The organism is Siccibacter colletis, from assembly GCF_000696575.1.
Taxonomy (GTDB): Bacteria; Pseudomonadota; Gammaproteobacteria; order Enterobacterales; family Enterobacteriaceae; genus Siccibacter; species Siccibacter colletis.
Window position 1 is genome coordinate 113,251 of the sequence record NZ_JMSQ01000003.1, and the last position, 57,237, is coordinate 170,487.

General features: G+C 59.9%; 50 protein-coding genes and 2 pseudogenes (1 of these 52 only partly in view). 25 read left to right on the top strand and 27 right to left on the bottom strand.

What is annotated here, in order from left to right:
- The 4 genes in view from ET34_RS0103095 to ET34_RS0103110 are tightly spaced (at most 4 nt apart) and all read left to right on the top strand, a layout consistent with a single transcriptional unit that may run on beyond the window.
- Nucleotides 1-674, top strand: partial view of an MFS transporter gene (locus ET34_RS0103095; RefSeq protein ID WP_031519376.1) — the 3' portion only. The gene continues 571 nt to the left of window position 1, outside the view; 674 of the gene's 1,245 nt are visible here — the last part of the coding sequence; its start codon lies off the left edge, out of view; the stop codon is at nt 672-674.
- Entirely contained in the window at nt 667-1,761 is a 1,095-nt protein-coding gene (locus ET34_RS0103100; RefSeq protein ID WP_031519378.1) for a Gfo/Idh/MocA family oxidoreductase, read from the top strand. Before ET34_RS0103095 ends, ET34_RS0103100 begins: the two co-directional genes overlap by 8 nt.
- A gap of 4 nt (nt 1,762-1,765) precedes the next feature.
- A complete protein-coding gene (locus ET34_RS0103105) occupies nt 1,766-2,830 on the top strand; it encodes a sugar phosphate isomerase/epimerase family protein (protein ID WP_031519379.1) in 1,065 nt (354 codons plus the stop codon).
- The gene (locus ET34_RS0103110; protein ID WP_031519381.1) at nt 2,827-3,951 is read left to right on the top strand and encodes a Gfo/Idh/MocA family protein; all 1,125 of its coding nucleotides are present in this window, start codon (nt 2,827-2,829) and stop codon (nt 3,949-3,951) included. Before ET34_RS0103105 ends, ET34_RS0103110 begins: the two co-directional genes overlap by 4 nt.
- A 90-nt stretch (nt 3,952-4,041) precedes the next feature.
- Here the strand turns inward: ET34_RS0103110 and ET34_RS0103115 are convergent, their stop codons facing one another.
- From ET34_RS0103115 to ET34_RS0103130, 4 genes are all read right to left on the bottom strand, one after another.
- Complete coding sequence (locus ET34_RS0103115) at nt 4,042-4,515, bottom strand: anti-virulence regulator CigR family protein (RefSeq protein ID WP_031519383.1); 474 nt, start codon at nt 4,513-4,515, stop codon at nt 4,042-4,044.
- A gap of 143 nt (nt 4,516-4,658) precedes the next feature.
- Complete coding sequence (locus ET34_RS0103120) at nt 4,659-6,821, bottom strand: virulence factor SrfC family protein (RefSeq protein WP_051640448.1); 2,163 nt, start codon at nt 6,819-6,821, stop codon at nt 4,659-4,661.
- Nucleotides 6,818-9,802 carry a virulence factor SrfB gene (locus ET34_RS0103125; RefSeq protein ID WP_031519386.1) on the bottom strand — a complete coding sequence of 995 codons (2,985 nt, stop codon included), beginning with the start codon at nt 9,800-9,802 and terminating at the stop codon, nt 6,818-6,820. The genes ET34_RS0103120 and ET34_RS0103125 overlap by 4 nt, the downstream gene beginning before the upstream one ends.
- 4 nt (nt 9,803-9,806) lie before the next feature.
- Complete coding sequence (locus tag ET34_RS0103130) at nt 9,807-11,195, bottom strand: SrfA family protein (RefSeq protein WP_031519388.1); 1,389 nt, start codon at nt 11,193-11,195, stop codon at nt 9,807-9,809.
- Nucleotides 11,196-11,498: 303 nt separating this feature from the next.
- Here ET34_RS0103130 and ET34_RS0103135 point away from each other — a divergent pair, with 303 nt between their 5' ends.
- Nucleotides 11,499-13,097 carry an ABC transporter substrate-binding protein gene (locus ET34_RS0103135; RefSeq protein ID WP_031519389.1) on the top strand — a complete coding sequence of 533 codons (1,599 nt, stop codon included), beginning with the start codon at nt 11,499-11,501 and terminating at the stop codon, nt 13,095-13,097.
- A gap of 51 nt (nt 13,098-13,148) precedes the next feature.
- Entirely contained in the window at nt 13,149-13,394 is a 246-nt protein-coding gene (locus ET34_RS0103140) for a DUF2526 family protein (protein ID WP_031519391.1), read from the top strand.
- A 2-nt stretch (nt 13,395-13,396) separates the two neighbouring features.
- Here ET34_RS0103140 and ET34_RS0103145 read toward each other — a convergent pair whose 3' ends face one another.
- Nucleotides 13,397-13,846, bottom strand: coding sequence for a DMT family transporter (locus ET34_RS0103145; RefSeq protein ID WP_031519392.1), 450 nt, complete (start codon nt 13,844-13,846; stop codon nt 13,397-13,399).
- A complete protein-coding gene (locus ET34_RS0103150; protein WP_031519394.1) occupies nt 13,843-14,361 on the bottom strand; it encodes a GNAT family N-acetyltransferase in 519 nt (172 codons plus the stop codon). Before ET34_RS0103150 ends, ET34_RS0103145 begins: the two co-directional genes overlap by 4 nt.
- 189 nt (nt 14,362-14,550) lie before the next feature.
- On the opposite strand from ET34_RS0103150, the gene ET34_RS0103155 reads away from it, so the two are divergent.
- Together ET34_RS0103155 and ET34_RS0103160 are read left to right on the top strand one after the other, a co-directional pair.
- Nucleotides 14,551-15,582 (top strand): NADP-dependent oxidoreductase, encoded by a 1,032-nt coding sequence (locus ET34_RS0103155; protein ID WP_031519395.1) that lies wholly within the window; start codon nt 14,551-14,553, stop codon nt 15,580-15,582.
- Between the two features lie 131 nt (nt 15,583-15,713).
- On the top strand, nt 15,714-17,336 hold the full coding sequence (locus tag ET34_RS0103160) for a dipeptide ABC transporter ATP-binding protein (RefSeq protein ID WP_051640449.1): 1,623 nt from the start codon (nt 15,714-15,716) through the stop codon (nt 17,334-17,336).
- A gap of 37 nt (nt 17,337-17,373) precedes the next feature.
- Here ET34_RS0103160 and ET34_RS0103165 read toward each other — a convergent pair whose 3' ends face one another.
- Genes ET34_RS0103165 through ET34_RS0103195 form a run of 7 tightly spaced genes read right to left on the bottom strand, consistent with a single transcriptional unit; the run spans nt 17,374 to nt 24,848 of the window.
- Entirely contained in the window at nt 17,374-18,183 is an 810-nt protein-coding gene (locus ET34_RS0103165) for a sulfurtransferase (protein WP_031519398.1), read from the bottom strand.
- On the bottom strand, nt 18,173-19,180 hold the full coding sequence (locus ET34_RS0103170) for an ornithine cyclodeaminase (protein WP_031519400.1): 1,008 nt from the start codon (nt 19,178-19,180) through the stop codon (nt 18,173-18,175). Before ET34_RS0103170 ends, ET34_RS0103165 begins: the two co-directional genes overlap by 11 nt.
- 10 nt (nt 19,181-19,190) lie before the next feature.
- A complete protein-coding gene (locus tag ET34_RS0103175) occupies nt 19,191-20,189 on the bottom strand; it encodes a 1-aminocyclopropane-1-carboxylate deaminase/D-cysteine desulfhydrase (RefSeq protein ID WP_031519401.1) in 999 nt (332 codons plus the stop codon).
- A gap of 58 nt (nt 20,190-20,247) precedes the next feature.
- Nucleotides 20,248-21,597 carry a M20 family metallopeptidase gene (locus tag ET34_RS0103180; RefSeq protein WP_031519402.1) on the bottom strand — a complete coding sequence of 450 codons (1,350 nt, stop codon included), beginning with the start codon at nt 21,595-21,597 and terminating at the stop codon, nt 20,248-20,250.
- Nucleotides 21,594-22,508, bottom strand: coding sequence for an ABC transporter permease (locus ET34_RS0103185; RefSeq protein WP_031519403.1), 915 nt, complete (start codon nt 22,506-22,508; stop codon nt 21,594-21,596). Before ET34_RS0103185 ends, ET34_RS0103180 begins: the two co-directional genes overlap by 4 nt.
- Before the next feature lies 1 nt (nt 22,509).
- Nucleotides 22,510-23,358 (bottom strand): ABC transporter permease, encoded by an 849-nt coding sequence (locus ET34_RS0103190; protein ID WP_031519404.1) that lies wholly within the window; start codon nt 23,356-23,358, stop codon nt 22,510-22,512.
- Complete coding sequence (locus ET34_RS0103195) at nt 23,355-24,848, bottom strand: ABC transporter substrate-binding protein (protein ID WP_031519405.1); 1,494 nt, start codon at nt 24,846-24,848, stop codon at nt 23,355-23,357. The genes ET34_RS0103190 and ET34_RS0103195 overlap by 4 nt, the downstream gene beginning before the upstream one ends.
- A 185-nt stretch (nt 24,849-25,033) precedes the next feature.
- Between ET34_RS0103195 and ET34_RS0103200 the strand changes: the two genes are divergently transcribed.
- From ET34_RS0103200 to ET34_RS0103215, 4 genes are all read left to right on the top strand, one after another.
- Nucleotides 25,034-25,699, top strand: coding sequence for a GntR family transcriptional regulator (locus tag ET34_RS0103200; protein ID WP_031519407.1), 666 nt, complete (start codon nt 25,034-25,036; stop codon nt 25,697-25,699).
- A 107-nt stretch (nt 25,700-25,806) separates the two neighbouring features.
- Nucleotides 25,807-25,992 (top strand): hypothetical protein, encoded by a 186-nt coding sequence (locus ET34_RS22430; RefSeq protein WP_152548339.1) that lies wholly within the window; start codon nt 25,807-25,809, stop codon nt 25,990-25,992.
- Nucleotides 25,993-26,229: 237 nt separating this feature from the next.
- Nucleotides 26,230-28,158 (top strand): methyl-accepting chemotaxis protein, encoded by a 1,929-nt coding sequence (locus tag ET34_RS0103210; RefSeq protein ID WP_031519408.1) that lies wholly within the window; start codon nt 26,230-26,232, stop codon nt 28,156-28,158.
- A gap of 103 nt (nt 28,159-28,261) precedes the next feature.
- Nucleotides 28,262-29,266 carry an SDR family oxidoreductase gene (locus ET34_RS0103215; protein WP_031519410.1) on the top strand — a complete coding sequence of 335 codons (1,005 nt, stop codon included), beginning with the start codon at nt 28,262-28,264 and terminating at the stop codon, nt 29,264-29,266.
- Here the strand turns inward: ET34_RS0103215 and ET34_RS0103220 are convergent.
- Nucleotides 29,242-30,846, bottom strand: coding sequence for an alpha-amylase family protein (locus ET34_RS0103220; protein WP_031519412.1), 1,605 nt, complete (start codon nt 30,844-30,846; stop codon nt 29,242-29,244). The genes ET34_RS0103215 and ET34_RS0103220 overlap by 25 nt on opposite strands.
- 248 nt (nt 30,847-31,094) lie before the next feature.
- Complete coding sequence (gene pqqU / locus ET34_RS0103225; protein WP_081826893.1) at nt 31,095-33,236, bottom strand: TonB-dependent receptor PqqU; 2,142 nt, start codon at nt 33,234-33,236, stop codon at nt 31,095-31,097.
- 272 nt (nt 33,237-33,508) lie between these two features.
- Between pqqU and yncE the strand changes: the two genes are divergently transcribed.
- The gene (yncE, locus tag ET34_RS0103230; protein WP_031519415.1) at nt 33,509-34,570 is read left to right on the top strand and encodes a 7-bladed beta-propeller protein YncE; all 1,062 of its coding nucleotides are present in this window, start codon (nt 33,509-33,511) and stop codon (nt 34,568-34,570) included.
- 63 nt (nt 34,571-34,633) lie between these two features.
- Here yncE and ansP read toward each other — a convergent pair whose 3' ends face one another.
- Nucleotides 34,634-36,139, bottom strand: coding sequence for an L-asparagine permease (gene ansP, locus ET34_RS0103235; RefSeq protein ID WP_031519417.1), 1,506 nt, complete (start codon nt 36,137-36,139; stop codon nt 34,634-34,636).
- A 279-nt stretch (nt 36,140-36,418) separates the two neighbouring features.
- Between ansP and ampC the strand changes: the two genes are divergently transcribed.
- The 5 genes from ampC to ET34_RS0103260 all read left to right on the top strand — a co-directional run bounded on the left by ampC (nt 36,419) and on the right by ET34_RS0103260 (nt 39,932).
- The gene (gene ampC / locus ET34_RS0103240; protein ID WP_031519419.1) at nt 36,419-37,552 is read left to right on the top strand and encodes a class C beta-lactamase; all 1,134 of its coding nucleotides are present in this window, start codon (nt 36,419-36,421) and stop codon (nt 37,550-37,552) included.
- Nucleotides 37,553-37,564: 12 nt separating this feature from the next.
- Nucleotides 37,565-38,128 carry a P-loop NTPase family protein gene (locus tag ET34_RS0103245; protein WP_051640451.1) on the top strand — a complete coding sequence of 188 codons (564 nt, stop codon included), beginning with the start codon at nt 37,565-37,567 and terminating at the stop codon, nt 38,126-38,128.
- Between the two features lie 15 nt (nt 38,129-38,143).
- Nucleotides 38,144-38,761: a glutathione S-transferase family protein gene (locus ET34_RS0103250; protein WP_031519422.1), complete on the top strand. Its 618-nt coding sequence runs from the start codon at nt 38,144-38,146 to the stop codon at nt 38,759-38,761.
- A gap of 42 nt (nt 38,762-38,803) precedes the next feature.
- Entirely contained in the window at nt 38,804-39,034 is a 231-nt protein-coding gene (gene pptA / locus ET34_RS0103255) for a tautomerase PptA (protein ID WP_031519424.1), read from the top strand.
- A gap of 76 nt (nt 39,035-39,110) precedes the next feature.
- The gene (locus ET34_RS0103260) at nt 39,111-39,932 is read left to right on the top strand and encodes an arylamine N-acetyltransferase family protein (RefSeq protein WP_031519426.1); all 822 of its coding nucleotides are present in this window, start codon (nt 39,111-39,113) and stop codon (nt 39,930-39,932) included.
- Nucleotides 39,933-39,934: 2 nt separating this feature from the next.
- Here the strand turns inward: ET34_RS0103260 and ET34_RS0103265 are convergent, their stop codons facing one another.
- Both ET34_RS0103265 and ET34_RS0103270 read right to left on the bottom strand, forming a co-directional pair.
- Nucleotides 39,935-40,510, bottom strand: a complete 576-nt coding sequence (locus tag ET34_RS0103265) for a flavin reductase family protein (protein ID WP_031519428.1) — start codon at nt 40,508-40,510, stop codon at nt 39,935-39,937.
- 103 nt (nt 40,511-40,613) lie between these two features.
- A complete protein-coding gene (locus ET34_RS0103270) occupies nt 40,614-41,480 on the bottom strand; it encodes a DUF4198 domain-containing protein (protein WP_031519429.1) in 867 nt (288 codons plus the stop codon).
- Between the two features lie 172 nt (nt 41,481-41,652).
- Here ET34_RS0103270 and ET34_RS0103275 point away from each other — a divergent pair, with 172 nt between their 5' ends.
- Nucleotides 41,653-42,129 (top strand): (R)-mandelonitrile lyase, encoded by a 477-nt coding sequence (locus ET34_RS0103275; protein ID WP_031519431.1) that lies wholly within the window; start codon nt 41,653-41,655, stop codon nt 42,127-42,129.
- Here the strand turns inward: ET34_RS0103275 and ET34_RS0103280 are convergent.
- The 3 genes from ET34_RS0103280 to ET34_RS0103290 form a co-directional block, all read right to left on the bottom strand.
- On the bottom strand, nt 42,126-43,022 hold the full coding sequence (locus tag ET34_RS0103280) for a LysR family transcriptional regulator (RefSeq protein ID WP_031519433.1): 897 nt from the start codon (nt 43,020-43,022) through the stop codon (nt 42,126-42,128). The two genes, ET34_RS0103275 and ET34_RS0103280, sit on opposite strands and share 4 nt — an antisense overlap.
- Before the next feature lie 123 nt (nt 43,023-43,145).
- Nucleotides 43,146-43,940 (bottom strand): SDR family NAD(P)-dependent oxidoreductase, encoded by a 795-nt coding sequence (locus tag ET34_RS0103285; protein ID WP_031519435.1) that lies wholly within the window; start codon nt 43,938-43,940, stop codon nt 43,146-43,148.
- Between the two features lie 18 nt (nt 43,941-43,958).
- Nucleotides 43,959-44,801 carry a type 1 glutamine amidotransferase domain-containing protein gene (locus ET34_RS0103290; protein ID WP_031519438.1) on the bottom strand — a complete coding sequence of 281 codons (843 nt, stop codon included), beginning with the start codon at nt 44,799-44,801 and terminating at the stop codon, nt 43,959-43,961.
- Between the two features lie 122 nt (nt 44,802-44,923).
- Here ET34_RS0103290 and ET34_RS0103295 point away from each other — a divergent pair, with 122 nt between their 5' ends.
- The 3 genes from ET34_RS0103295 to ET34_RS0103305 all read left to right on the top strand — a co-directional run bounded on the left by ET34_RS0103295 (nt 44,924) and on the right by ET34_RS0103305 (nt 47,918).
- The gene (locus tag ET34_RS0103295) at nt 44,924-45,859 is read left to right on the top strand and encodes a LysR family transcriptional regulator (protein ID WP_051640452.1); all 936 of its coding nucleotides are present in this window, start codon (nt 44,924-44,926) and stop codon (nt 45,857-45,859) included.
- Nucleotides 45,860-46,308: 449 nt separating this feature from the next.
- Nucleotides 46,309-46,593 carry a VF530 family protein gene (locus ET34_RS0103300; protein WP_031519441.1) on the top strand — a complete coding sequence of 95 codons (285 nt, stop codon included), beginning with the start codon at nt 46,309-46,311 and terminating at the stop codon, nt 46,591-46,593.
- A 14-nt stretch (nt 46,594-46,607) separates the two neighbouring features.
- On the top strand, nt 46,608-47,918 hold the full coding sequence (locus tag ET34_RS0103305; protein WP_031519443.1) for a glycoside hydrolase family 10 protein: 1,311 nt from the start codon (nt 46,608-46,610) through the stop codon (nt 47,916-47,918).
- A gap of 23 nt (nt 47,919-47,941) precedes the next feature.
- On the opposite strand, the pseudogene ET34_RS0103310 reads toward ET34_RS0103305, so the two are convergent.
- From ET34_RS0103310 to ET34_RS20800, 4 genes and pseudogenes are all read right to left on the bottom strand, one after another.
- Nucleotides 47,942-48,214, bottom strand: a pseudogene (locus ET34_RS0103310) (aldo/keto reductase); the annotation flags it as partial.
- Nucleotides 48,215-48,310: 96 nt separating this feature from the next.
- On the bottom strand, nt 48,311-48,646 hold the full coding sequence (locus ET34_RS22435; RefSeq protein WP_152548340.1) for a hypothetical protein: 336 nt from the start codon (nt 48,644-48,646) through the stop codon (nt 48,311-48,313).
- Nucleotides 48,633-50,780: a glycoside hydrolase family 73 protein gene (locus tag ET34_RS0103325; protein WP_051640453.1), complete on the bottom strand. Its 2,148-nt coding sequence runs from the start codon at nt 50,778-50,780 to the stop codon at nt 48,633-48,635. Before ET34_RS0103325 ends, ET34_RS22435 begins: the two co-directional genes overlap by 14 nt.
- Nucleotides 50,781-50,893: 113 nt before the next feature.
- Nucleotides 50,894-51,324, bottom strand: a pseudogene (locus ET34_RS20800) (recombinase family protein); the annotation flags it as partial.
- A gap of 126 nt (nt 51,325-51,450) precedes the next feature.
- Between ET34_RS20800 and ET34_RS0103335 the strand changes: the two are divergent.
- The 3 genes from ET34_RS0103335 to ET34_RS0103345 all read left to right on the top strand — a co-directional run bounded on the left by ET34_RS0103335 (nt 51,451) and on the right by ET34_RS0103345 (nt 54,854).
- A complete protein-coding gene (locus tag ET34_RS0103335; protein WP_031519449.1) occupies nt 51,451-52,353 on the top strand; it encodes a LysR family transcriptional regulator in 903 nt (300 codons plus the stop codon).
- Between the two features lie 61 nt (nt 52,354-52,414).
- Entirely contained in the window at nt 52,415-53,692 is a 1,278-nt protein-coding gene (locus ET34_RS0103340) for an amino acid permease (protein ID WP_031519451.1), read from the top strand.
- Between the two features lie 169 nt (nt 53,693-53,861).
- Nucleotides 53,862-54,854 (top strand): lytic transglycosylase domain-containing protein, encoded by a 993-nt coding sequence (locus ET34_RS0103345; protein ID WP_031519453.1) that lies wholly within the window; start codon nt 53,862-53,864, stop codon nt 54,852-54,854.
- Nucleotides 54,855-54,951: 97 nt separating this feature from the next.
- Here the strand turns inward: ET34_RS0103345 and ET34_RS0103350 are convergent, their stop codons facing one another.
- Both ET34_RS0103350 and ET34_RS0103355 read right to left on the bottom strand, forming a co-directional pair.
- Nucleotides 54,952-56,034: a hypothetical protein gene (locus ET34_RS0103350; protein WP_072001949.1), complete on the bottom strand. Its 1,083-nt coding sequence runs from the start codon at nt 56,032-56,034 to the stop codon at nt 54,952-54,954.
- Between the two features lie 18 nt (nt 56,035-56,052).
- Nucleotides 56,053-56,847: a hypothetical protein gene (locus ET34_RS0103355; RefSeq protein WP_031519457.1), complete on the bottom strand. Its 795-nt coding sequence runs from the start codon at nt 56,845-56,847 to the stop codon at nt 56,053-56,055.
- Nucleotides 56,848-57,237: the final 390 nt, after the last annotated feature.

A 57,237-nucleotide genomic window follows, 5' to 3' on the forward strand; every position in this document is an offset into this window, starting at 1 on the left:
ATACGCCGGCCCCGGACCGCGGTAAGCCGCTGTCGATGCGCGATCTGCTGTGTGCCGACGCCTTCGCCCTGCTGAAGCAGCGCCACTTTATGGTGTTTATCATCTGCGCCACGCTGATCTCGATTCCGCTCGCGGCGTACTATGCCTACGCCGCACCGTTTATCTCGGCGGTGGGTTTTGAAAACGTCAGCGGGGTGATGTCGCTGGGGCAGATGTCCGAGCTGCTGTTCATGCTGCTGATCCCGTTCTTCTTCCGCCGTCTCGGCATCAAGCTGATGCTGCTCATCGGTATGCTGGCCTGGTTCCTGCGCTACGCCATGTTCGCCCTCGGCATCAGCGAAGAGACCCGCTGGATGGTCTACATCGGCATCATTCTGCACGGCATCTGCTACGACTTCTTCTTTGTCATTGGCTTCATCTACACCGACAAAGTGGCGGGCGAAAAGGTGAAAGGCCAGGCGCAAAGCCTGCTGGTGCTGTTCACCTACGGGCTGGGGATGCTCATCGGCTCGCAGATCAGCGGCGCGGTGTTCAACCGCTCGGTGACCGCCGAGGGCGCGCAGGCGCTGGCGCAGTGGCAGAGCTTCTGGTGGATGCCGGCCATCGCCGCGCTGGCGATCGCGGCGCTGTTCTTCGTTACCTTTAACTACCGCGAGGAGACAAAACGTGACTGAACCGTTACGCGTGGTGGTGGTTGGCTGCGGCAATATGGGGCGCGCCCATGCACAGGCGTATGCGGCGTTGCCCGAATTCACCCTCTGCGGGCTGGTATCACGCGGCACCTCGAAGCATCAGCTTAACGCGTTGCTGCCCGAGCCGGTGCCCTGCTATGAGGATCTCAAAATCGCCATCAGCGACGCGCGCCCCGATGCGGTCTGTATCGCCACCTGGCCTGACAGCCATGAAACCCTGGCGCTCACTGCCCTGGCGGCGGGTTGCCATGTATTTATTGAAAAGCCGCTCGCCACCACGGTCACCGGCGCAAAGCGGCTGGTGGCGACGTCGCAGCTGGCGGGGAAAAAGCTGGTCGTCGGCTACATTCTGCGCCATCACCCGGCGTGGCAGCAGTTTATCACCCGGGCTAAAAACCTCGGCAAACCGCTGGTGATGCGCATGAACCTTAACCAGCAGAGCAGCGGCAGCGCGTGGCAGACCCATCGCCAGCTGATGGCCTCGCTGTCGCCCATCGTTGACTGCGGTGTGCACTATCTCGACGTGATGTGCCAGATGACCGACGCGGAGCCGGTGAGCGTTAGCGCCATCGGCGCGCGACTCAGCGATGAGATCAGCACCAGCCAGTACAACTACGGTCAGCTGCAAGTGCGCTTCAGCGACGGCTCCGTCGGCTGGTATGAGGCGGGCTGGGGGCCGATGATGAGCCAGACCGCGTTCTTTATCAAAGACGTAATTGGCCCGCGCGGCAGCGTCTCGATTGTGGCGCGCGAGGCGGGTGGAGAAGGGCAGTCGGCAAGCGTCGAGGCCCACACCCGGACGGAATCACTGCGCGTCCATGCCTCGCTGCTCAATGAGCAGGGCGAATTTACCCGTCAGGATGAGTGGATTGATACCGGCGACGAGCCGGATCATGACGCACTCTGCGTTCGCCAGCAGCAGTTTTTTGCCCGGGCGATCGGGGAGAACCTCAATCTGCTACCCCACCTGCAACAGGCTATCGACAGCCTCGCCGTGGTGCTGGCCGCCGATCGCGCCATGCGCGAGCAGCGTACCGTCTGGCTCAACGGCGATCGACATCAGGAGTAAACGGATGAAAACCTTACGTGGCCCGTCCATTTTTCTGTCGCAGTTTATCGGTGAGCACGCGCCGTTTAACACTCTGCCGACGCTGGCCGCCTGGGCGGCGAGCCTGGGATATAAAGCGGTGCAGATCCCGACCCATCTGCCGCATATTTTCGATCTGGAAAAAGCCGCTGCCAGCCAGGCGTATTGTGATGAGATTAGCGGAATGCTCGCCTCGCACGGGCTGGCAATCAGCGAGCTCTCAACCCATTTGCAGGGGCAACTGGTGGCGGTACACCCGGCTTACGAGCCGGCCTTCGCCGGGTTCGGCCCGTCGCAATTTGCCCGCGACCCCGCCGGGCGTCAGCAGTGGGCGACCGCGACCCTGAAGCAGGCGGCGCAGGCCTCAACGCGCCTCGGCCTGACGGCGCACGCCACCTTCTCCGGGGCGCTGGCGTGGCCCTACTTTTACCCCTGGCCGCCGCGCAATGCCCTGCTGCTGGATGAGGCGTTTGCCGAACTGGCCCGGCGCTGGCGTCCGATCCTCAACGCGTTCGAGGAGGCCGGGGTGGATCTCTGTTACGAGCTGCACCCCGGCGAGGATCTGCACGACGGCGTGACCTTCGCGCGCTTCCTTGAGCTGACCGGTAACCATCCCCGGGCCTGCATCCTCTACGATCCGAGTCATATGCTGCTTCAGCATATGGATTACCTGAGCTTTATCGACAGCTGGCATTCGCGCATCCGTGCGTTCCACGTTAAGGATGCTGAGTTTACGCCCTCGGCGCAGAGCGGCGTCTACGGCGGCTATCAGGCCTGGGCCGAGCGTCCGGGGCGTTTCCGCTCGCCCGGTGACGGCCAGATCGATTTCAACGGCATCTTCAGCAAACTGGCGCAGTATGACTATCCCGGCTGGGCGACGCTGGAGTGGGAGTGCTGCCTGAAATCCGCGGAAACCGGGGCGCAGGAAGGGGCTCCGTTTATCGCGCGCCATATCATTCAGGTTGCGGAACATGCCTTTGATGACTTCGCGGCCCGGGACAGCGACCGCGCCGCCATCCGCGAGATGCTCGGACTGGGTGATCAGCCATGACGACGCGGCGTTTGCGGCTGGGCATGGTCGGCGGCGGCGAAGGGGCGTTCATCGGCGCGGTGCACCGTATTGCCGCGCGTATGGATGACCAGTATCAGCTGGTAGCCGGCGCATTCTCCTCCAGGGCGGAGGTAGCCGCCCGCAGCGGTGCCGCGCTGCACATTGAACCGGCTCGCTGCTACGCCACCTGGCAAAGCATGGCCGAACGCGAAGCAGCGCGCGAGGATGGCATTGATGTGGTGGCGATCGTCACGCCGAACCATCTGCACGTCCCGGTCGCCCGCACCTTTCTGGCGCAGGGCATCCACGTTATCTGCGACAAGCCTTTAGGGCTTACGCTGGATGAGGGTCGCGCGCTGGCAGATGACATTGCGCGCAGCGGCTGCCGATTTGTGCTGACCCACAACTACAGCGCGCTGCCGATGGTGCGCGAAGCGCGTACCCGCGTCGCTAAGGGCGAGCTGGGGGAGATCCGCAGCGTTGAGGTGGAGTACCTGCAGGGCTGGCTTAACGAACGGGTTGAGTTAACCGATAACAAGCAGGCGTCATGGCGTGCCGATCCTGCGCTTGCCGGGGCCGGTGCCGCCGGAGATATTGCCACCCACGCCTGGCAGCTGGCGGCGTTTGTCAGCGGCATGCTGCCGGAGGCCCTGCGCGGTGAGCTGTTAACCCGCGTGGCGGGGCGGCAAATCGATGACGAAGTGTTCGCCGAGATGCGCTATGCCAGCGGGGCGCGCGGGCGGCTGTGGGCCAGCCAGGTTGCCACCGGGTATGAAAACGATCTGCGGCTGCGCATCGTCGGCACCCGTGCCAGCCTGGCGTTTCGCCAGCAGCAGCCCAATGAGTTGACTATCCTGCCGCACGACGCCCCGGCGTATGTGGTGACCCGCAACGGACAGGGCATCTCGGCTGAGGTTGCGCTGACGTGCCGTACCCCGGCAGGCCATCCCGAAGGATATCTGGAGGGATTTGCCCAGATCTACCGCGAAGCGGCGCAGCTGATCCGCGGTGAGGCGATGCCGCTGCTGCCCGGTATTGCCGACGGCATCGCCGGCATGCAGTTCATCGCGCGCCTGCGGCAGAGCAGTGAGCAGGAGGGGGCTTGGGTGGCGTGGGCGTAGGGCGAACCGCGTCACAGCCACGTTTTAAAGGCGGGAGAGAAAAATAAAACCCGGAGCTTGCTCCGGGTTCTTTCCATAATGCACCAGACATCAGTCAAACACGTTATTGATCACCGCGGTGACCAGCGCCGTGCTTAGCGCAATCAGTACCAGATCTTTACCCACCATCTGCCACTCGTAACCCGGATAGTAAGGCAGCTCGCTCAGCATCGAGGCCGGCACGGCTTTCTTCGCAATCCCCGGCGGGAGCGGTTTGCCGCGCGCCAGATTTTTGGCGATGCCAGGTGGCAGCGGTTTATTACCGGTAAGCCCATAATTCACCGCCAGATGGCGGGCGCGATCGTAGCTGATGTCGCGCTCGACGCGGTCGGGTTTACCGTAGTTTTTGCCGTTGCCCTGTTTTGCGGCGTTTCCTTTCTCTGCCTTTTCCGGTTTATTGCCGTGGTTGCCATGCTTGTTGCCGTTGCCATTACCATTGCCGTTATTTGCCAGCACCGGCGCCGACACCAGTGACACGCAGCCTGCCAGCAGTACTGCCATAAGAGATAAGCGACGCGTTTTCATACCTTTTTCCTCATCCGACGGGAGCAACGCTATTCCACCACAATGCCAGCCCAACGCTATCTCACGTATTCCTGGTTTGTGGTCAGGTGCAAATTCCAGGCAAAAAAAATCCCGGCATGCCGGGATTATTATTTTGTCACCACTCACGCCAGCAGCTTACGCAGCGTCTGGCGCTGCTTGTCGTTAATGTCGAGCGGATGCTGGTAGCCGATGTTCTCCACTGCGCGGGTGTAGAGCGCGACCAGCCAGTCGTAGACAAACTGCGTGGCGGCATGTACCGGCTGTTCACCCAGCTTCGTCAGACGCGTGTGCTGCTGCGGTGCCGGTGCGAAGATGGTTGCCCCCGGCGTGACGCGGCTGGCCGGACGGACATCCACGGCAACAGCGTCATAGCCAAGCCAGGTGATGAAGTCACCGAGCAGCGCCTGGACTCGCGCTGCGGTGTGCGCCGGATCTTCGAGCGCGGCCGCCAGATCGAGGCGGTAGCTGGTGACTACCAGAATATCACCCAGCTGTTGCAGCGTGTCACTGCTGATACCAAAGTGGGTTGCCACCTCCGCGCGTCGCGTCCAGTGGCGCACATGATTGACCCAGGCTTTGTGAAACGCGTTGCCGTGGGCAGCGGTTAGCATCGCGCTGTCACCCTGCGGCTGCGGGGCAGCAAACAGATCGACGCTGAGATCGAACGGCGTGCGCGGCGCGGCGGTGATCGGCGGGGCTTCAGTCTGCGGCAGCTGTTGCACCAGGCCTGCCGGAAGCAGCCCCTCCAGCAGTTCGCCGTGACGTGGCGCGATACGCTGCAGGCTGCGCACCGTCTGCTCGGCGCTGGCTTTCGCCGCCTCGCTGTCGTGTTGTCCGTCGTTGCTGAAGCGGCTGAAGGTGCGCCCCAGCTCCTGGCTGAGCGCAGCGCGCAGTCCGGCAAGCCGTCCGGCGTGATGAGTGGCGTCCAGCGCCTGGCTCAGCCACTCGGTCAGGCGTTGCAGGTTGCGGCCATCGAGCGCCTGCAATGTACCCCAGCGCTGACCGGGTTTACCCAGCAGCCGCTGGATCGCCTCATCAAGATGTTCCCCGTCGCTGAACCGGCTATCGTGTGGCGTAATGGCCCACACCAGCCCCGGCAGGGCATCTTCTTTGGCGGGCTGGGTCGTGTCTACCCAGTGCGACAGCTGGCGGGCCAGGGTCGGGATGGCGCTGCGCGACGGCGCGGCATTACAGATCAGCAGCACATCGGGCTGCAGGCGCTGCCGGTACCACTCCAGCAGGAAGCGGCGTTTGGTCAGGGACATATCCGCGCCGTCAATGGCGCAGAAACCCGGGATGTCTATGACGTCCACCTCATCCAGCGCCTGCTGCGGCACCGGCAGCACCAGTTCAGCGCACAGACGGTTCAGCACGCTGAGTGCAAGATTTACCGCCGGACCCGGTTCGCCGTTCTCAACCGGACGCACCAGTACGTCAGCGCTATCGTCTTCGCGCAGCTCGCCTTCGGTGAGAAAACCGTCCACCGGCAGTGAGAAATTGTCGATCAGCAGGCTCTGCGGGGCGTGTACTTCCTCTGCATGACCGAGACGCTGCAGGGCATCAGCCAGCTCCAGCCAGTGCTGCGTCAGCTCGCGCTGCTCTCCCCAGAACAGCGACCACGCCTGAGCGCGCCCCGCGAGGTCGAGGGTCGGGATCAGCTGCGCCAGCTGCTGCCAGTGCGCCTCGTCAACCGCCTGTGCTTTCGCTGCTACCTGCTGCTGCCAGTGACGGGCAACTTGCATGACCTCATCGGCGCGACTGCCGGGCAGGGTCTGCGGCTGGCTCATGTCGCGCAGGCGTTGCAGATGCAGTTCAACCGCCGCCCGCTCCGGCGGGCGCGCGCCCGGCTGGGCGTGGTAATGCAGGATTAGCAACTGGACCAGATCCGCTTCGCTGAACAGACGCAGCGTCAGCGGATAGCCGTCGGTAAAGCCCGGCTTACGCGCTACGAAACGCAGGGCCATCGACAGCGGACTGTGGCCGGGGTTGATCTGGTTGAGATAGTCCACCGGTTTATCACCGAGGTTTACCACCAGGCGGCCATCGGCGCTGCCAACCAGGGTACGCAGCAGGTGCGCTTTACCAGCGTGAGAGTGACCATACAGGCCCAGCGTTGCCGGGCGCTGTTGTGCGCCTGCGATAGCGCGATAGCGCGCGCTGGCGTGGTTCAGGTGCGCCAGCAGGGCATCAGCTTCGTCATCCAGCAGCGGTGAGGTGGTGCGGGCGGTGTGTACCCATGTGGTCAGGGCATCAAGCTTCGTCTGCTCAGGGGTGACAATACTCATTTCAGATACACGCTCCCGCTGTCGATCCAGTAGTGGCTACGGCTGCTGCGGCGGCCGGCCAGAGTGTTCAGTTTAAACGTCAGTTGTTCGGCAGGCACGCGGGTACCGTCCTGAAGCCAGGCGTCGGCGAGCACAAACGACACCGGCCCCTGGGTTTTGCTGCCGCCCGCCAGCTGCAGGCGGACATTCAGTACGCCGTCACCGGCGATGGTTTTTGCCAGCTCCGGAGCGTTAATCGACAGGCTGTACAGCGGTGTAGCGGGCCAGCGCGCGTTGTCCAGCTGACGGAATCCGAGGGTCACGCTGCCGCGCAGCGGGAACTGAATGCGCGCATCGAGCTTCTCGCCGGGTTTGTCGAGGTCGATATCGCGATACCAGATATTTTCATCGCGCAGGGTATTGCTGGTGTCGTCCAGCACCCCGAGGTAGCGCACGGTGGAGTAGGCCCCGATATCGGCCGCCTTAAAGTTGAAGCGCGGCAGACGCAGATCGAGCGCCAGGCTGCACAGCATTGCCCCGACCGCTGCGGTGGATTTCGGGTTGCCGACGCGGCCATGCGTGCTGAAGGGATACCACTCATGCACAGAATAGTTATCCAGCCAGACAATGCGGCTGACCGGCACCGGCTGCAGATGGCGCACCAGCGCCTGCACGCCCGGCAGACAGCCCGGACGGCCGGTCACCAGCAGCACGTCGCAGCGGTAGTGGGAGATCACTTCGCACAGGGCGTGCAGCGGGGCGCTGAGGCTGAAATGCCCCTCCAGCATCGCGTCGCTTAATTCGCGGAAGTTAACCTGCAGCGGTACGGCGAGAATGTCGAAGGCGGCAGCATCGGCGGGCAGCGCATGCTGGATCGCCTGCTCCAGGTAGTGGATCACGTTGCGCGTAGGCTTCTGGGTCAGCAGGTCGCCGGTCAGGGCGTGCAGGCCCGCCAGCGGATCGGCCGGGTCGCTCTGCTCCCAGCCCGCGAGAATGGCGTGACCAATGGGCATCAGCAGCTGCAGCGTGGTCTGCTGGCGCAAAATTGCCTGGGTGTCCATGCGCCCGGAATCGCCAAACAGGGATGCCATCAGGGTCGGCGCATCGCCAACCCCCGCTTTCTGCAGCGCGTCCTGCAACGCCGGTAGCACGCAGCGCTGGATCACATCCAGCAGAATATCGTCTCCGGCGACCTTGAAGCCTTCACGGAACAGCAGCGACGGGGTGATCTTCACATTGCTGCCGCTGCCGTCATCGAGGCGGTAGTGGGTGATAGCCATGTCGGTGGTGCCGCCGCCGATATCCAGCGAGGCAATACGCAGTTCGCGGCCGGGAGCCGTGGTATTTTCCGGGGCGCGATCGGGGCGGGCAAGGGCGGCGAAGAACTGTTCGGTCTGGCCGTGATAATGCACCATCGCTTCGTTATAGAGCCACACCAACTGGCCGCAGCTGGCTTCATCCCACTCCATCTGCACGGCAGGCGCCGGAACGCTGCTCTGCCCGCGCGACCAGTCATCCGAGAAATCGTCATCCTGCGGATGCCAACCGTTGGCTTTCCAGACCAGGGCGATCGCTTCCTGCATGCGGCGGCGGAAAATCTCGCGCTCCTCTTTCGGCATCGCCGACGGCAGGGTGAGGATCAGGGTGCGCAGCTGACGCGGTGAAGCCGGGAAGCCCATACGCAGGCGATTGCCGACGCTGTTGATCTGGCACAGCGCCTGAGAGAGCAGTTCGCACAGCATGTGCGTCATCAGCGAGCTGCGGCTGTACTGCGGAGAGAACACCGGCAGACGCTCGTCCAGCGGCAGGTTATACAGCGGCTGACCGTCGTCGTTCATCAGGTTCATCAGCGGGAATGCGGTAGCCAGCGGCTCGTGCGCGGTTTTCACATTCAGCTGGCTGAAGCGCCACCCCTGGCTGGCCGGGGTTTCATCCCACAGATAGCGACGCGGGCTGGAGAGGCCGCTGTAGCCTTCGGTGCCGGGGCGCTGCATCGCCAGCTTGCGCGCTTCGTCACCGACGCGAACGATGGAGGGCCAGACAAAGGCGTCATCGCGGCCGCTCTCGACCGAGAAGTGCTGTTTGCCGAAGCGCGCCTCGGCGAACTCCAGACGACTGGTGAACATCGGCTCGTTGAGGAACTGCGGCTCGCTCAGGGAACGCACCTGCAGCTCCATCGTCTGGCGCAGCCCGTCGTTGGCCTCGCCGTGATCTTCAATAATCACGCCGCAGGTATGGGTATTGCCGACGTCAAGGATCAGGTCAACCGGCACTGGCGGGGTGTTCAGGGTGGCGTTTACCAGCTTCACTTCCGGAATGGAAATCTGCTCGCCGAGCAGGCCCATCAGGTTCAGCCAGTGCGCCTGGTACTCAAAGCCTTTCAGCGCCTGGGTGATGTCGCGCTCGTGGCGCTCCTCTTCCTGGGTGGCGAACTGGGTGAAGGCTTCTCGCAGCCAGCCATCAACCCAGGTCTGGTCGAGAAAATCACCGACCTCGTCGTCGCGCCAGGCCAGGGTAAAGCGGGTGCCGTTGCGCACGTCGTTTTGCGACGGGGCCAGCAGCGCGGCGTGGTCAGCTTCGACCAGACGCGTATCCAGCGCCAGGGTGACGCGGTGGGTATTCCCCGCCTGATCCGGCTGCGGCAGCTTGCGGATCTGCACCCGCGCCCAGTTGTCCGGGCCTTCCACAAAGGTGCGCGGCGGGTTGAAGCGCAGGAATGGCACCGGTAGCCAGACGCCATTCAGCAGCGCGAGCGAGTGCTCCAGCGCCACTTTACTTTCCGGCTTCACCACCTCGGCTGCACCGCCGCGTGGGGCGGGCAGGGTGTATTTTCCGGCGCTGATGTCGTAATCGAGGCGCAGCAGCGGGCCGTTGGCGGTTTTACGCACGAAGCGCCCGGCGTGGGGCTGCTCCAGCGGCGTTAAGCCAAAATCAAGAAACTGCACCCCGCTGTTTTCAATCAGGGTTACGCTCTGTTTGTAATCGCACAGGTTTGCCAGCATAGGATCAGGCACTCACTTTTCTGAATGTCACAGGGACCACGGTTTTCTCGTCGTACTGACCGGTGCACTGCGCGGCGTTGTTCTCGGTGGCTTTGCAGGCGATCTCCGGCACGTTATAGCGTGCCCCGTCGCTGCAGCGCGCCGCACCGCGGGTTTTTATCATCAGGGTGCCATCGCTGTGCAGCCCGGAGAATACCTCCGCTTTGCAGGTCACTTTGCCGCGCAGGGTAACGGTGGTCTGGCCCTTGTTCTTATTGATCTGATAGCGCAGCGCCGGCACTTTGCCGCTCACCGGGTCGCGGAAATCAACCTCAACGCGCCAGTTGCCGTTGAGGAAGGTGGTGGAGCCGATGCGCACCTGCTCTGCATCCATCACCAGCGCATCCTTCGGCGGCGGCTCAATCACCACCGGCGCAGGAGGCGGTTCCGGGGCAGGCGGCGGGGTAAACTGGGCTTCGCGCAGCGGCAGGCTGGCGGTAAGTGCCGGAACCGCCTGCACCGGCGCAGGTGCAATGGCTACAGGCTGAACCGGCGCGGGGGCAGCAACAGTCACTGCCGGGGCCGCTGGCTTCATGGCAATCCATACCGCCGGCACGGCAACGGCCGCGACTACCACGGCAGCCACCGGCAGCGCCCACAGCGGCACCTGCTTTTTACGCGCCGCGGGGGCGGGCTGCGGTTCCGGCTGCGGCGTTTGCACGGCGCTCTGCGGCGCGGCGGTGACCGGGTTAACCGGATACGGGGTATAGACCAGCGGCTCGGCCGTGGAGGCCAACGCTGCGGGCTGGGCAACCGGGGCTGGCGCAGGCGGCGGAGTCAGCAGCGGCGCATCCGGCTCGCTGAGGGTCACCGTGACCGGCTCCGGAACAAGCTCTTCCTCCGGCGTGGTATCTATTTCCGGCTCCGGCGGCTCTGCGATCGCCAGGCAGGCCAGCACGTCGTCGGCTATGCTCTCATTGAGATTTACGAAGCCCCAGAAGGTGATCACCGCGCGATCGTCCACCAGGTAAACGTGGTTGCTGCCGGGGAACTGCAGCGCTTTTGCCAGCAGCGCGCCGAAACGCACCTGCGGCGCTTTGTCAGACTGCATGCAGCGCTTGCTCAGGGCCAGCGCGCCAGCAATGGTTTTTTCCAGGCTTTTCAGCGCCCGCTCGCGGGTATCGCTGTCGGCGGCAGCCCAGCCGCGTACGCTGCCGGGGAAGGGGGCATACCAGTCAACCCGGTCGCCATCATCGTTAATCTGGGGGATCGCCAGGCAGTCGATCAGCGCCTGCTGTTTGCGAAGACGCAGCGTTTCGCGAATCTGTAGCGCCGAGTCGAAGACCGACTGGCCGTTTTCGCCCACTGCCTGATAGTCATCCAGCGAGCCGCTGCGTAAGAGAATTTTTGCCACGTTTACTTCCTGCCGTTGTGCCACTTTCACGCATCTACTGTATCGACCCGGCGCACAAGTAAACGGCGGAAGAAGTACAAAAAAGGCCGAATTCTCCCGCTATTGAAATCCAGGAATTTTCTTGACCTTTATAAAAACGCCTTAACCGAAATTACCCGCTGACTCAGCAGCACCGTGATTGCTGAGGAAATAAACAAATCCGGCCAAAAATGAATAACATGAGAGGATTTGGTTATTTGCGCCTGCCCGACGGCTATGCTGAGATCGGCCCCGACAATAATTCAGGACAACAGGATGCTTTCCATGTCTGCAAAAAAAACGCTTCTCAGCGTGCTGTTAAGTACGCTTTTACCGGCAAGTGCTGCGCTCGCCGCGGCAAACGATACGCTTATTTACTGCTCGGAAGCCTCTCCCGAGTCGTTCAACCCGCAGATTGCCAGCTCCGGCCCGTCTTTCGTGGCCAGCTCGCAGGTGTTGTATAACCGCTTAATTAATTTCGACCCGGTGAAAAATACCCCGGTGCCGTCGCTGGCGACTAAATGGGATATCTCCCCGGACGGTAAAACCTATACCTTTACCCTGCGCCAGGGCGTGAAGTTCAACAGCAACAAATTCTTCAAGCCGACCCGCGACTTTAATGCCGATGACGTTATTTTCTCGGTGATGCGTCAGAAAGACCCTAAACACCCGTATCACAACGTGTCGGGCGGTCAGTATGAATATTTCCACGATGTCGGACTGGATACGCTGATTACCGACGTGAAGAAGATTGACGATTACCACGTCCAGTTCGTGCTGAGCGAGCCGAATGCCGCCTTCCTCGCCGACTGGGGCATGGATTTCGCCTCGATGTTGTCGGCGGAATACGCCGAGGCGATGCAGAAGAAGGGCACCCCGGAGTACGTTGATACCTGGCCCATCGGCACCGGGCCTTACGCGCTGCAGCAGTACAAAGTGGATTCGCTGATCCGCTATATCGCTAACCCCAACTACTGGGACGGCGAGGTGCCGACGAAACACCTGATCTTCTCCATCACGCCAAACGTCCAGACGCGGCTGGCGAAACTGCAGACCAACGAGTGCCAGATTATTCCCGCCCCGGCCCCGGTCCAGTTTGCTGAGATCAAGAAGAATAGCGATCTGACGCTGCACAGCGTGGACGCGCTGAACGTCGGCTATCTGGCATTTAACACCGCCAAAAAACCGCTTGATAACGTACTGGTGCGCCAGGCGCTGAACTATGCGGTGGATAAAGAGGCGATCATCAACGCGGTGTTTATGGGTTCCGGCAGCGTGGCAAAATCGCCGCTGCCGCCCAAAATGCTAGGCTACGACGCGAAGCTAAAGGACTACGGCTACGATCCGGAAAAAGCCAAAGCGCTGCTGAAACAGGCCGGGCTGGAGAAAGGCTTTACCACCGATATCTGGTCGATGCCGGTGCAGCGCCCGTATAACCCGAACTCGCGCCGCATCGCCGAGATGATCCAGAGCGACTGGGCGAAGGTGGGCGTGAACGCTAAAATCATCAGCTACGAGTGGGGCGAATACCTTTCCGGTATGCGCAAGGGCGAGCACACCACTGCGCTGTTTGGCTGGATGTCGGACAACGGCGACCCGGACAACTTCGCTGACGTGCTGCTCGGCTGTGACAGCGTAAAAAGCGGCTCCAACGCCGCCCGGTGGTGCGATAAGAGCTATGATGACCTGGTGAAGAAAGCGCGCCTCGTCAGCGCTCCGGCGGAACGTGAGAAGCTGTATCAGCAGGCCCAGGAGATCTTCTATCAGCAGGCACCCTGGCTGACCCTTGCTAACGGGAAAACTTTCTACGCTACCCGCAGCAACGTGACCGGCTACAGCGTCAGTCTGATGGGCAGCGATTTCTCCAAAGCGAAGCTCAACTGATAACGGGCGTCACGGCGCAGGCCGTGACGCTTATTCAACCGAGGAGGCACTATGGCACATCTGGATGACATCATTGCACGCGTGGACGCGACCATTGCCGCAGGCGTCATTGCGCCGATGAACGAGCTGTTGATTGCGTTAAGCGATGACGCGGCGTTAAGCCGGGAGGAGCGTTATGAGCAGCAGCAGCGCCTGCGGGTGGCGATTGCCCATCACGGGCGACATCACCGGGAAGAGGCGGAACACAAGGCAGAGGCCCGCCGCGAGCATCTCACCAGCGGCGGCACCATTCTTTAGCGTCAGAACTGGCGTCGGGCGACCAGCCAGGCGCCAATCACCAGCAGCACCGCGCCGCACAGCGGCCCCACCAGCGCTCGCCAGGCTACGCCGTGGCTTCGGATCACATCCAGTACCAGGCCGCCGATAAGCTGGCTTGCCACCAGTACTGCAATGGTCGTCGCCGCACCGACGTGCTGATAGCCATTGATACTGGCGAAAACAAAAAATGACCCCAGCAGGCCGGGGATTAACGTCCACCACTTCACCGATGACGCCAGCTCATTCACCCCGGCGACGCCATTCTTAATCAGCAGGATTGAGATAAACAGCACGATGCCCACCAGCGAGTTGAGCAGCATGGCAATTAAAATGGTGGAAGAGGTCTGGGTAATGCGCACCATCAGCGTGTTCTGGATCACCAGCCCCATTCCGGCGCAGATGAGAAACAGCAGGCTGAGCGACTGATTCATCCGATGGCGTCCGGTTCGCTGCGCGTATCAAGCTGAAGCTGCATAAAGGTCAGGTCAAGCCAGCGTCCAAACTTGGTGCCCACCTGCGGCATCTGAGCGCTAATCACAAAGCCGAGCGACTGGTGCAGGGTGATGGAGGCGACGTTTTGCGCCTCGATCCCGGCCACCATCACGTGTTTACCGATGGCGCGCGCCTCGTCAATCAGCTGCACCATCAGCGCGCGGCCAATGCCTTTTCCCTGATGATCCGGATGCACGTAGACCGAATGCTCAACCGTGTGGCGAAAGCCGTCGAACGCGCGCCAGTCGCCGAATGACGCATAGCCCGTCACCTCACCGTTATCGTCCATCACCAGCACCGGATACCCGGCATTGCGGCGCGCCGCAAGCCACTCGACGCGGTTATGGGCATCAACAGTTTTATCATTCCAGATTGCAGCAGTATGCACGACGGCATGGTTGTAGATGGTGGCGATAGTCGGGCAGTCCTGCTCGGTGGCATGGCGGATAATCATCGGTAAACCTCAGGGAGAATACTGTTTTCGATACCCGATAATACGCCCGCGCAACGGCGTACTGTCAATTTTTTTAACAAAAGAAAGTGCATGATTTTGCACTAATAACTGCATAAGCCGCAGAGTGCCAAACCGGGGGCGGCGAAGGCGTCTAGTATTAACAGACGATGTAAAAAAGAGGAGACACTGATGAAACAGCAACAAAACCGCCGCTGGCTACTGGCCTCCCGTCCACATGGCGCACCGACGCCGGAAAACTTCCGCCTCGATACCACCGAGGTGCCGACGCCTGCCAATGGCGAAGTGCTGCTGCGCACGGTGTTTTTATCGCTCGACCCCTATATGCGCGGGCGCATGAGCGATGAGCCGTCGTACTCCGCGCCGGTGGAGCTGGGCGATGTTATGGTGGGCGGTACCGTCAGCCGGGTCGAAACCTCAAAGCTGGACGGCTTTGAAGAGGGCGACTGGGTGCTGGGCTACAGTGGCTGGCAGGACTATGCGCTGTCGGACGGCACCGGCCTGACCAACCTCGGTAAAAAACCGCATCGTCCATCCTGGACGCTGGGCGTGCTGGGGATGCCGGGCTTTACCGCCTACATGGGCCTGCTGGATATCGGCCAGCCGAAAGAGGGCGAAACCCTGGTGGTGGCCGCCGCGACCGGCCCGGTGGGTGCCACGGTGGGCCAGATCGGTAAGATCAAAGGCTGTCGCGTGGTCGGGATCGCCGGGGGCATCGAAAAATGCCGTCACGCGATTGAAACTCTGGGCTTTGACGTCTGCATCGATCACCGGGCGGACGATTTCGAACAGCAGCTGAAGCAGGCCTGTCCGCAGGGTATCGACGTCTATTACGAGAACGTCGGCGGGAAGGTGTTCGATGCGGTACTCCCGCTGCTCAACACGGCCGCCCGCGTGCCGATCTGCGGCCTGGTGGCCGGTTACAACAGTACCGAACTGCCGGCCGGGCCGGACCGCCTGCCGCTGCTGATGGGCACCATGCTGAAAAAACGTCTGCGCATGCAGGGGTTCATCATTAATCAGGATTACGGCCACCGCTTCGACGAGTTCTTCTCTGAGATGTCGCGCTGGGTGGAAGAGGGCAAAATCCACTACCGCGAGCAGATGGTTGACGCGCTGGAAAACGCCCCGGAAACCCTGATTGGTCTGCTGGAAGGGAAAAACTTCGGCAAAGTGGTGATTCGCGTCGCCGACGACGCATAATCCCTGCGGGCGGCGGTGCGCCGTCGCCCGTTCAAAATGGTATAACCCATCATAAAATCGACTGAATAACGTCTTGTTCCCGTCGCCCGCAGCCGATATGCTCGAAAATCGGTTGCAAACGGGAAACGCCAGTGAATTCAGACACCTCTTTACTCCAGGTTAGCGGACTAACCCTTGCCACCGCAGGCGGTAAGCCGCTGGTGCACGGCATCGATTTTCACGTCGAGCGCGGCGAGATCGTGGCGCTGGTCGGCGAATCCGGCTCCGGCAAAACCCTCAGCGCACTCTCGGTGCTCGGCCTGCTTCCCGAAGGCGTTCAGCACGTCGGCGGCAGCGTGACCTTTAACGGCGAGCGGGTGGCTGCACCAGAGCAGAAATATCGCGCCGGGATTCGCGGCAGTCAGATCGCGATGATTTTTCAGGAGCCGATGAGCAGCATGAACCCGGTGCTGACCGTAGGCGAGCAGATCGCCGAAGTGCTGGTGCGGCATCAGGGACTCTCCTGGAAAGCGGCGCAGCAGCAGGCGGTGGCGCTGCTGGATAAGGTCGGGATTGTCGATCCGTCTCGCCGGGCAAAACAGTATATACACCAGCTCTCCGGCGGCATGCGCCAGCGCGTGATGATCGCCAGCGCCATCAGCTGTAAACCGGCGCTGCTGATTGCCGATGAGCCAACCACCGCGCTGGATGTCACCATTCAGGCACAGATCCTGGCGCTGTTGCAGTCCCTGCAGCAGGAGATGCAGATGGGCGTGCTGTTCATCACCCACGATCTCAGCGTGGTGGCGCGCTATGCCGATCGCGCCTGCGTGATGAACGGCGGGCAGATCGTTGAAGCCGGGGCGGTGGCCCCACTGTTATCCGCGCCCTCACACCCCTATACGCAAAAATTGATTGCTGCCTCCACGGCGGCAAACCATCGCCGGGTGGTGCCGGTTAGCGACGCGCCGCTGATCTCCCTGACCAACGTGACGCGCAGCTACACCCAGCCGCACAAGTGGCCATTTTTCCCGCCGCATCGCCAGGCGGTGCTGCAACCCACGACGCTCAACATTGGCCGCGGCGAGATCGTCGGGCTTATCGGGGAGTCCGGTTCAGGCAAAACCACGCTGGGGCGCACCGCGATTGGCCTGATCCCGGCAGACAGCGGTGAGATCCTGTTCGATGGTATCAACCTCGCCGGAGCCAGCCGTCAGCAGCAACAGCAGATGCGCCGCCGGGCGCAGATTATCTTCCAGGACCCTTTTGCCAGCCTCGATCCGAAAATGACCGTCGGAGAGCAGATCGCCGAGCCGCTGCGGGTGCACAAGCTGCGTCCGGCGGCGGAGATCCCGACACGCATCAACGAGCTGCTGACGCTGGTGGGGCTGGCTCCGGAGCACGCGGCGCGGCTGCCGTCGGCGTTTTCGGGCGGACAGCGCCAGCGTATCGCGATTGCCCGCGCGCTGGCGCTGGAGCCAGAGCTGCTGGTGGCGGATGAAGCGGTGTCGGCGCTGGATCTGTCAGTGCGCGGGCAGGTGCTGGCGCTGCTGGCGGATCTGCGCGATAAGCTGGGCCTGACGGTGCTGTTTATCAGCCACGATCTCAGCGCTGTGCGTCAGGTCTGCGACCGGGTGATGGTGATGTATCGCGGTGCGATCGTGGAAAGCGGAGAGACGTTGCAGGTGCTGGAGACGCCGGCCCACAGCTATACCCGTGAACTGCTGAAAAGCGCCCCGGATATTGCCGAAGCGCTGCGCTTACGTCAGGGGTGAAGCCAGCGGGCGCGTGGCACCCGGCATTAACCGGGCATCAGGGCGCTGTTGGCAGTTCGTGGTGTTCGGCCCATTCGTGCCATGAGCCGACATACACCGCCAGGTCACGAAAGCCGGCGTATTTCAGCGCGGCGTACACCGTTGCGGCGCGCGCGCCACGATGGCAAAAGCTGATAATGCGCTGGTCAGGTGAAAATCCCGCGTCACGGGCGAGGGCGCGGATCTCCGCCGCCGGGCGAAACTTCCCGTCTTCAATCACCTCCTCCCAGAACAGCAATTTTGCCCCCGGAATACGCCCGGCACGGGCGCAGCAGTCGTGGGCGAAGCTGCCGTCGTGCTCGGTGGGACGGCGCGCATCGAGGATCACCGTATTTACCCCGTCCGCTGCCAGCACCTCTTCCCGACTGGCGACCCGCTCGCGGTGGAAACCCGCAGCTTTATCCGCTCCGGGTTGGGGAGCAAGCAGCGTATGCCCGCCGCTGCCGGGCGTCAGCTCGCCACCGGCGTCGCGCCAGGCGCGCAGACCGCCGTTCAGGATCAGTGCATCCTCCCGCCCGGTCAGCCAGTGAAACCAGGCACCACGCGGGGCACGCATACCGGTTTCCTCTTCAAACCACACCGGCGTATGCCCCTCAGTGCCGAGCGACAGCCAGGCCTGCTGAAACGCACCGGCCATCGCGGCGATCTCCTGCTCGCTGGAGTCAGGAATGAAATAGTCGTAAACGTTAAACGCGCTGGCATCCGGCAGCGTTGCCGCACGCCATGCTTCGCTGTCACGCGCATCCAGCAGGGTAAAACGTTCGCCTGCCGCGAGTCGCGCCCGCAGCTCGGCGGCTTCAATCAGCATCCACAGCTCCTTGTTCAGCGCTGGCCCCAAAGGGGAGCAGCGTGCCGACGTGCTGTGCTTCGGCTCGCTCCAGCACCCTGGAGGCCAGCGCAATATCAAATATGTTGAGACCAAAGGAATTAAAATAAACCCGCGCCTCAGCCGGGGGGCGCCAGCCATCGATAATCAAATGGGTCAGATCGGCGCTTACCGCTTCCGGGGCGAAGCCGCCGCTGCGAAACAGCTGAAACAGGCTCTTGGCACTGACGTGGCAGAAGTCACCCCAGGCATCCACCACCACGCGATCGGCCAGCTCCAGGGTGGCGAACGCGGCTTCGTGATAGCCGATCTGCATCACCAGCGTCCCCGGACGGAAAAACGCCGGGGTAATCCAGGGCTCGGCTGCGCTGGTGCAGGTCAGCAGCGCGTCATACGGCAGCGTGCTGGCCTCATCAAGGGTAGCGACCGGCGTGACCGGGAACGGCAGCGGGTCGATGTCGGCCAGCAGCGCTGTGAGGTTGTCCGGCGTGCGGTTCCAGCACCAGAGCTGTTTCAGATCGGGGAAGTGAACCCGCAGCATTTCCAGATGCGCGCGCGCCTGCACGCCCGCACCCGCCAGCAGCACCCGCGTCACCGGACGCGGCGCGGCGGTGCGTAGCACCAGGGCAGACACCGCGGCGGTGCGAACGGCGGTTAAACCGCTGCTCTCCACCAGGCCGACCGGCAGGCCGTTATCCGCCCGGTTGATCAGCGTCATCGCCATCGCCTGGGGCAGATCGTCCCCGATATCCGGGCGGTGCGCCGTCCACTTCACCCCGGTGGCGTTAAAGCGCCCGCCGAGCCGGGCGGGCAGGGCATATACCTTGCCGCGCGGGGTATCGAGATCGACATGGGTTTCCGCGGGCATGACGGCTGCGCCCTCACGCATCAGACGCACCGCGTCCGTCACGTCCTGCAACGCCAGCCGCGGGTCCAGCCCGCCCAGGGTCGCCACCTGATGATGGTTGAGATAACGCAGCTGTGGCATATCAGTGCTCCAGAATCTGCCTGGCGAAGGGATAAAGCGCCGGGGAGCCGCCGCAGTGAACGAAAATCACCTCGCTGCCCGGAGCGATGCGCTGCTGCTGCGCCAGGGAAATCAGGCCGTGCATCGCTTTACCCGTGTACACCGGGTCGAGCAGGACGCCCTCGGCCTGCGCCGCGCGGTAGATCGCCTCGATCCCGCCTTCAGAAGGAATGCCGTAGGCCTGGCCGACGTACTCTTCCTCAATCCAGATGTCCTCCGGCGACCAGCGTTGCGGCCACTGCAGCAGGTCCGCACACTCCTGAGCCATGCGCGAAATGCGCTCCTGGAACCACGGTGCTTTGGCGCTGACGCTGATGCCGACGATACGCGTGTTCGGCCAGTAGCGGCGCGCGCCGACATACAGCCCGGCCAGCGTGCCGCCTGAGCCGGTAGGGGCGACAATCACATCCGGGTCCGGCAGGCCCAGCGCTTTACGCTGCGCATCCATCTCTTCCACGGCGCGGACATAGCCCAGCGCCCCCAGCGGGGTTGCACCGCCTAACGGGATAATCATCGCTTTTTCGCCGCGCGCCCTGGCGTTATCGGCATGCGCCTGCATCGCCCCGTCAATCAGGGTGAAGTAGTCGTCCGGGTCAAGAAACTCCAGCTCGGCCCCAAACAGGCGATCGAGCAGCAGGTTACCCTGATAGTGCTCTGGCGGGTTGCCGCGCAGCACCAGTACCGGACGCATACTGAATTTACGCGCGGCGGCCGCCACCATGCGGGCGTGGTTGGACTGATGCCCGCCGGTGGTGATCACCACTTCCACGCCGTTGCGGCACGCTTCCGCCATCAGATATTCCAGCTTGCGCACCTTGTTGCCGCCGCCGCCGAAGCCGCTGTAGTCATCGCGCTTGATCTGCAAACTGATCCCCAGCTCTTTGCTCAGCCCCGGCAGGGTTTCAAGCGGTGTCGGGAAAAATCCCAGTGCTACACGTTCAAAATCATCAACGTTTTTCATTTTATCTTCCCGTTACTGATGGGTTTCCCGGATGAGGCACAGGCCGGATGTCCGGCAGTTAAAAAGCCAGTAGCCAGTCGCTGAGCGACTGCTGAAAACGCTGCAGTCCCTGCAACGTGACGAATTCATTCACGCCGTGCGCGTTGCCGCCGTAGCCGAGGCCGCCAATCAAAAAAGCGGGGGCAATGGGGGCAAAGGCATAGGCAGGGGCGCAGCCGGGCGCCCACGGCCAGATTTGCGGGCGAGCCTGCTGTTGGTGATAGCTGTTCATCAGCTCCATCACCCCGATATCGTCGATACTGAAGCGGTGACCCGGATAGCTGTCGTCAAGCACCAACTGAGCGCCGGCGAGCGCCGGATCGGCAAGCTGAGCTTTGATGCGTTCCAGCAGGGCATCTTTATCGATCCCCGGCGGGGTGCGCAGCGCGAGTTCGGCGCAGGCCAGCGGCGGTATAATGCCGCGGCCGCCCTGGGGTGAGGTATAGATGTCGGGAATGGTCAGCACCGCGCTGCCCAGTAGGTGGGCTAACGCGTTCCAGGGGTCGGTATCAATAGTGAGCCGTTCGCTGCGACGCATGATCAGCTCATCGCGGATGCTGAACTGCGCGGCCAGCTCGTCGAGAATATCGGCGGCTTCGCCGGTGACCGGTTCGGTGTGCAGCACGCCATTGGCGTGTGCCGGGGCGATGGCGTTGAGCGCTTCGACCATGCGCCAGGCCGGGTTGGCGATCCATGCCGCGTTACTGGCATGAATGGCGGCACGGGGGCCGCCCCAGCTGCCGCCTTCAACCTTCAGCCGTCCTGTGGTCATGCCGGTAAAGCCCAGGTAGAGTCGCGGTGCGCCGCCACCGTATTCGCACAGCGACGGGAACAGCACCGCCTCTGCCGGCGCGATGGGGCACGGCTGTTGGCTGAGGTAGCGCCGCAGGTTGCCGCTGCCGATCTCCTCTTCGCCTTCGAGAATGATTTCAATATTGGTGTGCAGGCGTTCGGTGAGCCACAGATCGCGCACCGTCATCAGCATCCCGGCCAGCGGGCCTTTGTTGTTCTCGGCCCCGCGGGCGATATAAACGTCGCCCTTGTCATCCCAGTGACGAATCCCACCCTCAAACGGCGGTACGTCCCAGCCCTCATCGCTGGCGGGCATCACGTCGTACATGTTGTACAGCACCACGGTGGTGGGGGCATTAATGTCGATGCGCACATGGACCAGCGGCGGGCCGTGTTCGTCCGGCTGGTCGGCCACAGGCAGCACCACCTCAGCCTCAACTTCGTCAATCAGCCAGTTTTCCAGCCAGGCGGCAAGCTGCCGCTGGGCGTCCCGTTGCCCCGCCACGCTGCGAAACGGGGTCAGTTGTTCAAGCAGGTCGAGGGTTGCAGCCAGCGTGTGATGCGGCAGCCCGGTCATAAGCGGATCCTTGGGTTTAACACGACGTAAAGCAGGTCAATCACCAGATTGACCACCACAAATACCACAGCGGCGAGCAGGACGATGGCCTGCACCAGCGGGAAATCCCGGTTCTGAATCGCCTGCACCGCCAGACGCCCGATACCGGGCCAGGCGAAGATAATCTCGGTCACCAGCGCGCCGCCGAGCAGCGAGGCGAAATACATGCCCTGTACGGTGACCACCGGGATCAGGGCGTTGCGCAGCCCGTGGCGGATCAGAATGCGCCAGGCGCTCAGCCCTTTCGCCTGGGCGGTGCGGATGTAGTCCTGATGCAGAACGTCAATCAGGCTGGCGCGCACCAGACGAGCGATAGCGCTCATGTAGTAGGCACCCAGGCTGACTGCGGGCATGATGAGATGGGTGAGATCGCCATAGCCGCTGGAGGGCAGCAGGCGCAGTTGCAGGCTGAAGAACAGGATCATCAACAGGCCAAGCCAGAATACCGGAATAGCCTGGCCGCTGAAGGCCAGCAGGCGGGCGATAAGATCCCAGACGCTGTTGCGCCATACCGCGCTCACCAGACCGAGCAGCAGGCCGGCTGCGGTACTCCAGCCGAGGGCGGTGACGGCAAGCAGCACCGTGGCCGGGACGCGTTCCCCGATCAGGGTGGTGACCGGCTGGTCATAGCGCAGGGACTGGCCCATATCGCCCTGCAGCAGGTTGCCAAGATACTGGCCGTACTGCCAGAGCAGCGGCTGGTCAAACCCCATGCTGTGACGAAACTGGTCGATCTCCTGCTGGCTTGCGCCGGGTGGCATCATGATGGCCGCCGGATCGCCGGTTAAGTGCAGGCTGAAGAAAATCAGCAGCGAGACGCCAAACAGCACCAGCACCGACTGACCGAGGCGGGAGAGTAAATAACGCGCCATATCAGTCGAGCCTCGTGTGGGTTTTGCGCAGCAGATGGTCGCCGAGCAGGTTGCAGCCGATCACCAGCATGGCGATCACCACGCCCGGCCAGAACACCAGCCACTGGGCCAGCAGCATGTAGGAGCGGCCTTCGCCAATCAGATTGCCGAGCGTCGGTGTCGGGGGCTGAATGCCCATGCCGAGAAAGCCGATCGAGGCTTCCAGCACGATAAGGCGCGGAATATCGAGAGTGAGCAGCACCACCAGCGGCGTCGCCAGGTTTGGCAACACGTGGCGCAGCAGAATACGCGGTGTGGAGAAGCCCATCGCTTTTACCGCGTCGATGTACTCCAGCTCGCGGATCTCAAGGGTTTTGGCGCGCGCCACGCGGGCGTAAATCGCCCAGCTGGTCACGCCCATGATGACAATAATGTTGGTCAGGGTGGTGCCAAACAGCGCCATCACCAGCAGGATCAGCAGAATAAACGGCACCGCGAGCTGAATGTCCATCAGGCGCATGATCAGGGCATCAACCCAGCCGCCAAGATAGCCGGCCAGCATGCCGAGCAGCGTGCCGATAACCGCAGCAATCGCCGCCGCGACCAGCACCACAAACAGCGACAGGCGCGCGCCGGAAAGAATACGCGCCAGCAGATCGCGACCCAGCTGATCGGTGCCGAGCCAGTGTCCTTCACTGCCGGGTGGCTGGAACATGGCAACCAGATTGTTGGTCAACGGGTCGGGTAACGGTAACCAGGGCGCCAGCAGCGCCCCGATAATGACTACCGCGATCAGGACTCCACCGACCACACCGTCGCCATGGAAGCGGCGACGGGCAGGGCGCGAACGTTTACGGCCAGTAAAAATCATTTCACCCTCAGGTCGAACAGCGGGATACGGGCATCGGCACGACCGGTAAAGGTGACGTTGTCACCGTGAGCGTACAGGGCGTCTTCCTGATACAGCGGGATCAGCGGCTGCTCTTTCTCCACCCACTGCTGGATCTGCTTCAGCAGTTCGCCGCGCTTCGCGGCATCGACGGTGGAGCGGCTTTCGTTGAGCAGTTTATCCAGCTCTGGATTGCTGACGGTGGAGTACGGCTCGCCGGAGCGCAGGATGGGGTAGAGCGCCGCGTCGGCATCCAGCGTCTGGGTGGAGCCCCAGGCCAGCATGTACATCGCGGCCTGTTTACCGGACGCTACCTGCTGGGTGTAGACCGACCACTCCGGTACTTCCAGCTGCGCTTTCACGCCGATGGCCGCCAGATCCTGCACGATAGCCTGGGCCACTTCGGCGCTGGCAATGTAGCGACGCGGCGCCTGGAACTTGAGGGTAAAGCCGTCGGCATAACCGGCTTCTTTCAGCAGCGCTTTGGCTTCGGCAATATTTTGTTTCGGCGCGGCGACGTTCAGGTAACCGAAGTCTGCCGGGCGCGCCATGGTGCCGGTCGGCGTACCAAAGCCGTGCAGCAGATTGCTGGTATAAGCGTCACGGTTAAGGGCCAGCGACAGCGCTTTACGCACGCGGGCGTCGTTGAGCGGCTTCTGATCGTTCTTCAGACCCAGGTAGATGGTCAGCCCGCCGCCTTTCACCTGCTCCAGCTTCACGCCGGGTTTGTTCTTCAGCGCCGGGACCAGATCCGCCGGAACGCCATCAACCAGTTGCACTTCCCCGGTGAGTAGCGCCGTAATGCGCCCGGTGGCTTCTGGAATCGGACGCCAGGTCACGGTATCAATCGCGGGTTTGCCGCGCCAGTAATCGCCGTTGGCCTGCATCACCACGCGTTCATCCGGCACAAATTCTTTGACGGTATAGGCCCCACTTCCCACAGGTTTTCGTGCAAATTCTGCGGCACCGACTTTACTTACATAGGCAGGCGGAACGATATAGGCCGGATAGCGGCTCATGCGCGTTGGCAGCAGTGGGTCGGGGCCATCGGTATGGATCTGGATCTGGTACTCGCCGGTCGCCTCAACGGATTTGATGGTGCGAATGTAGGAGATGGTCGGCGCCTTGTTTGCCGGATCGAGGATGCGGTCTAAAGAGAACTTCACCGCGGCGGCGTTAACGGGCTCGCCGTTGGTGAATTTAACCCCCTGGCGCAGATCAAACTGCCAGGTGGTGTCGTTAATGGCTTTCCATGATGTGGCGAGGCCAGGTTTCAGCGCCATCGAGGCATCGCGCATCACCATAGTGTCAAATACGTTGTCCACCAGGGTCGCGGCTTCTTTCAGAAAGCCGGGGTCCATAGCGGTTGCAGAAGCGGGCTGGGCGATGGTGATTTCACTCGCCTGCGCGTACCCGGTGAGAAGTCCTGTCGCTAATGCCAGAGATGCGAGTTTAAAGACGGAACGTTTCATGACAATCTGTACCTGTTATGTGTTGTCTCATGATAAGACGTTAATTAAGAATATTTTTTTCTTCCTTTGAGGCAGGTCACTGTGAGCCGTCTGTTAATACATGATATATCCTGTTACCCACAGTTATCGCAGTCCAGTAAATAAACTGCAAATACAAAGTAGATTTTTTGCGATAGGAAATAAACATGCTTGATATGGAAAAAGCGCAACGAATGAGTTTAACAATGCAGGTTGAGGTGCGTTTAAAGAACGCGCTTATCATGGGATCGCTTAAACCAGGTGCGCGTCTGGTGACAAAGGAGATTGCCGATCAGTTGGGTACCAGCATTACACCGGTGCGCGAGGCGCTGCTGCGGCTCGTCTCCTCCGGGGCGCTGGATGCCACGCCCGCACAGGCGTTTCTGGTGCCTGAGCTGACGCTTGAACGCTTCAATGAGATCACGGTTATCCGTAAAAATCTTGAATCTCAGGCGGTTGAAGTGGCCACCCAGCGCTGCACGCCGGAGCAGCTGGCAGGGCTGCGCCAGCGGTTTGAACTGTTCCGCGCCGCAAAAATCTCCGGTAGCGTGGAAGAGGCGCTGCAGGCCAACCGCGCCTTTCGTTTCGAACTCTATGCCTGCGCCGACATGCCAACGCTGATGGGGTTAATTGAACAGATGTGGATCCGAATTGGTCCAAGTTTTAATTATCTCTATCCGCAATCAAATGAGATGATCCACGGACATCATAATTATGAAGACCTGCTTGATGCACTGGAACGTAAAGACGCGGCGACCAGTATCAGGGCTATTCATAAATCAATTGATGACGGTGCGTTAATACTTATTCGCCAGCACTTCAGCGCAGAGTAATTAGCTATTTTTTAGCTAACCACTGCTGAAAGGTTTATTTCCCATCCGGCCTCTCTCGCGTTTTACTGGTGCCACATCACAACGCGCATCAGAGCAGGAGAGAGGCGATGAAAATAGCATCTGGACGAACACTGGCACGGCTACGCACCAGGATTGTGCGCCGCTGTCTGGCCTTACTGCGGCCCGGAAATTCCAGCAACGGCGATCGCGTGCTGGAGTCGTTTCTTCCCACCGGACACCTGTATGGCATCGACTATGGCAATATTGATCCTGCGTGGTATCGCGCAAAATAACCGCAGGCGGCGCGCAACGCGGCTCCAGTTCTGGAATGAGTTGTGCGCGTGTGCATGATGGCCTTTATCCCGACGGCTTCTGAAGAGGCTTTCGGGTAAAGGCCATTTTTTTGATCTTTCCCACAACCTCAGCAGATAACTACCGCTGGCTATAAACAAACCACCCGGACAACCGATAACCAGATCGGGATGCTTTTTTATCCCACATAACAATCATAATGACTCTGGGGGTACGGGATGAGTGGTCTGTTGGCCCGCTTACGAAACGTAAGGATTGCGAAAAAGCTGTCGGTAGGGTTTGGTCTGGTGCTGTTACTGGTTGCCATTGCCACCGTGCTGAGCATGGCGCGCTTTAAAGAAATCCGGGATATCTATCAAAAAACCAATTTAATCTACAACATCAACATTGAGGTGTTTCAGGCAAAAATAAACCGGCTTAAATACTTCTACGGTGACGATAAAGCCGGCGATATCATGGCCCGTTACGTCACCCACGCCTCAGACCTGACCGATGAAGCAAAAGCGCTCTCCTGGTCTGCGCGCGAAGCCGCCATTCTCAACGACCTCTCCGGTCATCTGAACAGCTTCCAGACCAGCACCGGCGCGATGAAAGCCGCCACCGATAAGCTGAACGGGATCCGCACTGACATTGATGCGCTAGCAGCCCAGGACGACACGGCACGCTTCAGCGCCCTGATCCGCACCCCGATAATGGACAGTGAGCTTGCGTATCAGCTTTACGAGCTGCTGTTCGCCATCGGCAACGTGCGCGACTACGCCTTTGCTCTGCGCTACAGCGTCAGCGATGCCGCACAGCAGGCGCTGGACGAACGTTACCGCGCAACGGCGTCACGCTATGAGGCGCTGAACAGCCAGCTTCCGCCTGAGCTGCAAACCCCGCTGCAGGGGCTGTGGAACGACACCACCCGGATACGGACGCTGAGCAACGACTATTTTGCCGCATTCACCGCGCTCAAAGGCGCGGAGGATCAGGTAAAAGTCGCCGGTGACAAGAGCAGTGCTTCGTTAAAAGCGATCATTGGCCTGGTGAAAACCTATAACGATGAGCTGGCCTACGGCTCGGCCAACATCACGCTGATTATCGGGGCAATCGCGATTCTTATCGGCATTCTGGTGTCGGTGTACATCACGCGTCAGATCACCCGTCCGGTGTTGCATAACCTGGCGCTGGCAGAGCGCATCGCCAGCGGCGATCTCAGTTCACGCATTGAGGTCGATCGCGATGACGAGCTGGGTAAACTCACCGCCGCGATGAGCAAAATGAACGACCGCCTGCGCGGCATGATCGGTGACGTGCGCACCAGCGTTTCCAGCGTGTCCCGCGCGGCGACCACTATCGCTACCGGCAACAGCGATTTGTCATCGCGCACCGAACAGCAGGCGGCGGCGGTTGTGCAGACCGCAGCGAGTATGGAACAGCTTACCGCTACGGTGAAAAACAACGCCGATAACGCGCGTCACGCCAGCAAGATCTCGGCGGAAGCGTCCAGCACCGCCAGTGAAGGCGGTGTGGTGGTGCGTGATGTGGTGCGAACCATGGGCGATATCTCTGCCAGCTCGAAGAAAATTGCCGACATCACGGCGGTGATCAACAGCATTGCGTTCCAGACCAACATTCTGGCGCTCAACGCTGCGGTGGAAGCGGCGCGCGCCGGTGAGCAGGGCCGCGGCTTTGCTGTGGTCGCCAGCGAAGTGCGCAGCCTGTCCCAGCGCAGTTCTCAGGCCGCGAAGGATATCGAACAGCTGATCAGCGAATCGGTGTCGCGCATCCAGACCGGTAGCGATCTGGTGGCGCGCGCCGGGGAAACGATGGAACAGGTGGTGAGTGCGGTGACGCGTGTTAACGACATCATGGATGAGATCTCGTCTGCCTCCGAAGAGCAGAGCCGCGGCATCGAGCAGATTGCCCGTGCGGTGGGTGAACTCGACACCACTACGCAACAAAACGCCTCGCTGGTAATGGCATCGTCATCGTCCGCTACCTCGCTGGAGGAGCAGGCCAGCCTGCTGGAACGTCTGGTGGCGAATTTCCATCTCGATGATAAGCCGCAAACCACCTCGCGCCAGCTGGCCGAACGCGCGCCGGCTAAGCCTGCCGTCACCACACGCCAGGCCACCGACGAGGCGAGCTGGACCACGTTCTGATTACCTTTCACCCTGCGGCCCTGCGTTAAACCGGGGCCGCGCTCCGCTTTCTTTCCCGCCCTGTACTACGCTTTGATTACACAATTAAAAATGGGGCATGGATATGGTCAGCAATGCGTTTGTTGCGGTAATAACCGGCGGTACCGCCGGCGTAGGACGCTCGACGGCAACTCACTTCGCCGCATCAGGGTACGATGTCGCCGTGATTGCGCGTGGGGATGAGGGATTGCGCCAGACGGTGCGCGAGTTGAGAGACTACGGCGGCCTTGTGCTGGGGATCAGCGCCGACGTGGCGGATGCCCGGGCTATGGATGAAGCGGCCCAGCGTATCGAAAGTGAGCTTGGCCCGATTGGTATCTGGGTCAACTGCGCCATGACCACCGTGCTGGGGCCAATGGAAGAACTTTCCGCTGACGAGTTTCAGCGCGTCACCGACGTGACCTATCTCGGTACGGTCAACGGCACCCGCGCCGCGCTGCGCTACATGCAGCCGCGCAACAGCGGCACCATTGTTCAGGTGGGATCGGCACTGGCCTGGCGCTCTATCCCGTTGCAGTCTGCCTATTGCGGTGCCAAAGCGGCGATCCGCGGCTTCACCGATTCGCTGCGCTGCGAACTGCTGCATCAGAAAAGCCATATTCGCGTCTCTATGGTGCAGCTACCGGCGGTCAACACGCCGCAGTTCAACTGGGCGCGCAACAAGTTCTCTCAGCGCATGCAGCCGATCCCGCCCATCTACCAGCCGGAAGTGGCGGCGCGCGCCATCTTTGACGTCGCCATTGCCAGACGCCCGCCGCGTGAGCTGTGGCTCGGCAAAAATACCGTCATCTCGATTGTCGGCAATATGTTTTTCCCCGGCGTGCTCGATCGCTGGCTGGCGCGTCAGACATGGGAAGAGCAGCTGGGGGATGAGAGTGAACCGGGCAAACGCGAGGATTATCTCTATCGTCCGTTAACCACCGGGCACCGCGCCCACGGCCGCTTTGATAATCAGGCGGTCCGCAAGGCGGTGGCGGTGGATTCCGGTGTTGTGGGCGTGGCGGCCGTTGCCGTCACCGGGATCCTGGTCGGGGGATTACTGCGCTACATCAGACGCAGCCAGCGATAACCGTAGCCGTTCAGACGCAGGGTCTGCATCGGCGCGTCGTAGGTGTCATCCGCCAGCACCTCCTGCGCGCCGGCCAGCCCGGCGGCTTCTTCACAATCAATCTCTACCGGCGCGGCAGAGAGATTGATAAACATCAGCGTCGCCGCATTCTCATCCTCATAGCGCACCGCATAAACGCATTTCTGTGACAACGTAACGTGAGTAAAGCAGTGGTAGTGAACCTCCGGCAATTCGCGCCAGACGTGAACGATAGTGCGGATGCGTTGCAGCAGCGAGCCTTCGCGCGCCAGCTGCTCGGCGACGTTAATTTTGTGGTAGTTGTAGGGGCCGGTGGCGATTATCGGCGAGATAAATCGCGCCGCATCGGCGGCCGAGAAGCCCGCGCCCGGAGAGTCGTCCCACTGCATCGGGGTGCGCACCGATTCGCGTTCAGGCTGGTTAAGATCGTCACCCATGCCGATCTCATCCCCGTAGCGGATCACCGGCGTACCCGGCAGCGAAAACAGCAGGGCGTGCGCCATCGCCAGATGACGCTCGTCGCCGTCGAGCATCGGTGCCAGACGGCGACGGATGCCACGGCCATAGATCCGCATCTCCTCGGTGGGGGCGTACTTGTCCATCACAAAGTCGTAGTCGTGCTGGTCGAGATCTTCCATGTCCAGCTCGTCGTGATTGCGCAGCCAGAAGCAGTAGCCGCAGCGCTCCGGCGGCACCGGCAGCTCTTCCAGCGCCTTACACAATGGGGTTGAGTCCTCCCGGGCCATTGCCAGGAAGATATTCTTGTTGATCCAGAAATTGAGCAGGGTGGTCAGACGCTGGCCCTCGTCGAAATAGTGCTTCATCTCCTCGACGCTGACGTCCACTTCCCCCAGCAGGATAGTATCGGGATTGTCCGGCATCAGCAGGTCATGAAAGCGGTCGAACAGGGCGTAACCTGTCTCTTTCTGCCCGGCACCCGCCTGTTCCACCATGTGCGAGGCGGCGTCGATACGAAAGCCCGCCACGCCCATATTGGCCCAGTGCAGCAGAATGCGGTCTACCTCGGCCACCACCAGCGGGTTGCTGAGATTGAGATCCGGCTCATGGTGATAGAACAGGTGGCGATAATACTGGCCCGCTTCCTCGTCCCAGCGCCAGATGCTCGGCTCGACGGTGGGAAACATCGGGGCGGGCTCATTCGGCTCGGGTTTATCGGACCAGATATAGAAGTCGCGAAACGGCGACTGCGGAGATTTACGGGCTTCCTGGAACCAGTACGCCTGGTCAGAGGTATGCTGGGCCACCAGTTCGACAATTACCCGCATGCCGCGCTTACGGGTCTCTTCCAGTAGCCAGCGAATATCGTCTTCCGTACCGCTTCGCGGGTCCACCGCGAGGTGATCCACCACGTCATAGCCGTTATCGCGCCCGGGAGAGACGTAAAACGGATTCAGCCACAGCGTGGTGGCGCCCAGCGAGGCGATGTAATCGAGCTTCTGCACTACGCCGCGCAAATCACCGCTGCCGTCGGCATTGGTGTCGAAAAAGCGGCCCGGATCGACCTGATAGATAACCGCATTCTGATGCCAGACTTGCCCCATATCATGCTCCTGCGCTCAACAAATAACCTTTAGTATAGGCGGAGCGAGAGAATTGCCTGCCGCAGCAGGCAGATGGTGTCAGGATTTTTGCTGGCTTCGCGCATAGCGGGCAAGCCGGGAAGTGAAGGGCGATGCGCTAGTTAACCAATCAATTGCAGGCTGTTATCGCCTGATTCCTGGTTTATCTGTTGTGAAAGTCAGTAGAAGGGAAATAAAAAGGGGCAACGTCGTTGCCCCCTGAGAGAGTATTACTGGAAGCTGTAGCCGAACGACAGGCCGACGCTGTAGTTGCGACCCGGTGCCGGTTCGAAATAGCGGCCGTAGCTTTCGTTTACGATCACTGAGCCCGCGTATTCACGGTCGAACAGGTTATCGACGCGGGTGAAGAGATCCACTGAGCCCTGTCCGATCTGCCATTTGTAGCCGGTGTTCAGACCGACAACGGTCCAGGTTGGCGCTTTGGCAGTGTTCTCGTCATCCGCCATGATGTCGCTCAGGTAGCGCACGTCGCCGCCCGCGTACCAGCCCTGTTCCGGTTCCCAGCCCAGCGAGGCGTAACCCATATTACGGGCGATGCCCGGCATACGGTTGCCGTTGCAGTCGGTGTCACCGCAGACGTTGCTGCGGTAGGTGGCGTCGATGTAGGTCCAGGCCATTTTCAGGCGCCACGCGTCGGCGAACTGCTGGTCAAGGCCCAGCTCCACGCCCTGACGACGCGTTTTACCGGCATTTTTGTAGCTGGCACGTCCGCCGGAGCTGCTGTCAGAGACAATCTCGTTGTCGGTATCGGTCTGGAACAGCGCGGCGGTGAACAGGCCGTTGCCGATGCGGGTTTTACTGCCGATCTCCACGGTATCGCTGGTGGCCGGCTGCAGTTCAAGGTTCAGCCCGTCCTGGGTGCCGGCACGGTAGGAGAGTTCGGTGAGGGTCGGGGTTTCAAATCCGCGGCCCGCCGCCAGATACACATTCCAGGCATCGGTTACCGCGTACTTCAGCGATCCTGCCGGGAGCCACTTGTGGTAGCTGGCTTCGCCGCTGGCGTCGCCGTTTTGTGCGGTGACATATTTGTCGTTGGAGTCGAGCCAGATAGAGCTGTAGCGCACCCCGGCATCCAGCGACAGCTTGTCGGTCAGTTGCCAGCTGGTCTGCAGATACGGGTCCACGTTCCACATCAGGTTGCGCTCGTTGCGGCGCAGGTTGCCTTTCTCACCGAACTGCGGCACGCCGTTCTGGTAGACGAAGTTCTCGTAGCCCTTACGGTTCTCGGTCATGGTTTCGTAGTTGATCCCGGTGGTGAAGCTCACCGGAATAAGCCACTCGTCGCGGTGCGTCCAGCGGGTGTCCACGCCCTGGTAGTGACGGCTGAGAGAGATCACACCGCCGGCGTGGGTAGGACGCAGCTGCGGAGCCTGCGGGATCGACTGGTATTGGGTGGTTTCACGCTCGCCGGCGTAAGCCATCAGGCTGAAATCGTCGTTTGCGGTCAGAGCGCGCTCATAGCGCAGGCCTGCCTGGGTCTGCTTGATGGTCTTACGGGTGTTGTACTGCTCGGCACGCGGCGACTGACGCGGATCGGCACGCCACTCTTCTTTGGTCAGGCCGCCCGGATCGTCCGCTTTGATATCCACGCTGTTGAACAGCAGCGTCAGTTTGCTGGCGTCGTCGAGACGCACGCCGAGTTTGGCGTTAGCCAGATTTTTACGCGCCCCGCTGTGGTCGCGATAGCCGTGGGTGGTAAAGCGCGTGGTGGAGACGGCGTAGTCAACGTCGCCTGCCTGGGTACCATCGCCTGTCGCACCGGTGGCTTTCAGACCGTAGCGCCAGCTGCCGTAGCTGCCGTACCAGCTGCTCGCTTCAATGGTCGGCGGCTGACGTCCGGTTTCGGTGGTGACGTTCAGCACACCGCCGGAAGCGTTACCGTAGAGCGCGGAGAAGGGGCCGCGCAGTACGTCGATGCTCTCAACGCTGTTGATGTCGATGTTTGACGTCTGGCCCTGACCGTCCGGCATGGTGGCGGGAATGCCGTCCACGTATAAGCGCAGACCGCGCACGCCGAAGGTGGAGCGGGAGCCGAAGCCGCGGATCGACAGCTGCAGATCCTGCGCATAGTTCTGACGGTTCTGCACCTGCAGGCCAGGTACGGCACCGAGGCTTTCAGAAAGGTTGACGAGCGGCGCGGCGTGACGCATCTCGTCGCCGTGAACCACGCTCACTGCCGCCGGGGTATCCAGCTCGGAGAGGCCGCCAGGCGTAGCGGTCACGACCATCGTTTGTTCAGAAGTAGATGCGGCGGTCTGAGCAGCCGCAACGGTGCTGGTGAAGCAAGGAGAAAAAATGGCAGGCAACAGCCATACAGAAAGAGGCACCTTTCTGACGAATGAGATATTCATGAAATCAACCAGGTTAAGGGGTTCGTACCGAACCAGAAAAAACGCGCCATGTTAAATGTTTTGTAAACTTATGAAAACATTAAGCGCACGTTAGGTTAACAGATGAAGTGTAGTGGAAAATTTTGTGAACGTGCGCGGAGTAAAATCCTCCCTTTTTCAGCGAATAATGATTACTATTCTCATCCATAAAATCAAGGGGCGGGCAACGACCTGCAAACCCACCGGTTTCAATGTGATGCAGAAGATCCAGTTTCGTTACAAAGGGAGTAGTTATGAATTTTCGTCATCTGTCCATCCCGCGCCTGCGCCATACCGCGCTGATGAGCGCGCTGCTGCTCGCCACGTCCTTCTCCAGCCAGGCGGCGGAGGAGATGCTGCGCAAGCCGGTCGGGGTTGGTGCCTATGAAATGGCTTACAGCCAGAGCGAAAACGCGCTGTTTGTCGCCACCTCGCAGAGCCGCGCGCTGGATAAAGGCGGCGTAGTTTATCGTCTCGATCCCACCACCCTGGATGTGACCCAACGCATTCATAACGACATCAAACCGTTTGGTGCCGCCATCAACACCAAAACCAACACCCTGTGGTTTGGCAACAGCGTTAACGGGTCGGTGACCGCGATTGATGCGAAAACCAGCGATGTGAAAGGGCGCGTGGTACTGGATGCGCGCCAGCGCAGCGAAACCGTGAAGCCATTCCAGCCGCGTCAGCTGGCGGTGGATGAAGCGACGAACACGGTGTACATCACCGGCGTCGGCAAAGAGAGCGTGATCTGGGCGGTAGACGGCAACAACATGACGCTGAAAACCACCATCACCAATACCGGTGCGCGCAGCACCGCCCTGGCGCTGGATGCTGCCAACAAGCGTCTGTATACCTCAAACGCGGACGGCGAGCTGGTGACTATCGATACCGCTACCAACAGCATCATCAGCCGTAAGAAACTGCTGGACGATGGTAAAGAGCACTTCTTTATCAACATCAGCCTGGACAGCGCGAACCAGCGTGCGTACATCACCGATTCGAAACAGCCGAAAGTGCTGGTTGTCGATCTGAAAAAGGGCGACGTCACCGCGCAGATCGATGCTCCGGCATCGCTGGCCGTGCTGTTTAACCCGGTGCGCAATGAAGTGTATGTGACGCACCGTCAGGCGGGCGAGGTCAGCATTATTGATGCGAAAACCAATAAGGTGACCAAAACCATCAAAACGCCGGTACACCCGAACAGCCTGGCGCTCTCCGCCGACGGGAAAACCCTGTACGTCAGCGTGAAGCAGGCCTCCACCCGTGATAAACCTGCGACCAGCCCGGACGACATTATCCGTATCGCGCTCTGATTCACGGGCTTCAGAAACAACAATGCCGGGCACGCCCGGCATTTTTTTGGCTACAGCGCAGCATCAGCGCGCATGGTCATCCGCCAGCGGCGAGGAGGCGGGCGCCTGGTCGTCAGCGTGGTGCTCCGCCGGGGCGGCGCTGTGGATCTCGTATACGCGCTTACGCACGCCGAACCAGCCGAGGGTCAGCACAACGGCCAGCACCGGAATCGAGGCGATGGTAAAGGTGCCGTTCGGATAGTCGAACGCCATCAGGACCAGCACGCTCAGCAGGAACAGCAGCGTCAGCCAGGAGGTGTAAGGCGCGCCCGGCAGTTTGAACGGCACGTCTTCGGCTTTGCCTTCCTTAATGGCTTTGCGCAGGCGCATCTGGCACACCACGATAAAGCCCCAGGAGGCGATGATGCCGACGGACGCGACGTTGAGCACGATCTCAAACACCTGAGACGGCACCAGATAGTTCAGGAACACGCCCAGCACGTAGACGCAGAGGGTGGCGGCGATACCCGCCCACGGCACCTGCTGTTTGCTCATCTTCGACATGAATTTCGGCGCGGAACCGCCCATCGACATGGAGCGCAGGATGCGGCCGGTGGAGTAAAGACCGGAGTTGAGGCTGGAGAGCGCGGCAGTCAGGACCACCATGTTCATGATGTCGCCGATGTACGGCACGCCCAGCTTCGAGAAGAAGGTGACGAACGGACTCTGACCCGCCTGGTAGGCGTTCCACGGCAGCAGCAGCACCAGCAGCACCACCGAACCGACGTAGAACAGGCCGATACGCCAGATCACGCTGTTGATGGCTTTCGGCACCATGGTCTGCGGATCTTTACACTCTCCTGCCGCGGTGCCCACCAGTTCGATGGAAGCGAAGGCGAAGACCACGCCCTGCACCAGCACCAGAGCAGCCAGCAGCCCGTGCGGGAAGAAACCGCCGTTGTCGGTGATCAGATGAAAACCGGTGGCGTTGCCGTCGAGCGGCTTGCCGGTACCGAGGAATATGGTACCCACCACGAGGAACAGCACGATGGCCAGCACCTTGATCAGCGCAAACCAGAACTCCATTTCGGCGAACCATTTCACGCCGATCATGTTCATGGTGCCGACAATCGCCAGCGCGCCGAGGGCGAACACCCACTGCGGCACATCGCCAAACGCGCCCCAGTAGTGCATGTACAGCGCCACCGCGGTGATATCAACAATGCCGGTCATCGCCCAGTTAACGAAGTACATCCAGCCGGCGACGTAGGCGGCTTTCTCGCCGAGGAACTCGCGGGCGTAGGAGACGAAGCTGCCGCTGGAAGGGCGGTGCAGTACCAGCTCACCCAGCGCACGCAGGATGAAGAAGGAGAAGATACCGCATACCGCATAGACCAGCGCCAGGGAAGGGCCGGCCATCTGCAGGCGCGCACCGGCGCCGAGAAACAGGCCGGTACCAATCGCGCCGCCAATGGCGATCATCTGTACCTGACGGTTGCCCATCGCCTTGTGGTATCCCTCCTCGTGGGAGTTCAGCCAGCGGCGTCTGGCAGCACGCTGCTCCGCCGCGTTGTTTTTTGTGGTTTTCATCTGTTTTCCTGTGATCCTGTCTTATTATCTGCGAGCCGCTGGCTCAACCGCCGTAACCAAACGTTTGCTACGCTGTCCGGAATCGGGCGGGGTGTGCACGTTTTTTGTGCGTTGCGCTTTACGATGAAGCACAACATGGCGCAGCATCCTACCTGCAAAAATATGCGTGCGCAAAGCATAAGCTTTCCGGGAGTGAGCTGGCTCGCGGTTATCTCAACAGAAGTCGCCAGTGCGCGGCCTGTATGGCAGTCTTTCGTGCTTACTAATAAGGAAATACTAATGAAAAAGAGCGTGTTAACCGCATTAAGCCTGATGTTTTATACGCTGGACGTCAGCGCGCAGACCCCGTGCGGCGCAGCAATCGATAAGGTAATCGAACCTTTAATGGCGCAGTGGCAGGTGCCTGGAATAGCGGTGGCGATCTCGGTCAACGGGAAGCCTCAATTCTGTAACTATGGGGTCGCGTCAAAGGAGAGCCGTCAGCCGGTAAGCGAGCAAACGCTGTTCGAGATCGGCTCCCTGAGTAAAACCTTTACTGCGACGCTGGCAAGCTATGCGCAGGGTGCAGGTAAACTCCATTTTGCCGATCCGGCAAGCCGCTACCTGCCAGAGCTGAAAGGCAGTGCCTTTGACCAGGTGACGCTGCTCAACCTCGCAACCCACACCGCCGGTACGCCGCTGTTTGTCCCGGATGCGGTCACCGATACCCCGGCGCTGATGGCCTGGTATAAAGCCTGGCAGCCTCCCGCCACGCCGGGCAGCACCCGCGTCTACTCGAATCTCGGGATCGGTATGCTGGGAATGATTACCGGCCATGCGCTGGACACGTCGTTTACCGCGGCGATTGAACAACAGATGCTGCCGGCGCTGGGACTACGTCACAGCTATGTAAACGTACCGCCGCAGGCGATGCAGGATTACGCTCAGGGCTATAACAAAACTAACCAGCCGGTGCGCGTGACGCCGGGGCCGCTGGATGCCGAGTCTTACGGTCTGAAGTCCTCCAGCGCCGACCTCATCCGCTATCTGGAGATCAACATGGGCCAGCATCTCAAAGACGGTGCGTGGCGCAAGGCGGTGGATAACACCCATGTCGGCTATGTACAGGCCGGCGAATTTACCCAGGCATTAATGTGGGAGTACTACCCGCTGCCGGTAGACGAGAAAACCCTGCTGGCCGGGAACGACAGCGCGCGGCTGATGAAGGGCGTACCCGCCAGGGCTGTTGCTACTCTTCAGGCCCCGGCTGCGGCCTGGTATAACAAAACCGGCTCCACCAACGGCTTCTCCACCTATGCAGTGTTTATCCCATCCCAGCAAACCGCGCTGATCCTGCTGGCGAACAAGTGGTTCCCCAACGATGCGCGGGTGAAGGCGGCCTGGGAAATCCTGCACGCCAGTCCGGGCCAGTGAGTGGAGACAGGGATGAAAATTAACGTTGTCGGGACCAGCGGAAGCGGCAAGAGCACGTTCGCACGCCAGCTCGCTGCCCGCCTCAATGTGCCGTATATCGAACTGGATACCCTTTACTGGCAACCCCACTGGCAGGGCACGCCGGATGCCCGCTTTTTTGAAAAAATAGCCGCCGCGCTGGCGGCATGCCCCGACGGCTGGGTGCTGGATGGCAACTATAACCGCAGCCGTCCGGTGAAATGGCGTGAGGTGGACACGCTCGTCTGGCTCGATTACGGCTTTACCCGCACCCTTTATCAGGCGGTGAAGCGGGCGATTCAGCGCGCCGTCACACAGCAGGAGCTGTGGCCCGGCACCGGCAACCGGGAAAGTTTCCGCCAGTCGTTCTTTAGCCGCGAATCCATTATCTGGTGGACCCTGAAAACCTGGCGCAGTAACCGTGCGCGTTATCTGGCGGACATGGCGAATCCGGCGTACTCCCACATTGCGTTTGTGCATCTGCGAAGCCCGTCTCAGGCCCGCGCCTGGTTGCAATCTCTGACGCCTGGCGTCGGGTGCTCTACACTTAAGGAGTAACAAAGGAGACGACGGATGATCCAGATCTACGGTGTGCCGGGGTACGGCTCGACCATCAGCGAACTGATGCTGACCCTGGCCGGGGTGCGGTACAGCTTTATTAACGTTGATGGTTACGACAAACCCGGCCCGGCGCGCGAGCAGCTTGAGAAGCTGAATCCGCTGTGTCAGGTACCGACGCTGGTGCTGGAAAACGGTACGGTGATGACGGAGAGCGCCGCGGTGGCGCTGATGCTGCTTGATGATCATCCGGAGCTGGCTCCGGCCCCCGGTACGCCAGAACGTAACCGCTTTCTGCGTCTGCTGGTATGGATGGTGGCGAATGTCTATCCCACCTTCACCTATGCCGACTACCCGGAACGCTGGGCGCCTGGCGCTCCGGCCCAGCTGCGGGAGAGTACCGGACGCTATCGCGAAACGCTGTATCGCTGGCTCGAACAGCAGGTTGAGGCTACGCCCTGGATGTTTGGGCAGGACATCTCGCTGCTGGACTGTTATCTTCCGGTAATGCGCCGCTGGACACCTCACGCCGCCTGGTTTGCGCAGCACACCCCAAAACTTAACGCCATCGCCGATGCGGTATGCGCGTTACCCGAGCTGCAAACCGTGCTGCGCGCTAACCGGATCCTGTGACGGGGTGCCGGGCTAACTGGTTTATTCAACAAGGAGTTCGCTATGCCACATATTGATATTCAGTGTTTCCCGCGCCAGCTGAGCGATGAAGTAAAACAGGCGCTGGCAGACGATATTACCGCCGCTATTGTGCGCCACCTGGGCAGTAAAGAGAGTTCGGTATCGGTCGCACTGAATGAAGTGGACCCTGAGGCCTGGAAAACGCGTGTATGGGATACCGAAATCGCGCCGCAGATCGAAACGCTGATTAAAAAACCCGGCTACGACATGTAATTCCGCGCGCCAGGCGCTCACACCTGGCATCTTCACCGGCGTTTTGCGCCACTCATTAACCCGGAAAGGAGTGGGGATGGCTTTTTCGCTTGAAGAGTACTTTGCCCGTATTGGCTACGACGGTACGCCGCAGACCGACGTGGAAACCCTCGCGGCACTGCAGGCTCACCATATTGCGAGTATCGCATTCGAAAACCTTGATGTGCTGCTGGATCGCGAGATCCACCTCGATGACGGCGCACTGTTTGAGAAGCTGGTGACTGCCCGGCGCGGTGGCTACTGCTTCGAACAGAACGGCTTGCTGGAGCGGGTGTTACGGGAGCTGCGCTTTAACGTACGCAGTCTGGCCGCCAGGGTGCTGATTGCTCAGCCCAACCAGGTGCCGCCGCGTACCCATCGGCTGCTATGCGTGACGGTTCACGGCGAGGAGTGGCTGGTGGACGTAGGCTTCGGCAGCCAGACGCTGACCCAGCCGATGCGTTTTGTCGCTGGCGCAGAAGTGGTGACGCACGCCGGTATCTATCGCCTTGAGGCCGATCACGATGATTTTATCCTGACCCTGTTCCAGGGCGGGGAGTGGCAGCCGCTCTACCGGTTTGATACGGAGGATCAGTACGCCGCTGATTTCCTGATGGCGAACCACTTTATCGCCCACTGGCCGGATTCCCACTTCCGTCACCATATTCTGCTGTCGCGCCATCTTCCTGAAGGGGGGAAGGTAACGCTGAATAACTTCCACTTTACCCATTACGGAAGTGACGGTGTCACGATTCGTGAAGAGGATCTAACCCCGGAACGGCTGGCGGAAGTACTGGAGAAGGAATTTTTGCTGGGGCTGACCCATCCCCAGCACGGTATTTCGTCAGTAAACCTGCACAAGCTCAACCGCTTTGCCTGAGTTTATGACCGGGTATTGAGCGCGTCGCCGATGGCATAGTAGTGTCCGCCGGCCACGTGGTGAATGCTGCGTAACGCCGGGTCGGCGGATTCAAACTGCCAGTGGCCGTCGCGAAACGCCCGCGAATCGGCCCAGGCGCCGATCACCTCGCCAATAAACAGATCGTAGGTCTGCTGGTTATGCGGTTCCGGGATCAGCCGGCACACCAGCCACGCCGTACAGCCCGCGACCAGCGGCAGGGCGTGCCCGTCCATTTCAAACAGCTCCACGCCTGAGTGCGCCAGCTTGTCCGGGTCGCTCATCAGCGTCGTGGTGCCCAGCTGCGTGGTCAGCGCAGCCTGGTTCACGGTCGGGATCTGCAACGCAAAATAACCGCTCTGCTCAATCAGCGCGCGCGTGGCGGCGATTTTGTCGATCACCACCGTCACTTTTGGCGGTGAGAAGTCCAGCCCGCAGGCCCAGGCGGCGGCCATTACGTTATCCACGCCGTTGTGGCGCGCGGAAACCAGCACGGTCGGACCGTGATTGACCAGGCGATACGCCTTATCCAGGGGGACGGGTGCAATGTGCTCGTTCATCATGTTGCCTTTCAGAAAAATGTGTCCGGAAAGCGTAGCAAACGCGACAAGCGGCGGGAATATCGATTATGTGCGGTTAACCGGGGTCGCCCCCGGCCAGTAATCAGCGGGTAATGGTAAAGCCGAAGGTGGTTTCATCTACATGGAGGTCGCAGGCCGCTTTATCTTCATACGGCGTATCGTGGGCGGTCATCAGCACCCACTGGCCCTTATTCAGGATCGGCAGGGCCAGCACGCCGTTGGCATCGGTCACATCTTTCATCGACGCAGCCTCATAGGCATAGGTGTGTGCCAGTGACGGATGGGCGAACTTACTGGTATCGCCATGATCGTGATGATGAGCATGCCCGGCTGATTTTTTAACCGGGGCAGACGGGTCGTTATAGGCGATACCGACCTGATGGTTTTTCAACGGTTGCCCGTTCGCCAGCAGTTTCACATTCAGCGTATCGCCGGTTTTTAGCGTGGACGGATCGACCTCTGGCACAAACTCCAGACGCACGCTGGTGGGGCGCGTGATCGCCGCGTTTTTACCCGGCGCGCCAACAAAACTGACTGTTTTAGCGTACATGGTGTTTTCCATACAAAACGCCTCTGGCCACTGTTGTTTGCCTGCCTGCTGCCAGCGATTTTTTCCGTTTTCCTCTTTCACCGACCAGCGGGTCGGCTTATAGGTGGCGATTGCCAGCCAGCTTCCCGCCGGCACCTCTGATGCGGTGAACTGGTAGGCTTCACTGGCGATCGGGAAGCTGTACCGGCGCTCCGCATCGCCCAGCAGCTCAATTGGCGCAAAAATGTGCTGACGTTTCGCCGGGATCGGTTCGCCGTGCGGGAAAATTTCGCCATAACCCAGTTCAATATTCAGCGTCGCACCGTCCGTGACTGGCGGAACGTTAAGCCAGAGGCCGTGAGCAAAGGCAGCCGGGGCGAGGGCGATACCAACCAGCCCGGCAAGGAGTGTCGTTTTCATCTGCGTCTCATCATTATCAGTAAATGTTTTTTGTGATGTTATAACATATTTTGCGGGCCGGGCCAGTGGATTTATGAAGCCCGCTCATAGCGGCATGCGGATTAACGGGGCTACTCAGGCCGCAGGGAGAGGGCTAGCCTTGAAGCTGGTTCATTATTCCGGAGGAGTACACATGAAACTGATCGCCACAATGACCGCCATGCTGTCGGTATTAACTCCCGCTGCTGCGCTCAGCGCAGAAGAAGAAAAGGTAAAAATTAGTGCTGCTGGCTCACAAAACTCGGTGAAAGGGCCGGAACAGTGGTTTACCGGTCAGGTACGCATCGATGCGTCGTTCCAGGCAGAGACGCCCGCCCGCACCGGCGGGGCGACGGTGACCTTTGAGCCGGGGGCGCGTACCGCCTGGCATACGCATCCGCTTGGCCAGACGCTGATTGTGACCCAGGGCAAAGGGCTGGTGCAGGAGTGGGGTAAACCTCTGCGCGAAATCAAGCCGGGCGATATCGTCTGGATCCCGGACGGGGTTAAACACTGGCACGGCGCGGCACCTGGTACTGCCATGACGCACATCGCTATCGCCGAATCGGTCAATGGCAGCCCGGTCGAGTGGATGGAAAAGGTGACCGACGCGCAGTATTCGGGTAATTAGTTCCCGCGATAGCGCAGCGCATCGACAAACAATGAGAAAGCGGTGGTGTGCTGGCGGCGGCTGGGGTAGTAGAGGTAATAGCCAGGAAACGGCTCGCACCAGTCGTCCAGCACCTGGATCAGTGTTCCGGCAGCAATGTCTGCGGCCACCGTATCTTCCGGGACGAAAATCAGTCCGATGCCCGCCTTTGCCGCACTGATACGGTGACGCAGCGGATTGATCGTCAGTTGCCCTTCCCCCCGCACGCGGATCGCTTTTCCTTTTTGTGAAAATTCCCAGGCATACAGACCGCCGAGGGTAGGGAGGCGCATATTGATGCACTTGTGCTGCTGGAGATCCGCTGGCGCTTGCGGCACCGGATGACGTGAAAAATAGTCTGGCGACCCGACCACAATCATCCGCATCGGCGGGCTGACCGGCACCGCAATCATATCTTTTGCCACCTGTTCACCCAGCCGGATGCCGGCGTCGAAGCGCCCGGTCACGATATCCGTCAGCGCATTATCCACCGTCACCTCAACGTGAATATCCGGCCACGCCTGTAGAAAGGGTTGCAGCGCGGGCCACAGCAGATAATCAACGGCGTGATCCCCGGCGGTGATACGAATATTCCCCGCCGGCACGTCGCGCATTTCACGCATCAGGTTCAGCTCGGTTTCAATTTCGCTGAAGTGCGGCCCGAGACGCTCAACCAGCCGTTCCCCGGCAGCGGTCGGCGACACGCTGCGGGTGGTGCGGGTCAGCAACCGGATCCCCATCCGCTCTTCCAGGCTGCGCATGGCGTGGCTGAGCGCCGACTGCGAAACGCCGAGGCGCGCTGCGGCTCGGGTGAAGCTGCGTTCCTGAGCCACAACCAGAAAGGCAATCAAATCGTTGACGTTTTCTTTGAGCATGAGGAGCCTCTGCCAGGGAGCGAGAAGCTGGCAGTATAGCCTGACTATTTATGAATTGAATTCATAAGCGTTAACGAAACGGCGTGAAACGCCCCCGGCAGTTATATGGCGGGGACGTAAGGACTACAGAATGGAGCGGAAGGTACCGCCTTCAACCCGCACGGCGGCTCCGTTCGACGCGGCCCCGAGCGGGCTGGCGAGTAGAGCCACCATAGCGGCAATCTCATCGGCATCGATCATGCGCGCCAGTAGCGAGCTGGGGCGATAGCTTTGGAAAAAATGCGCCTCGATGTCGCTGTCGTCCATGCCCGGTCGTGGCGCGGTCTGGCGCAGATAGTCCATAATCCCCTCGGAGCGCGTTGCCGAGGGCAGAACGCTGTTTACCGTTACGCCAGTGCCTTTGGTCAGCTCGGCCATACCGCGCGACACCGCCAGCTGCGCCGATTTACTGACGCCGTAATGCACCATATCCGGCGGGGTAAACGCGCCCACTTCGCTGGAGATAAAGATCACGCGTCCCCAGTTGCGCGTCAGCATCGCCGGGAAGTAGTGGCGCGACAGGCGTACACCCGACATCACATTGACGTCCAGCATCGTCAACCACGCCTCGTCGCTGATCTCCACAAAGGGCTTCGCTTCATAGAATCCGAGATTGTTCACCAGAATATCGGTATGCGGCCGCTGAGCGATCAGCTGCGCCACGCCCTCGACGCGGCTCACATCGGCCAGCACGCCATGCACTCTGGCATCGGGTGCCTGCTCGCGGATAGCGTTGATTGCCTCATCCAGTTTCACCGCGTCCCGCCCGGTGATCGTGACCTCGACGCCTTCTTTTGCCAGCGTGCGCGCTATCGCCAGGCCAATCCCGGCAGTGGCTGCCGTCACAATTGCCGTTTTGTTGTTAAGTTGCAGATCCATATTGTGCCTCGTTATGTGTTAGTGCAGACGTTTCAGAAGTTCATCGGCAACGCCCATCGCGGACGCCGGATTCTGGCCGGTAATCAGCTCACGATCGGTGACCACGTGCGGGGTGAAGGTGACGCGATTGCTGCTGTATTTCCCACCGGCTTGTTGCAGCGCGGTCTGGGGCCAGAACTTCATGACGCCGCCGTTGAGTAACGTTTTCGCCTGGTTTTCTTCAGCATTGCTGATCACCGTCATGCGGTAACCCTCGTAGATCCAGCCTGGCTGGGGTGCAGCGCGACCGCTCGTGGCCAGCTGCTGGGTAAAGCCTTCCGCATCCGGTAGCGTGGAGAGCAGGGCGATTGGCCCGTGGCACACCAGTGCGGTAGGTTTATTGCTGGAGTGGAAGGCCTTCAGTGCCTGGCCCACCTCGCGACTGGTAAGCAGATCCTGCATCGGCGCATGGCCGCCGGGAATATACAGGGCATCGAAGTGCTGGTAGCCGATCTGCGCGGCGCGCTTCAGGCTGATCACCGGGGAGTGCGTGCGTGACGTCAGCTGTAGCTTGTCCAGCAGCGCTTTATGAGCAAGGTGAGCGGCCTCATCATTGTTAAAATAGACGTTGTCGTCCGACGACATATCCAGCGTCGGTGCCAGGCCGTTCGGTGTAGCAAAGGTCACATCATGGCCGGCATCCAGCAGTCGTTTGACCGGCTGCATTAGCTCGTTAAGGTAAAAACCGGTGTGAAAAACCTTACCGTCTTTCAGGTCGAGCCGGTCAGCATCGGACAAAACCACCAGTACACTGGCGGCCTGAGCCTGGGCAGCAACCAAACCTAACGTGGCGGCGAGCGCCAGAGATCGAATAATGTTCACAGTGTGCTCCTGAGTGTGAGTCAACGCACAGGCCAATGCCTGCGGGATAAGCGCACTGTATCGTTGTCAATAAAGTCGATAAACTATCGCCAGAGACAATCATTTGTTCTTCAGGAGACAGAATGAGCCGCCGTTTTTCCCATATCAGCGATGTCGAAATCTTCGTCACGGTTATTGAGAGAGGCTCGATCACCGCGGCGGCAGTGACGCTGGGGACGACCGCATCGGTATTGAGCCGGGCATTGACGCGACTGGAGACCCGCCTTGGGGTGCAGCTTGTGCGCCGTACCACCCGTCAACTGAGCCTGACGGACGCCGGACGGCACTATCTGAATGAGGCCAGTCTCGCTTTTGCGCTGTTTGACCGCGCCGAGCGGGCGATACAGGTAAGGGGAATTGAGGTCGTCGGTAACGTCAGGCTGAGCGCCCCTACTACGTACGGTCACTACCGCTTACCGGAGGTACTCCAGCGCTTCGCCGTGACGTACCCGGGCGTGAATGTGGAGCTGAATATCACCAACCGCAACGTTGATCTGGTCGCCGAAGGCTATGACCTGGCGATTCGTCTTGGTCATCTGCCGGACAGCCGCCTCGTTGCGCGTAAACTCGAAGACGCGCCGCTGTGCCTGCTGGCATCGCCTGGCTACCTTGCCCGGGCCGGGGAACCCCAGACCGTGGAGGCGCTGGCGCAGCATGCGTGTCTGCCGTTTATTATGCCAAGTACCGGGCGCGTTGCGACCTGGAGTCTGAAGGAGAACGGGGTGGATACTGTATGGACGCCAACGGGAACGCTGCGCGTTTCCGATGACATTCTGGGGGTGATTTCGCTCGCCGCCAGCGGCGCGGGGATCTGCCAGACCTATGACTTTATCGCCCGATCGTTTATCCGCCAGGGGTTACTGGTGGAGGTGCTACGTCACACCCGAGGCCGCACACGGCCTTTTTCCGTGATTTACGCGCCGCACAAAGGACTGTCGGCGGCGTGCCAGGCGTTGATTCATACGCTGACGGCATCAGACACCCAGGAAGCATTACCTCAGATCGCCTCAGGCTCATAGCGCAGCGTCTCAATAATTAGCAACAGTGCGGGCAGCAGTTGGGGGTAACCCGGTCAGGCAATCTCCGTGGACGGTGAATTAACCATGCGTTAATTCACCATCATGACGCCGCGTAAAGTGTGCACATGATGATACGAAGCCCTGTCTATCGAGGCTTTATGCTTTACAAAAGAGCAGGGGATGAATCAGGAAGCCAGTGAGTGGCGAATGAGTGTATCCGGTTCGTCGCTCTGATATCTTATTTAACATAATATACATTATGCGCACCGACGTTATCCATTTCCATTTATAGCCATCCCACGGCACGTCAGTTATACATTCATATTCATCGCACGCCATATTCTTGTTCCCGTGCGGAATCAAAATCCTGTCCCGTCAATTTGCCGGTTTCACCGCTTTCGAGTAACCTTCATGCACGCTACAAAGCACAACCATATAAACGGAAAAACATGGCGGCCCATTCTACCGATCCACTCCACGGCGTTACGCTTGAAATGCAGGTCAATGCGCTGGTTGCCCGCTACGGCTGGGAGCAACTGAGTAAGCTCATCAACATCAACTGTTTCAAAAACGACCCCAGCGTTAAATCAAGCCTGAAGTTTTTACGCCGGACGCCCTGGGCGCGCGCTGAAGTTGAAGCGCTGTATCTGGATTCCCTGGATGCTGCTGTTCCGGCTACGCGTGACACCCTCGTTTCCGATCCCTGGGCTGCCAGCCGGCATAAAAAGAGCTGACGTTAATGACACGGATGATGCAACACCTTAACCGCCTGGGCGCGCTGATTGCCTGCGCGATGTTACTTGCCAGTTGCTCATCCAGCCCGCCGCGCTCTCTGGTCACCCCGCTTCCGCCGGTCACGAAACAACCGCTGCCGGGAAAACTTCAGCATTCTGAAACCATGCGCGGTGTCTGGCTGGCGACGGTGTCGCGTCTCGACTGGCCACCGATCTCCTCGGTTAACGCCGGTCGCGCTGCGCGTATCAGCCAGCAGCAAAAAGCGCTCATTGATAAGTTGGATAAATTAAAAAGCCTCGGCATCAACACGGTGTTTTTCCAGGTGAAGCCCGACGGTACTGCGCTGTGGCCTTCAAAAATACTGCCGTGGTCAGATATGCTGACCGGTCATATTGGCGAAGATCCTGGTTACGACCCGCTGCAGTTTATGCTCGATGAAGCGCATAAACGTGGCATACGGGTTCATGCCTGGTTTAACCCGTATCGCGTATCGGTTAACACCAGGCCGGATACGGTTGCCGCGCTCAACCGCACCGTGACGCAGCATCCCGCCAGCGTCTTTGTGCTGCACCGCGACTGGGTCCGTACCGCCAGCGACCGCTACGTTCTCGACCCCGGTATCCCTGAGGTGCGCGACTGGATCACCAGCATTGTCGCTGAAGTGGTAGCGCGCTATCCCGTGGACGGCGTGCAGTTTGATGACTATTTCTATACCGAAACGCCCGGATCAATGCTCAATGACAGCCACACCTTCAGCACTTTTGGACATGGCTTCGCCTCAAAAGCCGACTGGCGGCGGCATAATACGCAGCTGCTGATTGAACAGGTTTCGCGCACGGTTAAACAGCTTAATCCTGACGTGGAATTTGGCGTCAGCCCGGCGGGCGTATGGCGCAATCGCTCCCACGATCCGGCGGGCTCCGATACCTCTGGTGCCGCGGCCTATGACGAAGCCTTTGCCGACACCCGGCGCTGGGTGCAGCAAGGCCTGCTGGATTACATCGCACCGCAGATCTACTGGCCCTTCTCCCGCACCGCCGCCCGCTATGATGTGCTGGCGAAATGGTGGGCTGACGTGGTGAAACCCAACAATACCCGCCTCTATATTGGCGTGGCGCTGTACAAAGTGGGCGAAGCCTCGAAAAAAGAGCCTGACTGGACGGTTCAGGGCGGCGTACCGGAGCTGAAAAAGCAGCTCGATTTGAACGAATCCCTGCCCGGCATCAACGGCACTATCCTGTTCCGGGAAGATCATCTCAACCGACCGCAGACGCAGGACGCAGTGAATTATCTCAGAAGCCGCTGGGGTTCGATATCACGCTAGGGCCGCACTCCGCGGCCCTGCTCTCACGCCCCGATATTATTCAGCACGTCGATGACATCTTCTGTTAATACCAGCTCACTCGCCGCCAGGTTTTCTTTCAGATGCGCCGGGGATGAGGTGCCCGGTATTAACAAAATATTGGGTGAACGTTGCAGCAGCCATGCCAGCGCCACCTGCATTGGCGTCGCGTTCAGCGTGCGTGCCACGTCATTTAAGCGGTCGGACTGCAGCGGTGTAAATCCGCCTAACGGGAAAAACGGCACGTAAGCAATACCCTGCGCCGTCAGGGTGTCGATACTGCGAAGCACTCCGCTCAAGATCAGCAGACATCACGAGGTTCCAAAAACGACGATCCATGAATGATCTCAAGAGGATCATTACTTGAAATGCATCTATTTTAATCTTTGATAAGCACCTGGATTCAACTCATCTTCAACATAAATAAATCCTGTTTTCTTCTCGTATTTCATATAAAATAATTTCACAGATACATTTTCATCACCACCACAAGCTTTATTTGCATGGTTATCTCTTGCAGAGAAAAATACTGAGTCAGCATCCTCATTATCATATTCAAAAGATAAACACTCTTGCTGTAATGTTGTTAATTTATCCTCTCTAAGCTTTTCATATAATTTTCCGGCAATAGAACTTAAATCCATCAAAGCTAACAACGATGACGAAAAGGAAAATAAAAACAAAAATAAAATACTTTTAATCATATTCATAGAAATCATAGCTCCGCATAATTTTTATTAATTTTGACTCATATGTTGGATCCGTAGCATAACCAGCAGTAGCCACTTGATGCACAAATTTTTCTGGCTGTGTTACATACTCAAATGCTGGCCTATATCGTCTATTTTCAGCCAAAAAACGACCGTAATCGTCAGCAGATTCAGAATAACCGTTATATGCCCTAAAGGTTTGCACTTTTGAAACATAGCGACCATTTTCATATTCTGTAGTTCCAAACGATGCGCTATTTCCAGATGATGACTTCCCTTTAATACCAAAATAAGCGTTATTTTTTACTTTCTGACCCCAGCCAGATTCAAGCGCTGATTGAGCTAGTAAAACAGAAACAGGAACCCTCCATTTATCTGATGTAGCTTTTGCTGAAGGTAAAGCCATATCAATAAAATCTTGAACACTTTTAGGTCGATTAGATTTGGACTTACATACGTGAATAGCATCGAGAAAAACGAGCGGGTGCATATGCCATTGATTTTCCACCATGCCCGGCACACGGTGCATCCAGCGCAGGTCAATCAGGAACTTCTCGCTGTAGGCGTACCATTCCGGCTCCTCCTTCTTCTTCTTCTGCGACGTAAAGAACGCTTTCCACACCGGTGATTCCGAAGAGTAGTACCACTCACAAGGATGCTTCACACACAGCCGGTGCAAATGATCGCGCATTGCAGGGTTCTGCACCGCCCGCCGGTACTGTTCAGGGTTATAACGGGGGGATTTCGCGTCGTCAATCTGGTTCAACAATTGCCGGTAGTTGAACGCCACCCCCTTACTGTAGGGCTGCCCGTCATTGTCCGCCACGCTGAAGAAACGCTCAAAAATCGTCTTCACCAGCCCTTTCGGCTGCGTCTTCCCGTCGAGATGGTCAAAGCTTGCCGGGCTGTCTTCTATTGCCTCAAACCCGCGACCACCCAAGTCAAACCGGGACAGCAGTTGCACATCCGACTCCGCCAGCAGCCCGCTCGAAGAACCGCCTGGCCAGTAGCGTTTCCCCTCGCTGTCCGTCATCGCCTGCCCGGACAGCGCCATCACTGTTTCGCTCGTCGTGGTTATCAGCCCCTTCTGTATTTCACCGCCGGTGACTTTCAGGTATACCGGTATACCCTTCGGACAGCGGGCAAAGGCGGGCGTGTCGCGGCCCGTACCTTCCGGGTTATTCAGGAAACGCGGCAAGTCGTCTGTGGTCAGACATTCGATATGCACCTGATAGCGCTTTTCATGTCCGTCTTCAGTGGGAACCTGAAACCATCCCAGATGGCCCACCGGGTCCCCGGCCTTAATCGGATAGGGCGTAGGACATACCACCGTATCAAACAGCACTGTCTCACGTGACGGCGGCAGGAACGGCGACCACCACGCCGGACGGGTGGTGCTGTCTCGGGCCGGAACCAGATTCCCTTTGTCGCATACAGTCCAAACTCGGTCCCCGGCTTTCAGGCTCATGCTGCTCGCAACAGGCTCGGCCAGCGTGACGTGCGCATACTGCCGCCCGTTATTCCCGGTCATGAAATCGGCGCTGACCGCCTTATTCCATGTTACCCGTGTGCCGGATGGCAGCTCCGCCGCCACCCACTGCCGGGACGCGTCCACATACGCATTCAGGTGCTGGCCGTCTGCCACTTTGAACGCCGTGCTGTCCTGTTCCGAGTAGGCCAGCCAAGGCGCAAGGTGCATATAAAGGGTGTAAAAGGTCAGCCCGCTCTCTGCCGTTTTCCCCGGCTGAACACGGTGCCGTACCAGCACAAAGGACCCGGAGTAGCGTAAATCCCCCCAGTACCACGGCACGCTGAGGTAATCCCGGTTAATCCGGTACGCCACCACCTCACCGTCCGCCATGCAGCGCACGGCCTGCTCCCCCTTAAACGGTACCGGGAAATCAACCGCCTCATTCATCGCCTGGCCGCTGAGCGCGCACCATGGGGTGGTGGTATCACTGATGTGAATGCCGCCGTGCCACATACCATTGCGGCCGATAAGCCAGTGCCCGGCTGCCTCGCCCTCCAGATGCGCGAGCATTTCTTCGAGATTACTGAACTCCCCACCCCGGTTGTTTTTCGGTACCGGCCAACGGATGACCGGGAGCTGCGGGCCGTTTTCCGGCTTCGACATATCAAATCCTTTTAGTTTATCGGGTTATATACGGGGCTATCATACAACGGCGGACATTTTATCGCCGTTTCCGGGAGGGAACACAAAAGTAAAATTTTGTAAGATGCAGCGCTCTAACTCTCTGAACCGGCTGCTTTTACGCTAACAATAGTTTGTCGAGTAGTGCTGAATTCACGAGTCACAGCACCCACAGTCATCCCCCTGATGAGGCGTTCCAGGACTAATTGCTTCTGTTCATCATTCAGTGCGGAAGGGCGTCCAAAGCGTTTCCCTGATGCTCAGGCCCGTGTAATACCAGAGTGTGTGCGCTCAATGAGCAGATCGCGCTCAAACTCTGCCACCGCCGAGATCACCTGCATGGTCCTTTTCCCGGTAAGGCTGGTGAGGTCCACACCGCCTGGCGCCAGACAGTGAACCCGAATTTCAGAACCTGCCAGCAGTTCAACTGTCTTTCTGATGTCCATTGCATTACGTCCGAGACGATCATGTTGGTGACAATCAACACATCATTATTTTCCATGCGGTCAAGCAGTCTGGTAAAACCAAGCGATACTTCTGAGCAATCTTTGTCATGGTTTACCCTCCTGCCTGTGTGTCCTTTGATTGTAATCCCCGGTACACTGTGTAACTATTCCGATAAATAGCAACAGACTGTACGGACAGGCAGACAATGAATCTGGATTTCGCCCTGCTGCACGCGGTGGTATCGGTCGCGAAAGCGGGCGGCTTTCGCGAAGCGGCGCGCATTACCGGGAGCAATCCATCGCGTCTGAGCGATGCGGTACGTCGCGCGGAGCAGCAGCTCGGCGTGCGCCTGTTCAACCGCACTACCCGCACCGTGACCCTGACCGAAGCAGGACGCGCGCTGATTGAGCGCCTGACGCCCGCCATGAGTGAGATCGACGCGGCCCTCGACGCGGTCAATCAGTTCCGCAGCACCCCCGGCGGTACACTGCGCCTGAACGTACCGGTAAGCGCCTCCCGCCTGGTCCTGCCTGCCATCGTGCCGGCATTTTTGCAGCGCTATCCCGATATCACCCTGGAGATCGTCGCCGAGAGCAACGTGCAGGATGTCTTTCGCGAGGGCTGCGATGCCGGGATCCGCTACGACGAATGTCTGGAACCCGACATGGTGGCGATCCCCATCGGACCGCGCGTTCAGCGCTTTGCCGCCGCCGCGTCACCGGCCTATCTGCAGCAATATGGTCGCCCTTCCCATCCACGTGACCTGATGCAGCACCGCTGCATTCGTGGGCGCTACGCTAACGGCGTGATCCCGGCGTGGGAGTTTGAACGCGACGGCGAGACGCTGCGCGTGCGGGTTGAGGGTTCCCTGGTGGTCAGCATCGGCGGCGCTATGGATCTGGCGGTGGAAAGCGCCGTGCAGGGCAGCGGCATTGTCTATCTGTTTGAAGGGTGGCTGCATCCGGCCTTCGAACAGGGGCTGCTCGAACCGGTACTCGAACCCTGGTGGCTCAGCTTCAGCGGCCCCTGGCTCTATTATCACGACAGACGTCTCATCCCCGGTCCGCTGCGGGCGTTTATCGACTTTATTAAACAGCAGCCGACGTAACTTTTTCCTTTTACTCCAGCAGCACCCCGCTACTGATTTACTCGTTAATAAAAGTATGACTATGACAACGCAAAAAATTCCCGCCGCCGTTATGCCCGCCGCCCCCGGCTGGTCGCTCAAAGATATGATCTGGATTATGGGGGTCTACGCGGCCACGGTGGGTGCCGGCACGCTGTTCCTGCCGGTAGAGATTGGCACTCGCGGCCCGATGGTGTTTTTAATGCTGCTGCTGCTGGGTTTTCCGCTGTCGATGGTACCGCATGTGCTGGTCGGGCGGCTGTTTATGCGCGACGGACACACCGGCGATCAAAATTTGCCGATGTTCGGTGCTTTTTTTGGCGCCAAAGGCCGCCAGGCGATTAAGGCCTATTTTTGCATTGCGCACTTCCCGGTTACGCTGGTGTTCGCTATTTCGCTGGTCAACTCCCTCGATAATCTGCTCGCGGAGCGTCTGCATCTGGCGCAGATTAACCGCGGGCTGCTGGCATTTGTTGTCACCGGCCTGCTGTTTCTGGTGCTGAGCAAAGGCCGCGACAGCGTAGTGAAAACCCTGAGCGTACTGGCGCTGCCCTTCGCACTGACCATTATCGCCATCGCGCTGGTGCAGATCCCGGACTGGCATCTGGCGAACGTCACCGAGGCGCTGCGTGAAACCAACACCGCCTCGCCGGGCGAGACCATCAAGCACCTCTGGCTGACGCTGCCGCTGGTGACCTTTGCGTTCTGCTCTACGCCGATGATCTCCCCGCTGGCGGCCTGGTATCGTGAAGGCGATAACGGCGGAGAAAAGAAAGCGGTGCTGGTGATCCGCCTCGCCTACCTGCTGATCTTCTTCAGCATCGTCTTCTTTGTGCTGAGCTGTATTCTGGCGATCCCGCGTGAAACCTTCGTTATGGCGAAGGCGCAAAACCTCAACGTGCTTTCCGTGATGAAAGGCAGCGGCAGCACCGACCTGGTGTTCTGGATCGCACCGCTGATCGCCATTCTCGGCATGACCAAATCCTTCTTAGGGGTCTGCCTGTCGGTAGCGGAGACCTTTACCGGGCTGACGGCCGGGACGTTAAAAGCCAGCGATGAACGCGGGCAAAAACGCGCGAAGCGCCTTGCTTACCTGATTATGTTTGCCCTGACGTTTGCCGTGGTGTACCTCAATCCGAACGTGGTCACGTTAATCGAAACCGTCTGCGGGCCGTTAATCGCAATCTTCCTGTTCCTTATCCCAGCGTATCTGATCTACACGCGCCCGCAGCTGCGCACGCTGCGCGGTGCCACGGCGAGCACGGTGATTGCCGGTGGGGTGCTTACCGTCTCGGCGCTGCTGTACGGCATCCTGTTCTGACCCCCTGTGGTTCCCCGGTGCGCCGGGGAATTGCCTTAATTCCTCCCTGCCGCCTGCGGTATGGAACCCTCCCCGCAATTCTCCCCACTCAAAGACGTCCCCGAAGATAAACCCGGTGATGCGTCATGCCGCAGGCACGACGCCACGTTCGTAACTCAGGAGGATCGTCATGCAGATTTTATCCGGCCCGCTCTCCGGGCCAGTGCAGCCGCAGCTGCCGTTCGATATCAGCGCGCTGAGCGGTAAGCCATCAGGTCAGAACAACTTTTCCCCACTTTCAGGCGGCGGTCCGCAGGCCGTAAGCTGGGGCAATAACCAGCCGGGCGGAACCGATCTCGCCTCGCTGATGGGCAACGGCACGGCGGGCATGGGGCAGAATCAGAACAACATCATGGCGCAGTTTATGTCCGAGCTGATCGCCCAGATCATGCAGGCGTTACTGCCGATGCTGCAGCAGATGATGAACGGCCAGCAGAACAGCGGCAGCGGCGCGGGCGGTTCGCCATCTCCATCCTCTTCGCCAGCGGCATCCGCCAGTGCGCCGCAGACGCCGCCGTCAGCGCCAGCACCGACGCCGCAAACGGCGCAAACGCCACAAGCCCCGCAGAGTGGCGGTGCGCCAGTGAACTATGGCTCGACGACGCCGACCGGCACGGGTGAAGCGCTGTCGGCAGGCAAGTCGGGCCTGCATCTGCCGCCTGCCCTGCAAAACCATGAGGAAGCCATTATGGAAGCTGCAAACCACACCGGGATAGAGCCGGAGGTACTGGCCGCACAGATCTGGCAGGAGTCGCGCGGTAAAGCTGACGCCGTGACGGTGAACGGCGGCAACGGGCTGCAGGACTCTGGCGTGATGCAGGTAAACCAGAACACCTTCGCCGAGCTGCAGCGTAACAATTCAGATGTGCTGGGGCCGAACGCCAGCCCGTCCAACCCCCGGGACAGCATCATGGCCGGGGCGCTGTATATGAAGGAGCAGAAAACTGCCTTCGGCGGTGATATGGGTGCCGCGCTGCGCGCCTATAACTCCGGGCCGGGCAACGTGAACATCAACGATCTGACCGACATTTCGAAGACCGGGACCGGCGATGCCACCTATGTTGATAAGGTGCAGAAGTTCGCTGAGATCATTAAATCCGGCAACGGCACCCTGCCGGCATAACGCCTGATAAAGCCCTGCGGGGCTTTTTTTTATGCTTCGTACCCATAAAAAAAGCCCCTGACCGCGTTCAGGGACTTCTTCAGAGAGCACAGCCGCATCAGGAGAACGCAGGGGGATCTTTCTTATCCTTGCTGCCATTCTCCACGGCAATCTGCACCGTATCGGTTACTGCTGTAATACCCCAGCCGACCGGACCACGGGCGGCGCTCATCGCCCCCTCAGCCAGACCGGACAGTCCACCGGTAAAGACCTCGCCCAGATCCCGTGCTTCGCCAATGTTATTGAACAGCGGCGCGGCCACGGATTTCAGGATGGGAATGTTCGAGAGAATTTTACCGAACTCGCCCATACCCCACTGGAAGTTGTCTTTATTGGTGCCGTCAACGCGCACGTGGGTATCGTTGGTCTGCGGCAGCTTGCCGTTATCCGGCAGCATCTTCAGACCCTGCTCGGCAATATCTTTCAGCACCCCGGCTTCGCTGCCGTGGCGGGCATCGCCGTCTTTGGTAATGCCTTCGATCTTGCCGTTGTTTGCCACTTCACCGCGATCGCTGCCATCGCGGCCGCTCAGCCCTTTAATGTGGTTGAGCACGGATGCCATATTGTAAGCGGCATCGGCGCGGCTTTTTGGATCGGGGTTAGCATCGGTCCAGTCACCAAAACGCTGCTTCAGCTCTTCGCGTTTGATGTCCTTCTGATTGCCGAGATTTTTCAGCACCGGATTGGCGTCGATAATCTCGTCCGCGCTGCGGTTATCTCCCGGCGGGCGGCCCTTCAGACTGTCATCGGTGATGGGCACGCTGAGATCTTTTTCGCTCTCAGGTACCGGCATCGCGCTGCTGCCCGCGTCCGCTGCCAGCGTCGGGTCGATGGTAAGCAGCTGCGCCAGGTCACCCTGGGCACCGCCCGCCTGCCCCATCTGCGCCAGATCGTTCAGTCCGAGCAGCATCAGCATGCCGGTCAGCCCACTCTGGGCGTCCGGCGTGGACGTCGCACCAGGCATTGCCGGCGCACCGGGCATTGGCGTACCGCTGCTGCCGCCGTAGCTGATCAGGCTGGCGATCCCGCCTCCCGGCCCGAGCGTACCCAGCGACTGTGGCAGTACGCTGGTCGCGGGCGGTTTGAAGCTGGTCAGTGAATCGGGGGAGAATCCTCCCCCGCCAGATACATTGATGGCCATAGCATTAACCTCGCTGTATTAGAGCTGGTTTGAATTCTGCGATGTGCCCTGACCCTGGCTCTGACCCTGTCCCAGACCGCCGAGCAGCTGCTGCAGGCCAACCATCATCAGCAGGTTTTGCAGCATCCCGGCCAGTCCACCGGACTGCTGGCCTGCACCCTGAGCACCGCCCTGGCCGCCAGCGCTGTTACCGCCCTGACCTGACGCAGGATTGCTGCCAGCACCCTCTTTACCGGACATGCCGAACATCTTCTGGATCATCTCCTGAAGCATCTTCATCAGCTGGTCCAGCGGGTTAGAACTGTTGCTGCTGCCGGAAGACTGCGGGGCCTGGCTCTGCTGGCTCGGCTGCTGCACCTGCTGCTGATTGCCGCCGCCAAAGAGCTGCTGCAGACCCATCATCATCATCAGCTGTTTGGCGATACCCGCCAGACCACCACCGCCCATGGCACCGGTGAGCATGGACCCAATACCGCCGCCGCCGTTACCACCGCCGATACCCTGCGAGCCGCCGGTGCTATTGCCGCCGCCGCTGTTGCCACCGATACCGGCGAACGGCAGCAGTGACGTGACGCCACCCGCCACGTTCAGCACGTTACCGGCCATGCCGAGCGGGCTGCTGCCGTTTTTGCCATTGCCGAGCGACGGCGCGTCAGGTTTGCCGTTCGGCCCGTCAATTTTGCCGCCGTTCGGGCCATCGATCTTGCCCACATTGTTACCGCCCGGACCGTCGATCTTACCCATATTGTTCGCGGGCGGCGGATCGATTTTGTTCAGGTTATTTGCACCACCACCAAAGCCTGGAATTCTCATGGACTGCTCCTCAGAGTTAACGTAACCGTATAGGGGTGTAAGCGGCATCCTGTCAGCGCGGCACTCTCGGGCGATCTTTCAGCTACGCTTAATGACGTCCGGTCCCTGCTTTTCAGGCGCCAGCTCGTTTGGTAAGTGGGCGCGGTGGCGCATCAGTTCCAGGATATTTGTCATAAGTGTGCTAATAGTCATGCAATAAATCTTTCATATCTCCCGCACGGTTTTTTCTCTTCCTCGCAACCCGCTGTTTTTCAAGGATGTAAATTCCACCTGTAGGGAAATGCCTACAGGATGACAGCCTTGCCCTACACAACAATCATCCTGGACTGATAGCCGGGTGATGACCGCTTGAGTGAGAGTACGCCCGTACCGATTTGTAATGAATTGCGT

Excerpts from the sequence above, each read along its gene's own strand:
- ET34_RS0103195 (WP_031519405.1), bottom strand. The coding sequence starts at position 24,848 with ATGAAACGTTCCGTCTTTAAACTCGCATCTCTGGCATTAGCGACAGGA.
- ET34_RS0103285 (WP_031519435.1), bottom strand. The coding sequence starts at position 43,940 with ATGGATCTGCAACTTAACAACAAAACGGCAATTGTGACGGCAGCCACT.
- ET34_RS0103215 (WP_031519410.1), top strand. The coding sequence starts at position 28,262 with ATGGTCAGCAATGCGTTTGTTGCGGTAATAACCGGCGGTACCGCCGGC.
- ansP (WP_031519417.1), bottom strand. The coding sequence starts at position 36,139 with ATGAAAACCACAAAAAACAACGCGGCGGAGCAGCGTGCTGCCAGACGC.
- yncE (WP_031519415.1), top strand. The coding sequence starts at position 33,509 with ATGAATTTTCGTCATCTGTCCATCCCGCGCCTGCGCCATACCGCGCTG.
- ET34_RS0103350 (WP_072001949.1), bottom strand. The coding sequence starts at position 56,034 with ATGGCCATCAATGTATCTGGCGGGGGAGGATTCTCCCCCGATTCACTG.
- ET34_RS0103165 (WP_031519398.1), bottom strand. The coding sequence starts at position 18,183 with ATGCTGATTGAAGCCGCCGAGCTGCGGGCGCGACTCGCGGCAGGCGAA.
- ET34_RS0103345 (WP_031519453.1), top strand. The coding sequence starts at position 53,862 with ATGCAGATTTTATCCGGCCCGCTCTCCGGGCCAGTGCAGCCGCAGCTG.
- ET34_RS0103210 (WP_031519408.1), top strand. The coding sequence starts at position 26,230 with ATGAGTGGTCTGTTGGCCCGCTTACGAAACGTAAGGATTGCGAAAAAG.
- ET34_RS0103275 (WP_031519431.1), top strand. The coding sequence starts at position 41,653 with ATGAAACTGATCGCCACAATGACCGCCATGCTGTCGGTATTAACTCCC.
- ET34_RS0103270 (WP_031519429.1), bottom strand. The coding sequence starts at position 41,480 with ATGAAAACGACACTCCTTGCCGGGCTGGTTGGTATCGCCCTCGCCCCG.
- ET34_RS0103180 (WP_031519402.1), bottom strand. The coding sequence starts at position 21,597 with ATGACCGGGCTGCCGCATCACACGCTGGCTGCAACCCTCGACCTGCTT.
- ET34_RS0103220 (WP_031519412.1), bottom strand. The coding sequence starts at position 30,846 with ATGGGGCAAGTCTGGCATCAGAATGCGGTTATCTATCAGGTCGATCCG.
- ET34_RS0103325 (WP_051640453.1), bottom strand. The coding sequence starts at position 50,780 with ATGTCGAAGCCGGAAAACGGCCCGCAGCTCCCGGTCATCCGTTGGCCG.
- ET34_RS0103135 (WP_031519389.1), top strand. The coding sequence starts at position 11,499 with ATGTCTGCAAAAAAAACGCTTCTCAGCGTGCTGTTAAGTACGCTTTTA.
- ET34_RS0103120 (WP_051640448.1), bottom strand. The coding sequence starts at position 6,821 with ATGAGTATTGTCACCCCTGAGCAGACGAAGCTTGATGCCCTGACCACA.
- ET34_RS0103265 (WP_031519428.1), bottom strand. The coding sequence starts at position 40,510 with ATGAACGAGCACATTGCACCCGTCCCCCTGGATAAGGCGTATCGCCTG.
- ET34_RS0103200 (WP_031519407.1), top strand. The coding sequence starts at position 25,034 with ATGCTTGATATGGAAAAAGCGCAACGAATGAGTTTAACAATGCAGGTT.
- ET34_RS0103175 (WP_031519401.1), bottom strand. The coding sequence starts at position 20,189 with ATGAAAAACGTTGATGATTTTGAACGTGTAGCACTGGGATTTTTCCCG.
- ET34_RS0103245 (WP_051640451.1), top strand. The coding sequence starts at position 37,565 with ATGAAAATTAACGTTGTCGGGACCAGCGGAAGCGGCAAGAGCACGTTC.
- ET34_RS0103140 (WP_031519391.1), top strand. The coding sequence starts at position 13,149 with ATGGCACATCTGGATGACATCATTGCACGCGTGGACGCGACCATTGCC.
- ET34_RS0103150 (WP_031519394.1), bottom strand. The coding sequence starts at position 14,361 with ATGATTATCCGCCATGCCACCGAGCAGGACTGCCCGACTATCGCCACC.
- ET34_RS0103105 (WP_031519379.1), top strand. The coding sequence starts at position 1,766 with ATGAAAACCTTACGTGGCCCGTCCATTTTTCTGTCGCAGTTTATCGGT.
- ET34_RS22435 (WP_152548340.1), bottom strand. The coding sequence starts at position 48,646 with ATGAATATGATTAAAAGTATTTTATTTTTGTTTTTATTTTCCTTTTCG.
- pptA (WP_031519424.1), top strand. The coding sequence starts at position 38,804 with ATGCCACATATTGATATTCAGTGTTTCCCGCGCCAGCTGAGCGATGAA.
- ET34_RS0103280 (WP_031519433.1), bottom strand. The coding sequence starts at position 43,022 with ATGCTCAAAGAAAACGTCAACGATTTGATTGCCTTTCTGGTTGTGGCT.
- ET34_RS0103155 (WP_031519395.1), top strand. The coding sequence starts at position 14,551 with ATGAAACAGCAACAAAACCGCCGCTGGCTACTGGCCTCCCGTCCACAT.
- pqqU (WP_081826893.1), bottom strand. The coding sequence starts at position 33,236 with ATGAATATCTCATTCGTCAGAAAGGTGCCTCTTTCTGTATGGCTGTTG.
- ET34_RS0103190 (WP_031519404.1), bottom strand. The coding sequence starts at position 23,358 with ATGATTTTTACTGGCCGTAAACGTTCGCGCCCTGCCCGTCGCCGCTTC.
- ET34_RS0103340 (WP_031519451.1), top strand. The coding sequence starts at position 52,415 with ATGACAACGCAAAAAATTCCCGCCGCCGTTATGCCCGCCGCCCCCGGC.
- ET34_RS0103305 (WP_031519443.1), top strand. The coding sequence starts at position 46,608 with ATGATGCAACACCTTAACCGCCTGGGCGCGCTGATTGCCTGCGCGATG.
- ET34_RS0103355 (WP_031519457.1), bottom strand. The coding sequence starts at position 56,847 with ATGAGAATTCCAGGCTTTGGTGGTGGTGCAAATAACCTGAACAAAATC.
- ET34_RS0103125 (WP_031519386.1), bottom strand. The coding sequence starts at position 9,802 with ATGCTGGCAAACCTGTGCGATTACAAACAGAGCGTAACCCTGATTGAA.
- ET34_RS0103335 (WP_031519449.1), top strand. The coding sequence starts at position 51,451 with ATGAATCTGGATTTCGCCCTGCTGCACGCGGTGGTATCGGTCGCGAAA.
- ET34_RS0103260 (WP_031519426.1), top strand. The coding sequence starts at position 39,111 with ATGGCTTTTTCGCTTGAAGAGTACTTTGCCCGTATTGGCTACGACGGT.
- ET34_RS0103185 (WP_031519403.1), bottom strand. The coding sequence starts at position 22,508 with ATGGCGCGTTATTTACTCTCCCGCCTCGGTCAGTCGGTGCTGGTGCTG.
- ET34_RS0103295 (WP_051640452.1), top strand. The coding sequence starts at position 44,924 with ATGAGCCGCCGTTTTTCCCATATCAGCGATGTCGAAATCTTCGTCACG.
- ET34_RS22430 (WP_152548339.1), top strand. The coding sequence starts at position 25,807 with ATGAAAATAGCATCTGGACGAACACTGGCACGGCTACGCACCAGGATT.
- ampC (WP_031519419.1), top strand. The coding sequence starts at position 36,419 with ATGAAAAAGAGCGTGTTAACCGCATTAAGCCTGATGTTTTATACGCTG.
- ET34_RS0103115 (WP_031519383.1), bottom strand. The coding sequence starts at position 4,515 with ATGAAAACGCGTCGCTTATCTCTTATGGCAGTACTGCTGGCAGGCTGC.
- ET34_RS0103145 (WP_031519392.1), bottom strand. The coding sequence starts at position 13,846 with ATGAATCAGTCGCTCAGCCTGCTGTTTCTCATCTGCGCCGGAATGGGG.
- ET34_RS0103250 (WP_031519422.1), top strand. The coding sequence starts at position 38,144 with ATGATCCAGATCTACGGTGTGCCGGGGTACGGCTCGACCATCAGCGAA.
- ET34_RS0103110 (WP_031519381.1), top strand. The coding sequence starts at position 2,827 with ATGACGACGCGGCGTTTGCGGCTGGGCATGGTCGGCGGCGGCGAAGGG.
- ET34_RS0103300 (WP_031519441.1), top strand. The coding sequence starts at position 46,309 with ATGGCGGCCCATTCTACCGATCCACTCCACGGCGTTACGCTTGAAATG.